Source organism: Allobosea sp. BE125 (assembly GCF_031456075.1).
Classification (GTDB): domain Bacteria; phylum Pseudomonadota; class Alphaproteobacteria; order Rhizobiales; family Beijerinckiaceae; genus Allobosea.
In genome coordinates, this window is the sequence record NZ_JAVDTY010000020.1 from 1 (window position 1) to 52431 (window position 52431).

Genomic DNA, 52431 nt, shown 5'->3' on the forward strand with positions numbered 1-52431 from the left:
TCAGGTCAAAGCGAGCCATCTCAACCTCCAAGGCTGAGATCAATGAATCAGAACTCAGTCCCGCAGGGAATCCCGTTTATGAGTATGTGACCTAGCGGTCGAGCTGGGGCTCATGGACGAGATCACGCATCTCGTTCTTGCCGAAGCAACAGCTGCGATCGACCGTATCGACGGCGCGTTCGGCGCGACCTCGACCATCAGCCTCAACGTCGCCGCGCGTCAGGCGGACGAGCCCGTCTTCATGCGCTCGCTGGTCGAGGCTATTGAAGCCACCGGCCGAGCCCAACGCTTCATGATCGAGCTGACCGAGGAAGCGTTTCTTTCGAAGAGTCGGTTCCAGACGCAGGTCCTGCCGATGATCCGCGAGATTGGAGCGCGCGTTTCCATCGATGATTTTGGTGTCGGATATTCGTCGCTGGCGGCGCTCGCCGACATCACGGCCGACGAGATCAAGGTGGATCGTTCATTCATCACCGCGATTCACCAGCGTCCGCGCAGCCAGAGCATTCTGAAGACGATTGAATCGCTGGCCGATGCGCTGGACATGTCGATCATCGTAGAGGGCGTCGAAACGGTTGAGGAGCTCCTCTACCTCCAGGCCGCCACGCGCATCCGACTCGCGCAGGGCTACTATTTCGCGAAACCCATGTTCCTCGATGAAATCACCACCAGGACGCCCGACCTCTCACTGCGGCAGGCCCCAGTTCCATTGCGCAGTCCACTGGTTCGCGCGGTCGGCTACGGGGCGTAAACCATCAAGCGACGCGGCCGGATTCCAGCGGTGGCGTTCTTGATTCAAGCTCCGAGCGGCCAGCAAGCATTTCCATGATGGCGAAGCGCGGTCAGGCCCTGTAGGCTGCGGGCCAATTCAGCAGCGGTCTCGACATCATGAAGCGTAAGCGTCTCTTCCAGATCATCGGCATTCTCGGCCTGGCGACCATGCTGGCGGCCTGCGACAAATGCGGCGAAACGCTGCGGCCGTTCAACATGCCCAAGAGCTGCGGCGATTCACGCCCGGCTGGCTGAGCGCCTAGACTACCTCCTCGACGCCAAGGCATGAAAAAGGCCGGGGTTTCCCCCGGCCTTCGCATTGCGTTGCTGCGTGCGGTTCAGCCGCGACGCTGGAGCATCGACCAGCCTGTGCCGACAAAGCAGGCCGCCAGCGCGACCTTGAGCGCATCGCCGATCAGGAAGGGCTGAACGCCGAAGGCGAAGGCCTTGGCGAAACCGACGCCAGTCACCCCGCCGGCCATCTGCGCGCCGAGCGCAAGCCAGAGGCAGCCGAGGCCGAGCATCAGCGCCTCGGCCGTGACGAGACCGACAATGAGACGGGTCAGGGAGGCGCCGCGCGCCGCCGCCCAGCCGGCCACAGTCGCCGCCAGGATGAAGCCGACGAGGAAGCCGCCGGTCGGCCCCACCAGGTAGAGCGGGCCGGCCGCGACCGGGGGCGTATTGGTGAAGACCGGCAGGCCGGCCAGGCCATAGGCGATGTAGAGCGCAACCGTTGCCGCACCGAGCCGCGAGCCATAGGCCGCGCCCAGGCCGAGCACCGCCAGCGTCTGCAGCGTCATCGGCACCGGCCAGAACGGCACCTTGATCTTGGCGGCGAGCACCAGCAGCAGGCTGCCGGCGAGGGCGAGCGCGATGTTGCGGGCCATGGCTGCGCGCGGAGTCGAGACCGCCGGGAGCACTGCATGGACGAGGGTGGGAGCTTGAAGGGGGAGCATGTCTGCCATCCGCGTTGGATCCTGTTCAGCAGGGTCGCGCCGCGCGACCATCTTTCCCGTCTATAGGAAATGCGGCAAAGCCTCACAAGCGCGCGGAAGCTGTGCGGATGGGCAGCCCGGAGCGCAAGGCGAGGCAGAGGCAGACGCATGAGCGACGAGATCGAGTTCGACAGGACGGCCACGACCCCGCCGGGCGAGATCGCGGAGCTCTCGCCACTGGTCCGGCGCGTCATCGCTGGGAATGGCGGGCCGATGACCTTCACCGGCACCTGTACCTATATCGTCGGGCGCGGTCGGGTTGCGATCATCGATCCGGGGCCGGACGATCCCGCCCATGTCGCGCGGCTGCTCGCGGCCGTCTCCGGTGAGACCGTGACCGATATCGTCGTCACCCACACCCATCGCGACCATTCGCCGGCCGTCCCTGCCGTCAAGGCCGCGACGGGCGCGCGCATCGTCGGTTGCGGCCCGCACCGCGCTGCGCGCGAGCTTGCGCTGGGCGAGGCGAACCCGCTCGATGCCGCGGCCGACCGCGCCTATGCGCCTGATCTGCTGATGCGCGATGGCGACCATGTCTCCGGCCCTGGCTGGACGCTGACGGCTGTCGATACCCCCGGCCACACGGCCAACCATGTCGCCTTCAGCCTTGCCGAGGAGGCGAGCCTGTTCTCGGGCGACCATGTCATGGGCTGGTCGACGAGCATCGTCGCTCCGCCCGATGGCTCGATGGCGGCCTATATGGCCTCGATCGAAAAGCTGCGCGGCATGGAGCACCGGCTCTACTGGCCCGGCCATGGCGGCCCCGTCATGGAGCCGCAGCGCTTCCTGCGCGGCCTGGTGCAGCATCGCCGCCAGCGCGAGGCGGCGATCCTCAATCGATTGAGCGTGGGCGACGAGCGCATCGCCGAGATGGTGCCGGCGATCTATCAGGGCCTCGCCCCGGCCTTGCACGGAGCGGCCGGCTTGTCGGTGCTGGCGCAGCTGGAGGATCTCGTCCTGCGCGGCAGCGTCTCCTGCGACGACGCCCTGCCGCTGCTGACGAGCCGCTATCGGCGAATCTAGCGGGTCTCGACCAGCAGCTCGACCTCCTCGGCGAAGGCTGCGATGCGCGCTGCGTTTGCGCCGATATCATGCGTGCCGAGGCGCGAGGCTGAACGGATATCGATCCGGCTGCCATCGGCGCGCGGGCGCACCCGGATGGTGATGTCGTCGGAGAAGCGCAGCAGGCGCGTGCGCGCCACCGCCTCGATGCGGCCGGCTCCGCTGCGCCCGCCCGGCCGCGTCGATTCAAGCACCTGCCAGCCGCGATTGAGTGCCGCGCGCCTGGCGATGTCGAAAGCCATCTCCGCCGGCACCTCCAGGACGATCGGCAGGGTCTTGGGGTAGGCCTGGCGCTGAACCCGCCGCTGCTCCGGCGAAACATCGGGCGGCACACGGCCCTTGCGCGCATCGAGTGCGACGCGCGAGCGGCTGAAGGCGGGCGGGTCGTCGATATCGGTCGAGATGTCGTTCAGGGCCGGCAGCGTGACGAGCTTGAAGCCGACATAGCCCGCCGGCACGAGCAGCAGGAGGGCGAGGGCGAAAGCCTGCGCCGCCATGCCGACGCCGCGATGGCCGGACTGCCAGATACGGATGAAGGCCAGTACCGACAGGAGTAGCGCGAGCAGCACGAAGCCATAGGCGCCCAGGATCGGGGCAAGGCCCTGCAGGCTCGGCTCGCCCGCCCGGAACACCAGCACCGACAGCAACAGCACTGCGAGCGAGAACCAGGCCAGCCGCCGGCTCCACAGCGCGGCGCGCGAGACAGGCTCCTCGAAGACGAGACGGCGATGCATCGCCTTTAGGTGACGCTGCGGCGGGCGGAAGGCAAGGCCGGCGATGATTCTCCGCCGACCTGCCTACCGGCGATGTCGCGCGAATGCGCGGCGTCAGAGCCGCTCGATGATGGTGACGTTCGCCAGACCGCCGCCCTCGCACATGGTCTGGAGCCCGTAGCGCTTGCCGCGCTGATGCAGCGCATGCACCAGCGTCGTCATTAGCTTGGTGCCGGATGCGCCGAGCGGGTGGCCGAGCGCGATCGCGCCGCCATGGACATTGAGCCTGTCGGGATCGGCGCCGCTGTGCTTGAGCCAGGCCATCGGGATCGAGGCGAAGGCCTCGTTGACCTCGTAGAGATCGATGTCGTCGATGCGCAAGCCGGCGCGCTTCAGTGCCTTGTCGGTGGCAAAGAGCGGCTCCTCCAGCATGATCACCGGGTCGCCGCCCGAGACCGTCATCGTATGGATGCGCGCGAGCGGGGCGATGCCGAGCGCCTTCAGGCCGCGCTCATTGACCACCATCACGCCCGAAGCCCCGTCGCAGATCTGGCTTGCGGTGGCGGCGCTGAGCCGCCCGCCTTCCTGGATCAGCTTGACCGATCTCACACCCTCCAGCGTCACATCGAAGCGGATGCCTTCATCGATCGTGTGGATGTCACGGCCGCCATCGGGGAGGAGAACCTCGATCGGCACGATCTCCCTTGCGAACAGCCCGCCTTGGGTCGCCGCGATCGCCTTTCGCTGGCTCTCGAAGCCGAAGGCGTCGAGTGCGTCCTTGGTGAAGCCGTGCTTCTCCGCGACCATTTCCGCGCCGGTGAACTGGCTGAAGACGATGTCGGGATAGCGCGCGTGCTGGCGCGGGCTCTTGGCCTCGCCATAGCCCGCCTTGGCGAGAAACTCCGAGGAGAGCGTCATCGGCACCCGGGTCATGCATTCGACGCCGGCGGCGATCACCACATCCATCTGGCCCGACATCACGGTGGCGGCGGCGAAATGCAGGGCCTGCTGCGAGGAGCCGCATTGCCGGTCGATCGAGACGCCCGGCACGCTTTCGGGCAGGCGCGAGGCGAGCACGGCGCCGCGCGCGATATTGGTCGATTGCTCGCCGACCTGCCCGACGCAGCCCATGATCACATCTTCGACAAGCGCCGGGTCGGCGCCGGTGCGCGCGATCAACGCGTCGAGGATGACGGCGGCGAGATCGGCCGGGTGCCAGCCCGAGACGCGGCCCTTGCGGCGCCCTCCGGCGGTGCGCGCCGCCGCGACGATATAGGCCTCGGGCATCGGACCCTCCTGGAGTGAAATATGTCGGGCTTGTCGTTGGAAAAGCGCCGCCCGCTGGCGGCGATGCTAACGAGGTCGACTTTGTCCGACAAACTCAAATCTTGGCTGGCTCGTCCGCGAATTTCCGCACATTGACTTTGTCGGACAAAGGGACAAGCGTCGCCTAGATCACGTCGCATTCGGACGGCTTCGTCCGAATGCGAAAAACGTGATCGATTCTAAAAGTTCAGAGCATTGCTCTCGCGAAAAACCGGTACCCACTCTTTCGCGCAATGCTCTGGCAAAGCTCAGTACGGGAAGTAGATGGTCGCTGCCCTCGAACGCTTCGACAAGATTGAGGTCGCGTCCGCCTATCAGCTGGTCGCTGACGCGATCGAGCGCGAGATCATGTCGGGCCGCATGCGCCCGGGCGACAGCGTCGGGACGGAAGCCGCGCTCTGCGCCCAGTTCGGCGTCAACCGCTCGACCGTGCGCGAGGCGATCCGCGTGCTGGAGCAAAGCGGGCTGGTGCGGCGCGGCGCGGATCGGCGGCTTTATGCCAGCCTGCCGCGCTATAGCGGCCTGTCCTCGCGCATCAGCCGGGCTTTGATCCTCCACGAGGTCACCTTCCGCGAGCTCTGGGCCACGGCGCGCGTGCTCGAGATCGCGGCTGCCGAGCAGGCGGCCGAGAATGCCGATGCCGCGATCATCGCGCTGCTGGAAGCCAATCAGGCGCAGGCGGAAGCGGCGCTGGACGATCCCGCCCGGCTCTCCCATCTCGACACCGAATTCCACCAGCTGCTGGCGAAGGCGACGCGCAACCGCGTGCTCGAACTGGCGCGCGAGCCGGCCGGGCTTTTGTTCTTTCCGACGACGGAGCTGATCGTCCGGCGGGTTCCCGAAGGCGCGGGGCGGCTCGTCGCGGCGCATCGTCATCTGATCGATGCACTCAAGGCCGGCGATGCCGCGCAGGCGGCGCTCTGGATGAGCCGGCATATCGCTGATTGGCGCAAGGGTTTCGAGCGCGCCGGGCGCGATCTCGATGAGCCGGTCGAGCGGGTCTATGCGCGGAGCGTCTTGCGACCACCTTACTGAAATGAAGCCACCCGAAGATGCCCAAGGCACGCGGGTTCGATGGGGAGGAGAACGAGGATGAGGACCGGGTCGGCCTGCCGCAGGTTGCGGCGATGACCAGCATTGGCGATGCGGCGCTGTCGGTCAGCGGCCTGACGCTGAATTTCGGCGGGCTCAGGGCCTTGTCCGATGTCGGCTTCGACGTAGCCGAGGGCTCGATCACGGCGATCATCGGGCCCAATGGTGCCGGCAAGACCTCGCTGTTCAACTGCATCTCGGGTTTCTACCGGCCGCAGGCTGGCGCGATCCGTTTCGAGGGGCGCGACATCTCCCGCCTGCATCCGCCGGAGCGCGCCAGGCTCGGGCTTGCCCGCACCTTCCAGAACATCGCGCTGTTTCGCGGCATGACCGTGCTCGACAACATCAAGCTCGGCCGCCACGTCCATATGCGCACCAATCTGCTCGACGGCCTCATCTATTGGGGCCGCGCCCAGCGCGAGGAGGTCGAGGTTCGCGCCGAGATCGAGGAGCGGGTGATCGATTTCCTCGAGATCAACCACATCCGCAACCAGCCGGTCGCCTCGCTCGCCTACGGCCTGCGCAAGCGCGTCGAGCTGGCGCGCGCGCTCGCCATGCGCCCGAAGATCCTGATGCTGGACGAGCCCGTCGCGGGGATGAACCGCGAGGAGACCGAAGACATGGCCCGCTTCATCCTCGACGTGAAGGAGGAATGGGGCGTGACGATCCTGATGGTCGAGCACGATATGGGCCTCGTCATGGACATTTCGGACCATGTCGTCGTGCTGAATTTCGGGCAGGTGATCGCGCGCGGCGCGCCTGCCGAGGTGACCGCCAATGAGCAGGTCATCCGCGCCTATCTCGGCGCCGGCGACATTGGCCAGCTCAAGGCCCGCATCGCGGGCGTGGAGGCGGCGTGATGGAATTCGACTGGCTCTTCTTCCTTGAGGTGACGTTGGCGGGGCTCGGCTCCGGCGCCTTGCTGGCGCTGACCGCGCTCGCCTTCGTGCTGATCTACAAGGCGACCAAGGTGGTGAACCTCGCCATCGGCGAGATGCTGATGGTCGGCGCCTATCTGTTCTTCTCCTTTGCCGCCGGGTTTGGCCTGCCGGTCTGGCTCGCCATCCCGCTGGCGCTCATCGGCGGCGGTCTGCTCGGGGCCATTGTCGAACGCACGATCATCCGGCCGATGCTGGGCGAGAGCGCGATCTCGGTCTTCATGGTCACGATCGGCCTGGGCTCGGTGCTCGTCGGCCTCGTCGAGATCATCTGGGGCGCAGCTCCGACGCAATTGCCGGAGTTCATGGGCACGACCCCGCTCTTCATCGGCGACGCCTATGTCTCGCGCAAGATCGCGATCGGCTTCGCGGTCGCCAGCATCGTCATCGCCGCCTTCGTGCTGGCCTTCCGCTTCTGGCGCGGCGGTGTCGCCCTGCGCGCCACCGCGACCGACCAGGGCGCGGCCTATTCCTGCGGCATCGATGTGCCGAAAGTGTTCTCCGCCGCCTGGATCGTCGCCGGAGTGGCGGCAGCGGGCGCGGGCATCCTCGTCGGCGCGGTCGGCGGCATCTCGCCGACCATGGGCGTATTCGGCCTGTCGGCCCTGGTCGTGGTCATCGTCGGTGGACTCGATTCGATCGCCGGCGCGCTGGTCGGCGGCCTCGTTGTCGGCCTCGTCGAAGCCTGGTCGGGCACCTTCATCGGCGGCGAATACAAATTGCTGGCGACCTTCGGGCTCCTGATCCTCATTCTGATGGTGCGGCCCTATGGGCTGTTCGGCACCGTCGAGATCGAGCGACTCTGATGCGGATCGGTGCGCTCAAGGACAACTATGGCGCCGATCAGGCGCTGTTCGACACGGCCGTGCAGCGTCTCTGGCTGGCGCTTGGAGCGGTCGCATTGCTGGCCTTCCCCTTCGCCGCCAGCGACTACTGGCTCTATCTCGCCTGCCTCGTCGGCATCCATATCGTCTCGACGACGGGCTTGAACATCCTCACCGGCTATACCGGGCTGGTCAGCCTCGGCCAGGCCGCCTTCATGGGCGTCGGCGCTTATGTCGTGGCGCTGGCCGAGACCAGGCTGGGGACGCCTTTCCTGCTCAATCTGCTGGCGGCCGGTCTCGTCACCGCGGCGGTCGGCATGGTGGTCGGCGTGCCGAGCCTGCGGGTCAAGGGGCTCTACCTCGCCATCGCGACGATCGCGGCCTCCTTCATCCTGCATTTCGTCTTCCAGAACTGGACTGCGGTCACCGGCGGCACACGCGGCCTGAGCATCCCGCCGGCGCAGCTCTTCGGCCTCGAACTGGCCAGGCCCTTTGCGCTCTATTGGGTCATCGCACCGTTGGCCTGCATCATGGTGCTCGCCGCCGCCAATCTCTTCCGCACCCGCATCGGGCGCGCCTTCATCGCCATCCGCGACCGCGACATCTCGGCCGAGGTGCTGGGCATTCCATTGCTGCGCTACAAGCTGATGAGCTTCGGCCTCTCCTCCTTCTATGCCGGCGTCGCGGGCGGCTTATGGGCGTATTTCTTCCGCGTGGTGACGCCCGAGAGCTTCCCCTTCGTCTATTCGATCTTCTTCCTTGCCGCCGTCATCGTCGGCGGCATGGGCACGATCCTCGGCGGCATCCTGGGCGCGGTCTTCATGACGCTGGTGCCCGAGGCGTTGAAGCTCGTCGTCGGCCTGCTCTCGCCCTGGATGCCCAATGCGGTCGCGATGCTCTCGCCGGTGCGCACCATCGTCTTCGGGGCGCTGATCATCGGGTTCCTGATCCTGGAGCCGCATGGGCTCGCCGAGATCTGGCGGCGCATCCGCCGCTTCTTCCATCTCTGGCCGTTCAAGACCTGACAACGAAAAAACCAAGGGAGGATTGCAACCATGAACATCACCAGACGACAGGCTCTCGCCGCCGGCATCGCAGCGGGCGGGCTCGCCGCCGGCATCCGGCCCGGGCTCGCCCAGGCCAACGAGATCGTCATCGCGGGGTCGATCCCGCTCACCGGCGTCTTCGCCTTCGCCGGCATCGGCATCAATGACGGGCTCAGTGACTATGTGAAGATCGTCAACGAGGCCGGTGGCGTCGCCGGTCGCAAGGTCCGCTATGTCTATGAGGACACCGCCTACAAGGTCGACCAGTCGGTCGCCGTGTTCAACAAGCTCACCGGCTCGAACGCGGCGAATTTCTATTACAGCGACTCCACGGGCTTCGCGAAGACGATCAACCCCGAGCTCAACCGCAAGGGTTCGATGATCATGGCCGGCGCCTCCTTCGCGACCGAGCTCAACGACGCCAAGGCCTATCCGAACCAGTTCATCGCCGGTCCCGACTATTCCGACATGATCAGCGTGTTGCTGACCTATATCGCCAAGACGCAACCCGGCGCGAAGATCGCGCTGGTGAACTCCGATACCGAGTTCGGCCGCGACCCGGTCGCGACCACCGAGGCGATGGCAAAGAAGCTCGGCCTCAGCATCGCCGAGAAGATCGTCACCCCGCCGACCTCCGTCGACGTCTCGACCGAGGTGCTGAAACTGCGCCGCGCCAATCCCGACTACACCATCTTCCACGGCTATGTGCTGGCGCCTTTGCCCGAGTTCATGACGCAGGCCAAGCAGCTCGGCCTCAAGACCAAGTTCATGGGCACCTTCTGGTCGATGGACAATTCGCTCTGGGCCAAGGTCGGCGAGGCGGCCAACGGCTTCATGGGCGTGATGCCCTATCGCTACTATTTCGACGAAGATGCCAAGGCGCCGATGCTGGCCAAGATCCGGCAGATGCGGCCCGAATATGTCTCGACCGCCTATATGCAGGGTTTCCTGACCGCCATGCTGTTCTGCGAAGCGGGCAAGCGTTGTCTCGACGCCAAGCAGGAGATGACCGCGACCAACCTCAAGGCCGCGCTCAACTCGATCAAGGACTTCGATACCGGCGGCCTGATCGGCGCGCCGATCACGATCACCGGCAATTCAATCCCGGTTGGTCGCGTCTACCAATACGACGCCGCCAAGAAGGTCATGGTCGGGCAGGGCGACTGGATCAACGTCTCGAAGCCGAGCTGACGATGACGAGCGCCGCGCCGCCGATCCTCGATGTGTCCAATATCGAGGTTATCTACAACAAGACCGTGCAGGTCCTGCGCGGCCTGTCGCTCTGCGTGCCGCGCGGCCGGATCGTCGCGCTGCTCGGCTCCAATGGCGCCGGCAAATCGACGACGCTGAAGGCGATCTCGCGCCTGCTCGAACTGGAGGATGGCGCCGTCACCGGCGGCGCCATCCGCTTCGATGGCGCCGATATCGCCCCGCTCGCTCCGCATGCGCTGGTCCGCAAGGGGCTGTTCCATGTCATGGAGGGGCGGCGCATCTTCGAGGACCTGACCGTCGAGGAAAACCTGACGGCGGCGACCTTCGCGCTGACGGGGCGTCGGGCTCCACCAAAAAGCTTCGACATCGTCTACGACTATTTCCCGCGCCTGCGCGAGCGGCGCGCGGGGCTCGCCGGCTATCTCTCCGGCGGCGAGCAGCAGATGCTGGCGATCGGCCGGGCATTAATCGCCGATCCGCAGTTGATCCTGCTCGACGAGCCCTCGCTGGGTCTCTCGCCGATGCTGGTCGAGGAGATCTTCACCATCATCGCCCGCATCAACCGCGAACAGGGCGCCTCCATGCTGCTGGTCGAGCAGAACGCGGCGGTCGCCTTCGCCGTCTCGCACTACGCCTACATCATGGAGACCGGGAAGATCGTCATCGACGGCCCGGTCGAGACGCTGATGCGCGACCAGGATGTACGCGAATTCTATCTCGGCATGGGGGCGGGCGCTGCCGGCCATAAGAGCTTCCGCGACATCAAACACTATAAGCGCCGCAAGCGCTGGCTCTCCTGAGGACGCGCCCCGTGACGCTGCCCGAACTCACCCTTCCCCAGATGCTGCGCGAGCAGGCGCGCCTGATCCCAGAGCGCATCGCCATCCGCCAGAAGGATTTCGGCATCTGGAAGCCGGTGACCTGGCGCGATTATTTCGAGCGCGCCGCGGCAGTCGGTGCAGGCCTCCGCGCGCTCGGCCTGAGCGAGGGCGGCCATGTCGCGATCCTCTCGGAGAACCGGGTCGAATGGGTGCTGGCCCAGCTCGGCGCCGGCCTCGTCGGGGCGGTCACGGTCGGCGTCTATCCGACCAGCCCGGCCAACGAGGTCGCCTATGTGCTCGGCCATTCCGACGCCGAGATCGTCATCTGCGAGGATCAGGAGCAGGTCGACAAGGTGCTGGAGCGCCGTGGCGAGCTGCCCAAACTACGCCGCGTCGTGGTGGTCGAGACCAAGGGCATCCGCTCCTATCCCGCTGATTTCGTCACCAGCTTTGCGAGCCTGGAGGATGCCGGCCGCGCCGCACGACGAGACGGGCCAGACGCGATCGATGCCGTGCTGGCGCGGCAGTCCCTCTCCGATATCGGCTTGATCATCTACACCTCCGGCTCCACCGGAAAGCCCAAGGGCGCGATGCTGAGCTACCGCAACATCCGCGCGCAGGCCATCGCAGTCTCGGAGCGCATCGGGCTGACGGCGGCCACCAGCCATCTCTCCTACCTGCCGCTCTGCCATGTCGCCGAGCAGATGCTGACCACGATGGCGCCGGTCTACAATGGCTCGCTGGTGAGTTTCGGCGAGTCGATCCGCACCGTTCAGGAGGATCTGCGCGAGGTCGCGCCCAGCATGTTCCTGGGCGTGCCGCGCATCTGGGAAAAGCTCAACTCGGCGATCCACATCAAGCTGGCCGAGGCCGGAGGCTTTCGCCTCAAGCTGTTCGAGCGGGCTTTCGCGGCTTGCGAGCCCTTCGCCGAGGTCGCGCGCGAGAAGCGCACGCTGGCGCAGCGCCTGACCTTCGCTGTGTCCTATTGGCTGATCTTCCGCGCCTTGCAGAACTATATCGGCCTGCGCCGGGCCGATGTCGCGATGACGGGTGCGGCGCCCATTCCGGCCAGGATCGTGCGCTTCTTCCGCACCATCGGCGTGCCGCTGGTCGAGGTCTATGGCGCGACCGAGACCTCGGGCATGGCGGCTGGCCAGCGCCTGTCGGAACTCGTGCCGCTCTGCGTCGGTCCGGCTGTTGCGGGCGCTGAGCTTGCTCGCAGCGACGCGGGCGAATTGCTCGTCCGCGGCGATATCGTCTTCTCCGGCTACTACAAGGGCGAAGTGGCGACGCGAGCCGCGATCACGCCCGATGGCTGGCTGCACACGGGCGACGTCGTCGAGATCGTCCAAGGCCCGTTCAAGCAAGACCAGTTCAAGATCGTCGACCGTCTCAAGGACATCATCATCACGGCCGGCGGCAAGAACCTCAGCCCCTCCGAGATCGAGAACACGGTCAAGGCCAGCCCCTTCGTCAAGGAATGCATCGTCATCGGCGAGGCGCGCAAATATGTCTCGGCCCTGATCCAGATCGATGCCGAGACGGTCGGCCAATGGGCGGAGGAGACCGGGCTGACCTACACCCATTTCCGCAGCCTGGCCGAACATGCCAGCGTGCGCGAGCTGATCGAGCGCGAGATCGCCGCAGCCAATGCGCAGCTTGCCCAAGTCTCCCATATCCGCCGCTTCCATCTGCTGACGAAAGAGCTCGACCATGATGATGACGAGGTCACGGCGACGATGAAGGTCCGCCGCTCCAGCATCCAGACGAAATACGCTCGTGAGATCGAGAGGCTCTACGGCGCGGCCCGCTAAGGCGTTTTCAAGCGAAGTGGCGAATGCAGGAAGGAAAGTCTCTCATGGCTGATGCGCTGGTCACCGCGACATTCGATGCGGCAAGCGGCATCGCCCGCATCACCTTCAACCGTCCCGATGTGCTGAACGCCATCGATGTCGCGACCGCGACGGCTTTTCGGGAGGCTGTCTCCAATGTCGTCGCGCAGGCCGGCTTGCGCTGCATCGTGCTCGCCGGTGCGGGGCGCGCTTTCGTGGCTGGCGGCGATGTCGCGAGTTTCGGCGACGAACCGGCTGAGGTCGTCGACGCCTTGCTCGGAGCGCTCCACCCCGCGATCCTCGCCTTGCGCGCCTGCCCCGCGCCCGTCCTTGCCGTCGTGCAGGGGCCGGCTGCCGGTGCGGGTTTGAGCATTGCGCTCAGCGCCGACATCCTGCTGGCAAGCGACAAGGCCCGCTTCGTCATCGCCTATGACCGCATCGGCGCGCCGCCCGATTGTGGCGGCACCTGGTTCCTGCCGCGCAAGGTCGGTCGCGGGCGCGCCTTCGCGATGATGCTGCTCGGGCAGGTTCTCGATGCGCAGGCTGCGCTCGCAGCCGGCATCGTCGCCGAGGTCGTGCCGCAAGCCGAGATCGAAAGCCGCGCAGGCGAGATCGCGGCGCGCATCGCAGCGGGCCCGACGGCAGCCTATGGCAGCTTCAAGCGCCTGATCGACGATGCGCTCGCCACGCCCTTGGAGGCGCATCTGGAGAACGAGCGCCGGCGCTTTCTGGAGGCGACGCGGACGCAGGATTTCCGCGAGGGTGTCGCGGCCTTCCTCGGCAAGCGCGAACCGGTCTTCCGCGGGCTATGAGACGTCCGCGATAGCGGCAGAGGAGTTTACGCCGTCGCGGCTTCGCGCTTCAGTCCGAAGTCGCGGCCGGGAATCGAGGCGAGCAGGGCGCGCGTATAGGCATGCTGCGGGTTGCCGAAGACGTCTCCGATAGAGCCGGCCTCGACCACCTCGCCGCTCTTCATCACCGCGACGAGATCGCAGACCTGTGCCGCGACGCGCAAATCATGGGTGATGAAGACGATCGACAGGCCCAGTCGCTGCCGCAGCTCCGCCAGGAGCTTCAGCACCTGCGCCTGCACGGAAACGTCGAGCGCCGAGACGGGCTCGTCGGCGACCAGAACATCCGGCTCCAGCGCGAGGGCACGCGCAAGGCCGATCCTCTGGCGCTGGCCGCCCGAGAACTCATGCGGGTAGCGGTCGGTCGCTGACGGATCGAGCCCGACCAGCGCGAAGAGCTCCCCGGCGCGGGCCAGAGCCTGCGCGCGCGGCGTGCCATGCACGATCAGGCCCTGCGCCACCAGCTCGCCGGCCTTGCGGCGGGGATTGAGCGAGGCGAAGGGATCCTGGAACACCATCTGGATATGGCGGGTCTCGGCCCGCATCTCCTCGCGGCTCAGGCACGCCAGATCGCGGCCGTTCAGGCGGATCTCGCCGCTCTCCGGATCGATCAGCCGCACGAGGCAGCGCGCGAGCGTCGATTTGCCGGAGCCGGACTCACCGACGATGCCGAGCGTGCCGCCCTTGGGGAGCACCAGCGAGACATCCTTGACCGCATGGGTCACGCGCTGCCCGCGCCCCAGGAAACCGCCGGTGCGATAGGTCTTGGAGACATGCTCCATGCTCAGGATCGGCTCGGACGAAAGCGCGCGCGGCGGCGGCGCCTTCAGTGGCGGCACGGCGGCGATGAGCTGCCTGGTATAGGCGTGCTGCGGGTTCTCCAGCACAGCGCCGACACTGCCCTGTTCGACGACGCGGCCCTGGCTCATCACCGCGACCCGGTCGGCGATTTCGGCGACGACACCGAAATCATGGGTGATGAACAGCACGGCCGTGCCCTTGCGCTTCTGCAGGTCGCGGATCAACTCGAGGATCTGCGCCTGCGTCGTCACGTCGAGCGCCGTGGTGGGTTCGTCGGCGATCAGCACTTTCGGATCGAGCGCCAGCGCCATCGCGATCATGGCGCGCTGGCGCTGGCCGCCGGAGAGTTCGTGCGGATAGGCTTTTGCGGCGAGCGCAGGATCGGGAATGCGCACCTCTTCGAGCAGCGCCAGCACACGCGCGCCGATCTCGGCTTTCGACAGATCGGTATGGATCTCGAACATCTCGCCGATCTGGTCGCCGATCGAGCGCAGCGGGTTGAGCGCCGTCATTGGCTCCTGGAAGATCATCGCGATACCGGCGCCGCGCACCCGGCGCATCTGCGCCTCGCTGACGCCGGCGAGGTCTTGCCCCTCGAACAGGATGCGCCCGCCATCGATTCCGACCCCACCCGGCAGGAGCCGCATGATCGCATTGGCGGTCATCGATTTGCCGGAGCCGGATTCGCCGACGACGCAGAGGATTTCATTGGCGGCGACCGAAAGCGTCACCTCCGTCATGGCGTGCGAGCGGTCCGCACCCTTCGGCAGCTTAACGCTGACGGCGTCGAGAACGAGGATCGGGCTCATCGGCCTCTGAGCCTCGGGTTGAGCGCGTCGTTGAGCCCCTGGCCGACCAGCGAGACGGCGAGCACGGTGACCAGGATCGCGATGCCGGGAATGGCCGAGACATACCATTGCACCCGCAGCACATCGCGGCCGGCGCCGATCAGATTGCCCCAGGAGGCGACATTGGGGTCCGACAGCTTGAGGAAGGCGAGCGCGCTTTCCAGCAGGATCGCGACCGCCATCACGACGCTGGCATAGACGATCACCGGGGGCAGGGCGTTGGGCAGGATCTCGCCGAAGATCAGCTTGGCGTCCTTGAGGCCGAGCGTGCGCCCGGCCTGGACGAATTCGCGGTTGCGCAGCGACAGGAATTCGGCCCGCGTCAACCGCGCCGAGGCCGGCCAGGAGACGATGCCGATCGCGACCGTTACCGTGGTGATGGTCGAGCCGAAGACCGCGACCAGCACCAGCAGCAGCAAGAAGTTCGGCAGCGTCTGGAAGGCTTCGGTGACGCGCATCAATGCGGTATCGACCCAGCCGCCGTAATAGCCGGCGAAGGCGCCGATGGTGATGCCGATCATGATCGAGATCACTGTCGCGACCACGCCGATCAGGAGCGAGATGCGCGCGCCATGGAAAATCTGGGCGGCGATGTCGCGGCCGGAATTGTCTGTGCCGAGCAGGAAGCGTGGGTTGCTGAACGGCCAGACCAGCGGCCGCCCGGCGAGCGCCAGCGGATCCTTCGGATAGAGCCAGCCCGCAGTGGCGGCCATGGCGAGCACGGCAAAGAGCAGCAACAGGCCGATGATCGCCGAGGGGCTGCGGAGATAAAGTTTTACCAGCGCCATACCCTCAGGCCCCCGTGGCGATGCGCGGGTCGAGCCGGGCATAGAGCAGGTCGACGATGAAATTGACCGCGATCACCAGCAGCGCCGAGACAAAGACGATGCCGAGCAAGGTGTTGAGGTCGCGCTGCACCACCGATTCATAGGCGAGGCGCCCCAGCCCCGGCAGCGAGAACACGCTCTCGACCACGACCGAGCCGCCCAGCATCGTGCCGGCCTGCAGGCCGATCAGCGTCACCATCGGCAGGAGCGCATTGCGCAGGACATGGCGCACCACGACCCGCGTCTCATCCATGCCCTTGGCGCGGGCCGTGCGGACGAAATCGAGGTTCAGCACCTCCAGCATCGAGCCGCGCATGATGCGCAGATAGATCGCCATGTAGAACAGGCCGAGCGTCAGCGTCGGCAGTACGAGGTGCTGAGCGATGTCGAGCGTGCGCGACAGGCCGGCATGGGCGATCGTGATGTCCTCGAACCCGCCGGCGGGCAGCCATTGCAGGTAGATCGCGAAGACGACGATGGCCATCAACCCGAACCAGAAGGTCGGCATCGCATAGAAGACGAGGCCAAGCGTCGAGATCAGCGTGTCCGGCCAGCGATTGACGCCGCGCGCCGCGACGACGCCCAGGATCAGCCCGAAGAAGAAGGCAAGCGACAGCGAGGCGGTCATCAGCAGGATCGTCGCCGGCAGCCGCTCCGCGATCACGGTCGCGACCGGCTTGCCGTAGATGGCGGAGAAGCCGAGATCGAAGCGGACCAGTCGCCAGAGATAATTGCCGAGCTGAGCCCAGACCGAGAGGTCCAGGCCATAGAACCGGCGCAGCTCGCGGGCGGTCGCCGCATCGCCGCCGCCCATCTGCGCCATCATCGCATCGACCGTGTCGCCCGGCGCGAATTGCAGCAGCAGGAACACGCCGATCAGGATCAGCACCAGCGTCGGGATCGAGGCGGCAAGCCGCCGCCCCGCTAGGACGAGAACGCGCATGGAAGTCGGCCGGAAGCGACAGGTTCGGGAGGCGAGACGCTCACTCCGCCAACCACAAATCATGCCAGGAGCTGGAGCCCCAGCGCGGCGTGTTGGAGTGGTTGCGGGCCTTGGCGTTGATCACGGTCAGGAAGATCTGCTCGATCGGCGTCCAGATCGGGAGTTCCGTGTTGGCCCGGCGGACGAAATCGCCATAGAGCGCCTTGCGCTTGGCGACATCGACCTCGGTGGCGGCATCGTCGATGATCTTGTCGATCACCGGGTCGGTCCAGTCCCATTGGTTGGTCCAAGGCGCGCCCTTGGGCTGACCGGAGCGATACCACACCGTCGTCGAGACGGCCGGGTCGTTTCGGTACTGGTGCCAGCCGGTGGCGAGGTCGAAGGCGTGGTCGTCATAGACCTGCTTCAGGAAGCCGCCGCCATCGGTGCGCACGACCTCAACCTTGATGCCGATCTCGGAGAGCGACTGCTGGATGAAGGTGGCGAAGAGCGAGATGTCCTCGCCCCAGGGCGCAGGCAGCAGCCGCAGCGAGAAGCGCGTGCCGCCAGTGCCGGCCTTGAAGCCGGCCTCGTCGAGGAGCTTGGCCGCGAGCTTCTTGTCGAACGGGTACTGCGGCCCGTTATCGGCCGGGTAGAAATCGGTCGAGACCGAAGGCACCGGTCCGGTGCCGCGCTTGGCGAAATCGCCCAGAAAATTCTCGATGAAGAAGGGGATGTCGAGCGCATGCGCGATCGCCTGGCGGACGCGGATATCGGCGAGCTCCTTGCGGCGGAAGTTGAACTCCACCGTGTTGGTGCGGGCATTGCCTTCATTGCCCTTGGTCGAGACGATGAAGCGCGGATCCTTGGCGAGGCGCGCCGAGTCCGAGATCGTCAGGCCCGAGAACGGGCTGTAATGGATCTGGCCTGCTTCCATCTGGGCGGCCGCTGCGGCCCGGTCGGTGACGACGCGCCAGACGATGCGGTCGAGATAGGGCGCGTTTTGCCGCCAGTAATCGGCATTGCGGTCGGCGATGACATGCTGGCCGCGCTCATAGGTCACGAATTTGAACGGGCCGGTTCCGATCGGCGCGAGATTGACCGGGTTCTGGCGGATGTCGCCCTTGCCCTCATAGAGATGGCGCGGCGAGATGTAGCCGAGATCGGGCAGCGCCCGCAGCAGCAGGGCAAGCGGCATCGGCCGCTCATAGCGGAACACGGCGGTCAGCGGGTCGGGCGTATCGACGGCGGTGAGGAAGAGCTGCAGCGTCGTGCCGTAGTTCAGGATCTTCTTCCACATCTCCATGGCGGTGAACTGCACATCCGCCGAGGTGAAGGGCTTGCCGTCATGCCAATTCACGCCCTTGCGCAGCTTGAAGGTGATGGTCTTACCGTCGGGCGCGGCCTCCCAGCTCTCGGCGAGCACGCCGACGGGCTGGCCGGTGGCGTCGAGGTCGACCAGCTGCTCCTGGATTTTGCCGCCGATGATGTAGACGCCGGTCGAAGCTTGCAGGCTCGGGTTCAACTGGCGCTGCTCAGCACCGTAATGCACCGTGAAGACCCCGCCCTTGCGTGGCGTCGCCTGCGCGAAGGAGCGCATCGGGTTCAGCACGTTCGCGGCAATGGCGGCGCTGGTCAAAAGCGCGGCGCGGCGGGTCATGTCCATGACGGAAATCCTTGGTCCTGCGATCACGTAAGGGAAACGATGCGAGCCATGGCAGCGCCCGTCAACAACGGCGCCGCCCAAAAAGAAGGCGCGCTCTATTGTGGTACGAAACTCACGATGATGCCGTTGGCGGCGCTCGCCGGCACGCTGACGGCGCCGTCATGGGCGAGCGCCTCTGCGCCAAGCGCAGCTTTTGTCAGCTCGATATCGACGCTTTCCAGCACGACCGAAGCCAGCCCCTCGGGCGGGGCCCCAGTGCGCGCCGCCTGCGGGTAGCGCCGGGCGAAGGCGGCAGCCTCCAGGAAGAGCACATCGGCGCGCTTGCCGCCGGAGGGCACTTGCCAGCCGCCCTCGACTTCGGAGGCGGGCTCGTCGATCAGCCGGCTCAGATGCGCGGCTGCCGCCTTGGGATCGGCGGTGAGAACTTCAACCCGTCGGATGCGGGTCGCGCCATTGGCGTGGCTCTGCCACTCCGGGACCCAGACCGTCTCGCGCGTCAGGTGCTGGCAGGCAAAAATCCGCAGGCCGCCCGGATTCTCGTCCAGCGGCCAGCGAAAGACGTTGAATTTGGCCTCGCCGACGCGTCCGCCGGGCAATTCGACCGGTCGGCCGAAATGCACCGGCCCGTCCGCGGCGATACCGCGCGCCTGCAATTCGGCGACGCCGGCGGCGGCATCGTCGGTCGTGAAGGCCACGCGCTCCACACCCTCGCGGGTCCTAAGGAAATCCCGCATCGGCTTGTTGTGCTCGGTCTCGGTGAGAATGCCGAGCAGCTCGATATAATCCTCGCCGAACATGATCGTGTAGTTGCCGGAGCCGAGATGCGGTGAATGCGTGCCGCGCGGCGAGACCGTGAACCCCAGGCGCTTCCACGCAGCGGCTGACGCATCGAGATCGCGCACCGTAACCATGACGTGGTCGATACCGAGAACATGCTTGAGTGGCATGACGCCTCCTTGAATCCAAAGCCAGCAGGCGCCGAGTTCAGCCGAACCGGCCCGGCCGCGCAACCGGCGCGCCAAAGCGTTTCCGGCAGATCGCGCTGCGCTGCACACATAGCGTTTCGAAGATGAAACTTTCAACAGCAGGAAAGAAAACGCAAAAGAACGATAAGTTAATTCTCTTTTCCAGTTGATTTATAGCAAATACATCTCGTCCTGGCTGTCTTGGGGGGAGGCGCCGACTTGCGGCGGGGACAAAGCGGGGCGAGGATGGCGCTCTTCCTGCGAAAGCGCACCACGTTGCGCCTTCGTCTTCGCCTGACGAGACCCACCCTATGACAGCCTCCTCTTCCGTCACCTGGCCACCCTCGCTTTGGGCAGCGACCGCCCAGCCCGGCCCGGCCCTCGCCGTGCTGGACGGGGACGTCACCACTGACGTCGTGGTCATCGGAGCCGGCTTCACCGGCCTCTCGACCGCGATCCATCTGCGCGAGAGCGGGGTCGGCGTCACAGTTCTGGAAGCCGCCGAGCCCGGCTGGGGCGCTTCGGGACGCAATAACGGCCAGGTCATCCCGACGCTCGCCGGCCACGACCCGTCCGCCATGGTCAAGCGTCATGGCGCGGCCGGCGAGCGCTTCAACGCGGTGCTGCGCGACAGCGCCCAGTATCTGTTCGACCTCATCGGCAAATACGGCATCCCCGCCGAGGCCGAGCAGGCCGGCTGGGTCCAGCCGGTGCATTCGCCCGGCCGCTTCAAGCTCGCCGAGAAGCGGGTCAGGGAGTGGTCCGCGATCGGAGCGCCGGTCGAGCTTCTGGATCGCGCCGCGACCGCCGAGATGCTGGGCTCGCAGGCCTGGTTCGGTGGCTTCTGGAATCCGACCGGCGGCCATATCAATCCGCTCGCACTCACCCGTGGCCTCGCCGAGATCGCGTTGAAGCTCGGCGCGGTCATCCATGCCCGCTCTCCCGCGATCGCGATGGCGCATGAGAACGGGCGCTGGCGCGTGAAGACCGCGCGGGGCTGCGTCACGGCACCAGCGCTGGTGCTGGCGACCAACGCCTATACCGGCGAATTCGAGCCGGGCCTCGCGCCTGGGGTCGCCAATGAGGTCATCCCCGTCCTGTCCTGGCAGATGGCGACCAAGCCGCTCAGCGACAACATCGCCAAGACCGTGATCCCCGCCCGGCAGGCCATGTCGGACACGCATCGCGAGCTCTATTTCGCGCGCTGGGACGCCCGCAATCGCCTGGTCACGGGAGGCGCTGCGGTCTTCCCCGGAGCAGGCGGCGCCAATCTGCGTCCGGCCGTGGCGGAGCGCCTGAAGCGCCTCTGGCCGCAGCTCGGCGATGTCGAGTTCGACTATGTTTGGTCGGGCTATGTCGGCATGACCCCGGACAATCTGTTGACGCCGCAGGTGCCGGGTTTTCCGCGCATCCATCGTCTGGGGCCGGACGGCTTCGGCTGGGTCGGCTGCAACGGCCGGGCGGTGGCCTTGTCGATCTCGCTTGGGCGCGAGCTCGCCCGGGCGACGCAAGGCGTCGCGATCGAGACGCTGGGCCTGCCCCTGTCGGAGCCAAAATCCCAGCCCTTCCGCAGCATCGTGCGCCGGATCGCGCCGCTCGCTCTGCCATTGTACCGGCGGCTGGATGCGGCCGAGATTTGAGAGGCTTCTGTTTGGCAGCTCCGCGAGCCCTCATCCTGAGGAGCCATTCCCCTCAGGGAATGGCGTCTCGAAGGATGCTGCAGGAGGCTCCGGAACCATCTGGAGCATCCTTCGAGACGCCGCTGACGCGGCTCCTCAGGATGAGGGCTCATCTTTCCAAACGATCTCTGAGCCATTGCCGCGCAATCATAACCGCTGCCGAAAGCGCTTTGAGCGCGATTGGCCGCGGCGCCGGTCGCCGCTAGGCTCGCTGTCATGAGCGAACGCGATCTCCTCGGCTATGGCGGCATCTGGCCCGATTTCACCTGGCCCAACGGCGCGCGTCTCGCCGTCTCCGTCGTGGTCAATTTCGAGGAAGGCGCCGAGCTTCAGGTCGGCGACGGCGATGCGCGCTCGGAGATCATGGGCGAGGTGATCAGCGTCGTAGCGCCCGGCAAGCGCGACCAGGGTCAGGAGCAGATCTTCGGCTACGGCACGCGCGCCGGGCTCTGGCGCATGCTCGCTGCTCTGGACGAAAGCGCGATCCGGTCGACCTTCCTGTTCTGCGGCCGCGCGGTCGAGCGCCTGCCGGGGCTGGTGAAGACGATCGTCGCGCGCGGCCATGAACCCGCCATCCATGGCTGGCGCTGGCGGCCGCATGCCGACTACGACGATCCCGAACGCGAAGCGGCCGATATCGAGCGCTGCGTCGAGGCGATCATGACCGCGACCGGGCAGCAGCCGCTGGGCTTCTTCTGCAGGGGCGGCGAAAGCCCGTGGACGCGCGAATTGCTGGCGCAGCGCGGCTTCCTCTACACCTCGAACGGCTTCGACGACGATCTGCCTTACTGGGATCGTTCGCCGGCGAGCTGCCCGCTGCTGGTCGTGCCTTATGCGCTCGACAGCAACGACATGAAGTTCTTCCATCCCAATGGCTTCGTCCGCGCTCGCGAGATGGTCGACTATGTCGAGGATGCGCTCGGCGTTCTGGAGGATGAGGCGGCGCGTGGCCTGCCGCGCCTGCTCAATATCGGCTTCCATCTGCGCATCGTCGGGCGCCCGGCGCGCTTCGCCGCCTTCCGCGAGATCCTGCATCTGCTGGCCGGACGGCGCGAGACGATCTGGATCGCGACCCGCGCGGAGATCGCCCGCGCCTTCAGCGCAGCGGTGCCTCCGCCGCCACGCTGATCACGCGAGGCCGGCCCCTCCGCGCAGCCGTCAAAGCCGCCGCAGCCGCGTGAGCCGGCTGGGGCTGCTCTCGGCCAGCAGGATATCGCCCTCGGGCGTGCCGAAGATGCCATGCGCGCCGTTCAGGAACGGGCGGCAGCGGCCGAGCTTCTCGCCCCTGGGGCCGATTTTCTGAAGGGTCGGCTGGGTATCGGTCACATAGGTATTGCCGTCCTCGTCGCCCCAGATCGCCACGGGGTCGCGGAAATGGGTCCAGTTCCCGAGATGTTTGCCGTTGCGGTCGAAGATCTGGACGCGGTCATGCGTGCGGTCGACGACCAGCACGCGCCCATCGGCATGCGTCCAGATCGCATGCGGCCAGCCGAACTGGCCGTCGCCGTCGCCATGCTCGCCCCAGCTCTGGATATGAACGCCATAGGCGGAGAAGCGATGCACCCGGCTCGCCGCATAGCCGTCCGCGACATAGATCTCGCCCCAGGCCGAGACATGGATGTCGGTGGGGTGGTTGAAGGGCGCGAGCGGCTGGCCGCGCTGGCCGAGCCCGCTGATCCGCTCGCCCTGGGCCGAGCAGATGATGATCTCGTGCATGTCGCGATCGACGCAGAGGATGCGCCCAGTGGCATCGGCGGTCAGCATATGGGAATCCGCGATCAGATCGCCGCCCCAGCCGCCGAGATAGGCGCCGTCTGGTGCCAGTTCGATCACGCGGGGATCGTTGGGATGCACCAGCGGGTCGTGCCGCAGCATCACGAAGACATGGCCGCGGGAATCGACCGTGACATCGGTGACGAAGCCGGTGTTCTGCGGCCAGGAGCCGAAGGGCCGTTCGACGCGGTAATGCGTGTCGCCGAGCGCGACGATCAGATCATGCGAGGTCAAGATAGGTTCCTTCAGGCGAGGGTGCCGGCAAAGGGATGCGTCTTCACCCAATGCCTGGCAATGTCGAGACGTCCGGTGATCCAGACATCTTCATGGCCCTGGACATAGTCGAGGAAGCGCGCGAGCCCCGCCGCCCGGGCGGGATGGCCGATCAGGCGCATATGCAGGCCCACCGACATCATCTTGGGCTGCGTCGCGCCTTCGGCATAGAGCATGTCGAAGGCGTCCTTGTGCCAGTCGAAATAGTCAGACGAGGTCGCGAAATAGCCCGAGCCGAACTTGCCGTCATTATTGGCGAGCGAATAGGGCACGACGAGATGCGGCTTGCCGCCGACGACCTTCCAATACGGCAATTCGTCGTCATAGGCGTCGGAATCATAGAGGAAGCCGCCGTCCTCGACCACGAGCCGGCGCGTATTCACGCTCGGCCCATAGCGGCAATACCAGCCGAGCGGGCGCTCGCCGAGCGTGGCCTCGAGCGAGGCGATCGCCTTGGCGATATGTTCGCGCTCCTCCTCCTCGCTCAACTCGTAGTGCTTGATCCAGCGCCAGCCGTGGCAGCAGACGTCGAAGCCCGAGGCCCTGATCGCGGCTGCGGCCTCGGGGTTGCGCTCGATTGCGAGCGCGCAGCCGAAGACGGTCATCGGCAAGCCGCGCTCCTGGAAGAGCCGCATCAGGCGCCAGAAGCCGACGCGGCTGCCATAGGCGAACATGCCCTCGCCGGCGAGATCGCGCCCCTTCACCGCCATGCTGAGGCTGCTCGATTCGGTCAGCGCGGTCTCGGTATAGCCCTCGCCATCCTGCATCGAGGGCTCCGAGCCCTCCTCGTAATTCATCACGAAGTTGATGGCGATGCGCGCGCCGCCCGGCCATTTCGGGTCGGGAGGGTTGGCGCCGTAGCCGATCAGGTCGCGGTCATAGGTCAAGGCCAGCCTCCACTCGTCATCCGCTGATGCGTTTCGTCAGCCCGGTCAAGCGGTCCATCACGATCATCAGGATCAGCGTCGCCAGGATCAGAACGCCGGCGATCGCGGCGATGCGCACATCCAGCGTCGATTCCATCATGCCCCACATCCGGATCGGCAGCATGCCGGTGCGCGCGTTCGACAGGAAGAGCGAGACCGGCACATTATCCATCGAGGAGATGAAGGCGAGGAAGCAGCCGGCCGCTATGCCCGGCGCGATCAGCGGCAAGGTGATGCGGCGGAAGCCGAAGAACCGGCTGGCGCCGAGATTGGCCGAGGCTTCCAGCAAAGCGGGATCGAGCTGCGTCAGGCTCGCCAGCGTGGTGCGGAAGATGAAGGGCGCGATCACCACGAGATGGCCTGCGATCAGGAGATTGAGCGAGGGCCTGATGCCGATGACCGGATCGCCGATTTCTTCGCGCCCGGTGCGGCGCATTGCAGGTTCGTCGACCCCTGTTAACCCGTATTTCCGCCGCTCCTAGTGGCTGCCGCCAAGATAGGCTGCGCGCACCGCCGGGTCGTTCTTCAGGCTGTTGGCTTCGCCGGAGCTGGCCAGGCGGCCGTTTTCCAGCACATAGCCGTAATCGGCGACATCCAGCGCTGCGGCGGCGAATTGCTCGACCAGCAGCATGGTGATCTTGGCAGCCTTCAGCCGCGCGATCGTGGCGAAGACCTCCTCGACGAGGCGTGGCGCGAGCCCCATCGAGGGTTCGTCGAGCAGCAGCACTTCAGGCCCCAGCATCAGCGCCCGCGCCATCGCCAGCATCTGCTGCTCGCCGCCCGAGAGCGTGCCGGCGAGCTGGGTGCGACGCTCCTTCAGGCGGGGGAAGAGCTCGAACATGCGCTGGCGATCCTGCTCGACATCGCCCTTGGGGCGCGCGCCGGTCAGGCGCGGAAAGGCGCCGAGCTCGAGATTGTCGTCGACGCTCAAGGCGGGGAAGACCCGCCGGCCTTCGGGCGAATGGGCCATGCCGAGCCTGGTGATCTCATGCGAGGCCATGCCGGCGATGTTGCGGCCGGCCAGCAGGATCTCGCCGGCATCGGGCTTGATCATGCCGGAGATCGCCCGCAGCGTCGTGGTCTTGCCGGCGCCGTTGGAGCCGATCAGCGTGACGAGCTGGCCCTTGGGCACGGAGATCGAGAGCTGGTGCAGCACCTGCACCTTGCCGTAGCCGGCGACGAGATTCTGGACCTGGAGCATGGTCTCGTCCCCTCAATGGGCCGTGGCGGCGCTGCCGCCGAGATAGGCCTCGATCACGCGCGGGTCGGCCTGGACCTGGGCGGGCACGCCTTCGGCGATCTTCTGGCCGAAATCGAGCACGGTTACCGTGTCGGAAATGCTCATCACCACATCCATGTGATGCTCGATCAGGACAACGGTGATGCCATGCGCCTTGATCTTGCGGATGATCTCGATGAGCTCCTTGATATCGGGCGCGGTCAGCCCCGCGGCCGGCTCGTCTAGTAGCAGGAGCTTGGGGTCGAGCGCGAGCGCGCGGCCGATCTCGAGCAGTCGCATCTTGCCATAAGGCAGGTTGCGCGCCTCCTCATTCGCCAGGGCGTCGAGCCCGACGAATTGCAGGATGCTGGCGGCGCGTTCGCGCGCGGCGCTCTCTTCCTTGCGTGCCTGGGGCAATCCCAGGGCGACGGCAAAGAGGCCGCTGCGATAGGTGTGATGCAGGCCGACCATGACATTCTCCAGGCAGGTCAGCTCGCCGAAGAGCTGGACGTTCTGGAAGGTGCGGGCGATGCCCTGCTCCGCGATCTCGGGCGAGTTTCGGCCGACCAGGCTCTTGCCTTCGAAGAGGATGTCGCCGCCGGTCGGCGTGTAGATGCCGGTGAGCACGTTCATCATCGTGCTCTTGCCCGAGCCGTTGGGGCCGATCAGCCCGTGGATGGTGCCAGGCTTCACCGCCATGTCGATGGTGTTCAGCGCCTTCAGGCCGCCGAACTGCATCAGTACGGCCCGCGCGTCGAGCAGGGTGCCTCCCGGCGGCGTGCTGGTCGCGGTGGCGCCCCAGATCCGCGCTTCGTTGCCGGTTTCCCTGGCCACCAGCGCCCGGCCGCCGCGCCGCAGCGACAGGCGCGTGAGCAGCTGCCGGACGAAGCCCATGATGCCGTCGGGCAGGTAATAGACCACGAACAGGATCATCAGCCCGTAGATGGTGAGCTTGTAGTCGACGATGCGCTCGAGGAAGAGCGAGAACACGAAGAACAGGACGCAGAGCCCCACGGCGATGCCGATGCTGCGCGCCTGGCTCGGATCGTTGCGCCAGGCGTAAAAGCCGCCCGCGACGGCGCCGAGCGCGATCAGCCCGGCGGTGATCCGGAACAATTCGAGATCGGCCAGGATATTGGGCAGGAAGACGACGATGGCCGAGCCGATGATCGGCCCCATCCTGGATTTGCGCCCGCCCATGGCGACGGCGAGCAGGAATTCGATCGAGGTGGCGAAGTTGAAGGCTTCCGGCGCGATATATTGCCGGAAATAGGCATAGAGCGCGCCAGCCAGCCCGGCGAAGCCGGCGCTGATGACGAAGGCCAGGACCTTGTGCTTGTAGACGCTGACGCCCATGCAATCCGAGGCGATGGGTGAATCGCGCAGCGCCTCGAAAGCCCGGCCATAGCGCGAGGCGATGATGCGGTTGATCACCACCACCGTCAGCACCAGCGCGATGGCCGAGATGTAGTAGTACTCGACCTCCCTCAATCGCTTCAGCGAGAGGTCGATATAGTCGCGCAGATCGATGAAGAGCGGCGTGCGCAATTCGATGCCGAGCGGGCCGTTGGTCAAGTTGAGGTGATTGAACCAGGGGCCGAGATCGGTCATCTCGTTGATCAGGGTGACGACGATCGTTCCGAAGGCCAGCGTCACCATGGCGAGATAGGGCCCGGTCACCTTCAGCGCCGGCAAGGCGAGCAGCGCCCCGAATAGCGCCGTGATCACGATGCCGGCCGGCAGCGCCCACCAGAAGCCCAGGCCGAAATGCAGGGATAGCAGGCCCGCCGTATAGGCCCCGACGCCGAAGAGCGCGGCATGGCCGATCGAGACCTCGCCGGTATAGCCGAAGACGATGTCGAGCCCGAGCACCAGGATCGAATAGATCACGATCGTGGTGATCAAGGGCAGGTAGTAGGACGAGGTCACGACGAAGGGCAGCGCGAACAGCGCAACGACGCCGGCGATGAAGAGAAGCGTCTTCATGGCGGGCTCAGACCTTCTTGATCGCGGTCTTGCCGAAAAGCCCGGCGGGCTTCAGCGACAGGACGAGCAGCAGCAGGATCAGCCCGGGAACATCCTTGTAGCCGGTGTCGAAATAGAAGCCGGTCATGCTTTCCGTGATGCCGAGGATCAGGCCGCCGACGACGACGCCGAGCCCGCTCGACAACCCGCCGATGATCGCGACCGCGAAGGCCTTCAGGCCCAGCGCCGCGCCCATATTGGCGCCGGTCAGCGTGATCGGCGCGATCAGCACGCCGGCGAGCGCCGCGGCGAGTGAGGACAGCGCATAGGAGAAGGTGATGACGAGCGGCGTGTTGATGCCCATCAAGCCGGCTGCATCGCGGTCGTTCGAGGTCGCCACCACGGCCTTGCCGTAGATCGAGCGGCGGTTGAAGGCCTCGACGGCGAGCATCATCGCAAGCGCACCGAGCACGATCGCGATCTCCATCGGGCGGATATTGACGCCAGCGATCGTCAGCGGGTCCTCGCTCAAGGGCGAGGGGAATTTCAGCGGGTCCTTGCCCCAGATGTTCTCGGCCATGTTCTTGAAGATGATGCCGAGCGCGATCGTCGCCATGATCCAGCCGGCCTCGGACTTGGTCTTCATCGCCTGCCTGACGCCGAGCCGCTCGACGACCGCGCCCTGGGCGAGGCCGAAGGCGAACACGAAGGGCAGGGCGATGAGATAGGCCGCGAGCGTGCCCAGATGCAGCCCGATCAGAAAATTCACGCAGGTCAGGCCGACGAGCGCGCCCAATGTCAGCGCCTCGCCCTGGCCGAAATTCAGCGTCTTGGAAGTAGCGAAGGTCAGCTGGTAGCCGAAGGCGATGACGCCGTAGATCATGCCGACGGAGATGCCGGAGACGAGGATCTGGAAGAAGTTCTGCATGGAGGGACCGACACTCCGACCGATAATGAAGAACCCTCCCCGCTGGGCGGGGAGGGTCGGTGTCTAGCGAAAGCCGCCGCTCAGGACTTCGGCTTGACCCGCAGCGCGCCCGCGCCTTCGAGATCGGCCGGGTTGGCCGGCAAGACGCGGCCGCCCTTGACGATGCCGAGCACGGGGATGTTGGCCGTGATGGCCTCGTGGTCGGTGGCGCTGAAGGGCTTGTCATAGGTGGTGACGACGCCTTCGACCTTGGTGGTCAGGTTCTCGAGCGCCTCGCGGACCTTGCGGCCGTCGGTCGACTTGGCCTGGTTGATCGCGGCGGCCAGCAGATACATCGAGTCATAGCCCTGCGCGGCCGAGACCGGGGAGGGGATGCGGTCGACCTTGTAGGCGGCCTGATAGGCCTCGATGAAGCTCTTGCGCTTCGGCGTCGAGGGCAGCTGGATGAAGGTCTGCGGCATCATCACGCCTTCGCCATTGGCGCCGGCAGCATCGATGAAGCTCGCCATCGACAGCGTCCAGGAGCCCAGGACCGGCACCTTCCAGCCGAGCTTGACGACGGCGTTGACCGTCTGCGCCAGCTCGGGGCCGATCGCATAGGTCAGCACCACATCGGCGCCGGCATCCTTGGCGCGCAGCGCCTGCGCGGTCATGTCGGTGTCGCCGATATTGAACTTCTCGACGGCGACCGGCTTCAGGCCGCGTTCTGCGAGCGCCTTTTCCAGATCGGCGCGGCCGAGTTGGCCGTAATTGGTCGAGTCCGCGATGATCGCGACCTTGGTGTAACCGTTCTTCTTGACGGCTTCCGCGATCATCGAGCTCTGGATCGTGTCATTGGCGGCGTTGCGGAAGACGTAGTTGGCCTTGTGCTCGGGCGCCTTGAACTGCTGCGTCACCAGCGTGCCGGTCGACACGTTGTTCATCACGGGGATTTCGGCTTCCTGGTAGAAGCGCTGCGAGGCGAGCGAGACGCCGGTGTTGATGAAGCCGACGGTCGCGACCACCTGCTCCTTGTTGATCAATTCCTGGGCGATCTGGACGCCGAGCTCGTTCTTGGCCTCGTCGTCGCGCTCGATCAACTGGATCGGTTTGCCGAGCACGCCGCCGGCCTTGTTGATCTCCTGCGCCGCGAGCTTCACGCCATCGCGCATGCTGACGCCCATGGCGGCCGAGCCGCCTGTATAGGGGCCGCTGATGCCGATCTTGATGGTTTGCTGAGCATAGGCCGCCCCGGTCATGGCAGCGCTGAACGCTGCGGCGGCGAGCCATTTCTTCATCGTCATGGTTTCCATCCCTATTACACGGTTCATTCTTCCGATTTGCTCGGAATTGATGCTTCTTATTGTTATTATAAACGGTCCGTCGGTGGCCTGCGCTGCAAGGCGTGCCCTCGACAGCAGTCAAGGGCGCATTCCCGCGGCTGGCAGGACATACCAAGTCTTCAAAGGCTTAGGGCGGACTGGTTGCGCGGGCAACCGAGAATATGGGGCGCGCGGCCCCGGAGTATCAACCTTTAGTCTTATCGGGGTGGCGGCACTTTCCCTCACGGATGGAGGTTGCCCGCGAATGAGGCAATTCTCCGCCAAGCTTGACGCTCGTATGCGGAGCCTCGCCATGCGTCTTGCGGGCCGGTTGACGCTCAAGCCGGGCCGAATCGCGCTTCCAGCAGGTCGATTTCCCTGACGAGTTTCCTGGCGATCTCGTCCGAAGTGCCGCGCGCCCGGGCGACGCGGTAGATTTCATCCCGCTCGGCGCGCAGGCCGGCGAGGCGCAATTCGCGCTCGATCGCATCGGCCTTGCGGGCGAGATCGGCTTCCGCGCCGGTCTTGGAGCGTCCGTCGATGCGCTCGCGGTAGAGCTCCATCAGCCGTGCACCGACTTCGACATAAAGGTCGGCATCGTCGCGGCCGCTGCCCATTTTGTGCTGCACCTTCTCAAGCGCCTTGATCGCCGCTTCGGCGGCGGCGTTGCGAACCCGGTCCTCCTCTTCCTGATGGGAGGGTTCGGGAGGCAGCTCCAGATTCTTGAGCAGGAAGGGCAGGCCGATGCTGGCTGCGGCCAGCGACAGGATGATCACGCCCGCGGCCAGGAAGATGGCGAGGTCGCGGGCCGGGAACGCCGAGCCGTCATTCATCGTCAATGGCAGCGTCAGCACGCCGGCGAGCGTGATCGCCCCGCGCACGCCGGCAAGCGAGGTCGCCGCGACCAGGCGCAGGCCGGGCACATAGCGCTTCTCGCCGCGGCGCGCCGCCCGCGCGAGCGTGAAGCGTAGCGATACCCAGACCCAGGTGAACCGGAGTGCGGCCAGCGCGAAGGTGATGACGGCGACATAGGCGATGAGCCAGACCGGGTCATGGTGTCCGGTCTCGCGCACCGCTTTCGCCGCGCCTGCGATGATCAGCGGAAGCTGCTCGCCGAGCAGCACGAAGATGATGCCGTTGGCTGCGAACTGGACCGTGTCCCAGACGGCATGGCCGCGCACGCGCGTGATCGCGAGGATTTGCCCGCTCTGGTCGGCATAGCTCATGGTGATGCCCGCCGCGACGGCCGCGAGAATGCCGGAACAGTGCAGATGCTCGGCCAGGAGATACGCTCCGAACGGGATCAGCAGGCTGATCAGGATCTGCGAGCCGGTCTCTTCCCCGAGCCGGCGCGTAACCCAGCCCACCGCGCGCGTCGTGCTCCAGGTCACCGCGACGCCGATCGCGATGCCGCCGATCGCGACCCAGAGGAAGGTGCCGAAGGCGCCGACCAGGGAAAAGCTCCCGGTCAGCGCGGCCACGACGGCAAAGCGCATGCAGACCAGGCCCGAGGCGTCGTTGAGTAGCGATTCACCCTCGAGGATGTGCATCAGTCGCTTGGGAACCGGCACCCGGGCGGCGATGGCGGAAACCGCGATCGGGTCCGTCGGCGAGAGGATCGCGGCGAGCGCGAAGGCCACCGCGAGCGGCATGGCCGGAAACAGCCAGTTGAGCAGGAAGCCGACGCCCAGCACGGTGAAGATGACGAGGCCCAGAGCGAGCTCCAGGATCGTGCCCTTGTCCCGGAACAGGCCTTCCTTGGGGATGCGCCAGCCATCGAGGAAGAGCAGCGGCGGCAGGAACAGCAGGAAAAAGATGTCGGGCTGCAGCTGGACGCTGAGATCGGCGACCGAGGCGATGAGCGCGCCGAGCCCGATCTGGACGAGGGGGAGCGGCAAAGGTGCAGGCGAAAGCCGCGCGAGCATGCCGCTGACCACGACGGCCAGCAATAGGACCAGAATGATCGCGATCATCTCCACGGCTTACCTCTTATCCACTCGCCCGCTCCGGCGCGCCCAGCCGCTCACAGGGAAGCAGATGCTCGACCCATCCCTGTGATGAGCATGATCTCAGCGAGAATAGGGCGGGGCTGCTTCGAGACCACGTCTTCATCGCCACGATTTTCGTCGCAAAGGGCTTTCGGCGCGATCGGCTTGCGGCCGGACAAGGCGTTCACGCCTCCTGAGCAGTCCACACATCTCCTTTGTCCTCGACGCGTCTTTCGGATTTCAGCTTGAGGAGATGGGCCAGGACATTGCGTTCGGCCGCGAGCTGCAGCCATGGATCGGTCTTGGAATAGAGCCGGTCGACCAGTTCCCGGGTGCCCAGCGGTCCGGCGGCGAGAGCCGCTGCGATCTCGTTCTCGCGCTTGAGCCGGCGGTCGAGCAATTCCTGCACATAGGGCCTGGGATCGGGCAAGGGCGGCCCATGCCCCGGCAGATAGAGCCGGTCGTCGCGGGCCATCACCAGGCGCAGGCTCCTGACATAGTCGGCCATGTCGCCGCCGGGCGGAGAGACGATGCTGCTCGACCAGGACATCACATGGTCGGCGCTGAACAGGATCCCGTCCCGATAAGCGAAGCAGAGATGGTCGCTCGCATGGCCGGGGGTGTGGATGGCGAGCATGCCCAGCGCGCTGTCGCCGTCCCGCAGCAGGATGTCGGGTATGAAGGCGTCGTCGGCGCTGAGATGAAACGCGTAGGTCTTCGCCCCGGTGCGGGCCTTCAGCGCCGCCGTCGCGCCGAGATGGTCGGAATGGCTGTGGCTGAGCAGGATCGCGGAGACGGCGCCGCCCGTCGCCCTCAGAATGTCGTCGAGATGGCCGACATCATCGGGGCCGGGATCGAGAACCATGAAGCCGTCGCCGGTCTCGATCAGATAGGTGTTCGTGCCGTGATAGGTCATCAGGCTCGGATTCCTGGCGACGATGCGGGAAATGCCAGGAATAACGGCCAGGGGAACGCCGCGCGTGGGCTCGCTCTCGCTCAGGAATGCCAATGCCGGTCCCTTTCAGACAATCGCCCTGGGGCAGCGACCGTCGTTCTTCTAGATCATCTCGGCCAAGGGCGTCTCCGCCATGCGGTGCATGCCGCTCAAAGCGCGCTGCAGATCGGCGATCAGATCTGCCGCATGCTCCAGGCCGATCGAGAGGCGGATCAGCGTGTCCGGACAGGCGGAGCGCTCGCCTTCCGTGCTGCGTCGATGCTCGATCAGGCTCTCCGTCGAGCCCAGCGACGTCGAGCGGCGAAACACCGCTGTCCGCTCGCATATGGCGAGCGCATCCGCCGCGGTGCCGACGATCTCGAAGGACAGCATGCCGCCGAACCCGCCCAGGAACTGCCGCTGGGCCAGTTCATGATGCGGGTCGCCGGGCAGGCCGGGATAATGCACCGCGGTGACCCCGGGATGTGCGGCCAGGGTCGTGGCGATCTTGAGTGCGGTCTCGCAGGCGCGCTCGACGCGCAGGGCGAGCGAACGCATGCCGCGCAGCAGGAGCCAGGCCTCGAAGGGGGGAAGGATGCTGCCATGCGCTTCCCGGGAGGCGAGAATCTCCTGCCAGGCCGCCCCGCTTTGTGCCGCGATGAGCGCACCGGCGACGAGATCGCCATGGCCGTTCAGATATTTGGTCGCCGAATGCAGGACGAGATCGGCGCCGAAATCCAGCGGCCGGCACAGCACCGGCGTCGCAACCGTCGCGTCGACCAGGAGCTGCGCGCCGCCCTGATGCGCGATGGCCGCCAGCGCGGCGATATCCGGCACGCGCCAGAGCGGGTTGCTGGGGCATTCCGCCCAGACGAGCCGCGTCTCGCCCGGGCGGATGGCCTGCCGCACCGCCTCGCGGCAGCACATATCCGCGCGGGTCACGGTCACGCCCCAGCGCTGGCCGAAGGTCTCGATGATGGAGCCGAATTCATAATAGGCGGCCGAATCCAGCACGAGATGATCGCCCGGGCGCAGATTGGCGAGGACCGCCTGGGCCGCTGAGGAGCCGGCGCTGAAGACCGCGGCGGCGGCTCCGCCTTCGAGTTGGGCCAATACACGCTCCGCGACGGTGGCGCCGCTATTGCCGGAGCGCGCATAGCGCGAGGCGGTCGAACCGGGTCGCAACGCCGCGTCTCCGGGCGGGGCATGCGTGACCGCCGGATGGATCGACGGCGCGAGCCCTCCGGTCACCGGGTCCAGGTAATGGTCGAGTTGGGCCAGCACCGTGGCGGCGTGCATCGGGGTCTCGTCAGCGGGGATCATCACGCACAGGATAGGCTGATATTGTCGATTGTCGATCCTCGATCATGTTGCGAGAGGGGTGGATCTATGGCTAGATGCCGCCGCAATTTTCAAAACGGCCTAGAGCTGCTGATGACTCACGATCGCCCGAACGAACTGACCCGCGCCATCGCCGACCAGGTGGAGGCGATCGAGCCGGCGCTCATCGCCCTGCGCCGCGATATCCACGCCCATCCCGAGGTCGGTTTCGAGACGGTGCGGACGGCGGCGCTGGTCGCCTCGGAGCTGGAGCGGATCGGCCTGAAGCCGCAGCGCGGCGTGGGCCGCGTCGGCGTGGTGGCGGAGATCGAGGGTGGGGCGCCCGGGCCGTGCCTGCTGATCCGCGCCGATATGGACGCCTTGCCGATGGAGGAGCTGACCGGCCTGCCCTTCGCCAGCACCATTCCCGGCAAGATGCACGCCTGTGGCCATGACATCCACACCGCCACCCTGCTTGGGGCGGGCATGGTGCTGAAGAACCTGGCGCCGATGCTGCGCGGCAGCGTCCGCCTCGTCTTCCAGCCGGCTGAGGAGACGGTCGAGAGCGGAGCGGCCGCGATGGTCGCCGACGGTGCCGCCGATGGCGTGGCGATGGCGCTCGCCTTTCACAACCGGCCGGAGATGCCGGTCGGTCGGTTCGGCTATGTCCGCGGCGCCTCGACGGCGTCGAGCGACGAGTTCGACGTGGTCGTCCATGGCCGCTCGGGCCATGCCGCGCGCCCCCATGCGGCTGTCGATCCGATCGTCGCGGCCTCGGCCATGATCATGCAGTTGCAGACGGCGATTTCGCGCGTCATGGACCCCTCGCAGTCGGCCGTGCTGACGATTGGCCACATCGCCGGCGGCTCGACCCACAACATCATTCCCGACAGCTGCATGTTCCAGGGCACCGTCCGCTGCCGCTCGGCGGCCTCGCGCGACACGATGGAAGCCACCTTCCGCCGCATCTGCGAGGGTGTCGGCACAGCCATGGGCGTGACCTGCGAGATCTCCTATATCCGCGGCGCGCCGGCGTTGGTGAATGACGACGGCGTGGTCGATGCCGCGGTTCGTTCCGTCTCGGCCCAGTTCGGGGCGGACAGGATCGACCAGCTCGAAGGCCGCTTCGGCGCGGAGGATTTCTCCTATTTCTCCGAGCGCATCCCGTCCTGCCAATTGCTGGTGGGCGCATCCCAGCCCGGGCGCAACGACCGCGTGCACAACTCCGACTACCAGCCCGACGAGCGTTGCATCGGCCTGGGCGTGGCGGCGCTCGTGCGCACCGCGGTCGATGTTCTTTCGTAATGCCTATCCCCGTTCAAACCCCTTCGTTGGAGATTCCGGCGTGAAGATCACCCGTTCGTCTTTCCTCACCCTCGGCCTCGGCGCCGCCGCCGGACTCGTATTTGGCACCGCGCCCCGCAGCGCCAGCGCCAAGGAATGGAAGGTCATCCGCGTCGCCACCGAAGGCGCCTTTCCCCCCTACAACATGCATGCGCCCGATGGCCGCCTGATCGGCTTCGAGCCGGAGCTGCTGCAGGAATTGTCCGCGCGCATGAACATCAAATGCGAGATGATCGCCCAGGCCTGGGACGGCATGATCGCCGGTCTGACCGACGGCAAATACGACGCGATCATGGATGCGGTCTCGATCACGCCCAAGCGCCAGGAGGTCATCGCCTTCTCGACGCCATACGCGGCGGCTCCCTCCGGCCTCGCCATCATGAAGGACGGCGCCATCAAGTCGCTGCCGGGCACGGGTACGCGGATCCAGCTGGCCGATGAGGTTGCGACGAAGGCGGCGGTCGAAGAAATGGCCAAGCTGCTCGCCGGCAAGACCATCGGCGTCCAGGTCGCGACGATCCAGAACGATTTCCTGACCAAATACCTCAAGGACGTCGTCACCATCCGCACCTACTCGTCCGGGCCCGATACCTTCCTCGATCTGAAGAGCGGGCGCGTCGATGCGGTGATGGCCTCGGCGATCAACCTGAACGCCTCCGCGAAGAAGTCGAATGGCGAGATGGTCGCCTCGGGCTATGTCTTCGCCGGCGGCCTGCTCGGGCAGGGTTCTGCGGTCGGGCTGCGCAAGGGCGATCCCGAGCTGAAGGAGCTCTTCGACAAGGCGCTGAAATCCGTGGCGGAGGACGGCACGCTGAAGCGCCTCGCGCTGAAATGGTTCGAGATCGATATCACGCCCGCGCTCTGACGTAGCGGACGATACGGCTGAGATGGGCGAGGCGTTCACCCTGCTAGGTTTCGGCCCCGAAGGCTGGGGGCACGCTTTGCTGACGGCGGGGCTGACGACGCTTGCCGTCTCGGCCTGCGCCTTCGCCTGCGGGCTCGTCCTGGGCACGCTCTGCGCCTGGGCCAAGATCGCGGGGCCGCCCGTGCTGCGCCGCGCCGCCGATATCTACGGCGTGGTGCTGCGCGGGATTCCGGACCTGCTGGTGATCTATCTGTTCTATTTCGGTGGCCGCCAGATCGTCACCGCGATCGCCAACCAGTTCGGCCATACCGGCCCCGTCGAGATCAGCGGCTTCGTCGCGGGCTCGCTTGCCATCGGGCTGATCTCGGGCGCAGCGCAGGCGGAGGTTTTGCGTGGCGCCTTCCACGCCATTCCGCCGGGAACCCTGGAAGCTGCGCGCGTCACGGGCATGAGGCGTTGGACCATGTTCCGGCGCATCATCGCGCCGCAGGCGCTGCGAACCGCTTTGCCGGGGCTGGGCAACCAATGGCAGTCGGTGATCAAGGAATCGGCGCTGGTCTCGGTGACCGGCCTGGTCGAGACCTTGCGCGCCGTCAGCGTCGCGGCGAATTCGACGGAATTGCCCTTCCTGTTCTTCCTGGCCGGTGGCGCGATCTACCTTGCGATCACCACGGTCTCAGGGCTCGTCTTCCGCTTCGCGGAATGGCGGGCCATGCGCGGCCAGCCGGCCATGCGCGTGGGGGGCTAGCGGCGTGGATCTCGCTTTCATCGCCGAGGTATTTCCGAAGCTGCTGGCAGGCCTGCCGCTGACGCTGAGCCTCGCCGTGCTCTCCTTGAGCGGCGGCGCGGTCCTCGCGCTCATGCTCTCCGGCTTGCGGGCCTCGTCCTGGCTCGGCGCGCAGTTTGCGAATTTCTATGTCTACATCTTCCGCGGCACGCCGCTGCTGATCCAGATCTTCCTGATCTATTACGGGCTCGCCCAGTTTCCGGCGCTGCGGCATTCGCTGCTCTGGCCGCTCCTGCGCGAGCCTTATGTCTGCGCCGTCCTGGCGCTCATGCTGAATGACGCCGCCTACACCTCGGAGATCCTGCGCGGCGGCTTGCGTGCCGTGCCGAGCGGAGCGATCGAGGCCGCCAAGGTCGCCGGCATGTCCCGCCCGACCATGCTGCGCCGCATCGTTCTGCCGCTGGCCTTCCGCCAGGCGCTGCCGGCCTATGGGGCGGAGGTGACCAGCATGGTCAAGGCGACCTCGCTCGCCAGCGTCGTGACCTTGATGGAGGTGACGGGCCTCGCCCGGGCCGAGGTCTCGCAGAGCTATCGCGCGATCGAGGTCTTCCTTTGCGCGGCGGTGATCTATCTCGTGCTCGTCACCTTGATCACGCGCCTCGTCCATTGGCTGGAAGCCCGGCTTTCGACCCATCGCAGCCCTGCCCTCGACCGGAGCCCGGCATGAATCCGACAACGGTCCAAACCCCGACAACGGTCCGACTGGCCGATATCCATAAGAGCTTCGGCAAGCAGGAGGTGCTGCGCGGCATCGATCTCGAGGCTCGCGATGGCGATGTCATTTCGATCATCGGCTCCAGCGGCTCGGGCAAGAGCACCTTGCTGCGCTGCATCCCGTTCCTCGAGATTCCCGATCAGGGCGAGGTCACGGTCGGGGACGAGACGATCGTCCTGACCGGTGCGGCGCACCGGTTTTCACGCGTGGAGAGGCAGAAAATCCGCCGGCTGCGCGGGCAAATCGGCTTCGTGTTCCAGAGCTTCAATCTCTGGCCGCATATGACTGCGCTGCAGAATGTCATGGAGGTGCCGCTGCATGTGCAGGGCAGGCCCCGCGCCGAATGCCGCGAGGAGGCCGAGGCCATGCTCGCCAAGGTCGGCCTGGCGGATAAGCGCGATGCCTGGCCGGCGCATCTCTCCGGTGGCCAGCAGCAGCGCGTGGCGATCGCCCGGGCGCTGGCGAGCCGGCCCCGCGCCCTGTTGTTCGACGAGCCCACCTCGGCGCTCGATCCCGAATTGGTGGGCGAGGTCCTGCGCGTCATTCGCGCCCTGGCTGAGGAGGGGCGCACCATGCTGATCGTGACGCATGAGATGGCCTTCGCACGCGAGGTCTCCAATCACGCCATCTACCTGCATGAAGGCCGCATCGAGGAGGCGGGTCCGCCACAGCAGGTCTTCCTCGATCCGGTTTCCGAGCGCTGTCGCCGTTTCGTCCGGGGCCAGGCCGGTCCTGTCGATTGAACTGCAGGTCCTGTCGATTTAACTGAAAGTACGCCGTGTCGTCCGATCCCCATCTCTCACTGCCCATCGAGCGGCTGAGTCTGGCCGACATCGCCACGCTGCGCCTCCAAGAGGACATCGTGCGCGGCCGGCTCGCTCCCGGTGAGACGCTGACCGAGGTCGCGCTCTCGAACCGGCTGGGCGTCGGCCGGGGGACGATCCGCACGGCGCTGTTCACTCTGGAGGGCAATGAGCTCGTCATCCGCGCGCCATACTCCAATTGGCGGGTGGCGCCGCTGAACGCGCAGGTCATATGGGAGATCTATACGCTGCGCGAAGCGCTGGAGGGCCTGGCTGCGCGCATCCTAGCGGAGCGCGCGACGGAGGCTGCGGCACAGCGGCTGCGGGCGGCTTTCGCCAGGCTCGGGCCTGCGGAAGCGGAGCCCCTGGATCAGCGCGTGGCTGCGGATCTCGATCTGCACCGCGCCATTGTCGAGCTGACCGGGCACCAGCATCTGATCCACCGGTACGCCGCCCTGTCCGCCAAGATGGAGTGGCTCTATCGCTGGTCGGAGGAGCACTGGCCGCAGCGCTATCCCCTCGAGGAAAGCCACAGGTCCCTGGTCGAGGCCCTCCTGAGCGGCTCGCCGCACCAGGCCGAAGCAGCCGTGCGGCAGCATATCGCCGTCAGCCTCGCGGAGGACCTCAAGGGTTACGCCGGGCTCGAAGCCAGGCGCTCAGCGCGTTGAATATCCCTATCGGATCGGAAGAGTGAGATGACGACGAGCGCTGGCGTGACCGTGCTGGATGGCGGCATGGGGCGGGAGCTGGAGCGCATGGGCGCGCCGTTCCGGCAGCCCGAATGGTCGGCGCTGGCCCTGATGGAGGCGCCCGACACGGTGCTCGCCGCCCATCGCTCATTCATCGCCAGCGGGGCGGAGATCGTCACCACCAACAGCTATGCGCTGGTGCCGTTCCACATCGGGGAAGAGCGCTTCGCGCGCGATGGCGCGCGGCTGGCGGCGCTCGCCGGCAAGCTGGCGCGGCAGGCGGCCGATGAGGAAGTCGAACGGACGGGCCGCGTCATACGTGTCGCGGGCTCGCTGCCGCCATTGTTTGGATCCTACCAGCCCGAACTGTTCGACGCCGCGCGCGCGCCGGCGATGCTCGATCGTCTGGTGCAGGCCCTGCTGCCCCATGTCGATCTCTTCCTGGCCGAGACCCAGAGCTGCATCGCCGAGGCCCTGGCGGCTTGCGCCGCGGTCGCCCCGACCGGACGGCCGATCTGGGTTTCGTTCACGCTGCAGGACGACGAGGTCAACCGGAGAGAGGCCAGGCTGCGCTCGGGCGAAGCCGTGGCCGATGCGATTGCCGCGGTCCGCCAGGCGGGTGCGCAGGCGGTGCTGTTCAACTGCAGCCGGCCCGAGGTGATGGGGCCTGCCGTCGATATCGCCGCGCAGGTGCTGGGCGGCAGCGATATCGCGATCGGCGTCTATGCGAACGCCTTCCCGGAGAAGACCGGCGAGGCTGCGGCCAATGAGGGCGTCACGGCGCTGCGCGAGGATGTCGCTCCGCAACGCTATCTCGGCTGGGCCCGGGACTGGCGCCGGCGCGGCGCCAGGATCATCGGGGGCTGCTGCGGGATCGGGCCGGACTATATCTGCGCCCTTCACAGGGGGCTGAAGGCGGAGTGAGGCGGCCCGGGTAACCGCGCTCAGCCGGTGGCCGCTTGGTGGCCCGTCTCGGTCGGCGCTGCCGGCTCGGCGCTTGGCTCCTTCAGCCGGAACCAGGCGACATAGAGCGCCGGCAGGAACAGCAGCGTCAGCACCGTTCCGACGATGATGCCGCCCATCATGGCGTAGGCCATCGGCCCCCAGAAGACCTCGCGCGCGATCGGGATCAGCGCGAGGCTGGCGGCTGCCGCGGTGAGCAGGATCGGCCGCATGCGGTGCTCGGTCGCCTCGACCACGGCGGTCCAGCCATCCCGGCCCTCCTCGCGCAGATGCTCGATCTGGACGACGAGGATGACCGAGTTGCGGATCAGGATGCCGATCAGCGCCAGCACGCCCAGAATGGCGACGAAGCCGAGCGGCGCGCCGCTGGGCACCAGCGCCGAGACCACGCCGATCAAGCCCAGCGGCGCCACCACGACGACCAGGAACAAGCGCTGGAAGCTCTGCAGCTGGATCATCAGGATCGTGGCCATGGCGAAGAGCATCACGGGCACGATGGCGACGATCGGCCCCTGGCCCTTGGCGCTTTCCTCGACGGCGCCGCCGGTGACGATCTTGTAGCCCGCCGGCAGCGTCGTGATGATCTCGCGCAGGCTCGGTTCGAGCGCCTTGACCACGGTAGCCGGCTGCAACGCGCTGACGACGTTGGCCTTGACCGTCACCGTCGGCAGGCGGTCGCGCCGCCAGACCACGGGCTGCTCGGATTCGTAGCGGAAATTGGCGATCGCCGCGAGCGGGACCGTTTTGCCGGTACTGCTCTGGACCTGCAGGTTCTGCAGCGTGTCGATCGAGGAACGCTCGGCGTCGCGCGCCCGGCCCATGACATTGATCAGGTAGATGCTGTCGCGCACCTGTGTCGTGGTCGCGCCGCTGACGACGCTGTTCAAGGCGGTCGCGATCGTTTCCGAGGTGATGCCGAGCTGGGCCGCCTTGTCCTGCAGCACATCGACCTTCACGACACGGCCGGGCTCGTTCCAGTCATAGACGATGTCGCCCAGGTCCTTGTTCTGCCCGATCGTGCTGGCGACCTTCTGCGCCAGAGCGCGCACCGTCTGGATGTCGGGTCCGCTGATCCGGTACTGGATCGGGCGCCCGACCGGGGGGCCGATGTCGAGCAGATGGACGAAGGCGTCGGTCCCGACGAAATCGCGTGCCAGAATGGCCTTCAGCTTGGGGCGCAGGCGATCGCGCGCGGCGATGTCCTTGGTCACGATGACGATCTGCCCGAAGTTCGGGCTCGCCGGCTGGACGTCGTAGGACAGCACGAAGCGCACCGCGCCCTGGCCGACATAGGAAGACCAATGCTCGACATCGGGCTCGCCGACGAGGGCCTGCTTCTCGAAACGGTCCATCTGGTCGCGCGTCTGCGTGATCGAGGCGTTCTGCGGGACGGTCCAGTCGATGATCAACTCGCGCCGGTCGGAGGACGGGAAGAACTGTTCCTGGACGAAGCGCATGCCGCCGACCGAGAGGGCAAACAGCGCCACCGTCGCCGCGATCGTCAGCCATTTCCAGCGCACGCAGGCGCGCAGGAGCTGGTTGAAGGCGCGGGTCAGCCGCCCGGGCCCCTCGTGATGCTGCTTCATCGTCTTGGGCAGCAGCGTGACGCCGAGCAGCGGCGCAAACAGCACCGCGACCACCCAGGAGACGAGCAGCGACACGGCGATGACGACGAAGAGCGTGAAGGTGAACTCGCCCGCGGCGCTGCCGTTGAGGCCGACCGGAATGAAGCTCGCCACCGTCACCAGCGTGCCGGTGAGCATCGGAAAGGCCGTCGAGGTGTAGACATAGGTCGCGGCCTTCTGGAGCGTGTCGCCGACCTCGAGCCGCGCCACCATCATCTCGACCGCGATCATGGCGTCGTCGACGAGCAAGCCGAGCGCGATGATCAGCGCGCCGAGCGAGATGCGCTGCAGCGAGATGCCGGTGAGCTCCATGAAGACGAAGGTGATGGCGAGCACGAGCGGGATCGTCAGCGCCACCACGAAGCCGGCGCGTACGCCCAGGCTGATGAAGCTGACGATGAGCACGATCGCGACCGCCTCGGCCAGCGCCTTGGTGAAGCCGCCGACGGCCTCTTCCACGATTGCGGGCTGGTCCGAGACCAGATGCACGCCGACGCCGATCGGCAGCTCCGCCTCGATCTTGTTCATCTCGGCCTTCAGCGCCTCGCCGAAATGGAGCAGGTTGGCGTTGGGCTTCATGCCGATGGCGAGCCCGATCGCCGGTTGCCCGCCGACGCGGAACAGCGATGTCGGCGGATCGGCATAGCCGCGGCTGATGGTGGCGACGTCGCCAAGCCGGAAGAAGCGGTCGTTGATGCGCAGATTGATCGCGCGCAGGCTGTCTTCGGAAGTGAACTGGCCGCCGACGCGCACGCTGACGCGCTCGCCCTTGGCTTCGATCGTGCCAGACGGCGTGATCGCGTTCTGCGCCTTCAGCGTGTCGACCACCATTTGCTGGGTAATGCCCAGCGCTGCGATCTCGCGTGTCGAGAATTCGAGATAGATGACCTCGTCCTGCGCGCCGATGAGATCGACCTTGCCGACATTGGCAACCGTCAGGACCTTGGCGCGGACATCCTCGACATAATCGCGCAATTGCCGCTGGCTCAGCCCGTCCGAGGTGAAGGCGTAGACATTGCCGTAAACGTCGCCGAAATTATCGTTGAACAAGGGTCCGACGATGCCGTCGGGAAATTGCCCCCGGATATCCCCGATCATGTTGCGGATCTTGACCCAGATCGCGGGGATGTCCTTGGCCTTGGTCGTGTCCTTGAGGTTGACGAAGATCGTCGTCTGGCCGGGCATGTTGAGGCTCTTGGCGTAGTCGAAGCTGTCGAGCTCCTCGAGCTTCTTCTCGATCCGGTCGGTGACCTGGCTGATCGTGTCCTCGACGGTGGCGCCCGGCCAGCGCGCCTGGATGATCATCGTCTTGATGGTGAAGTCAGGGTCCTCGGCCCGGCCAAGGTTGAAATAGGAGAACAGGCCCATGACCGAAGCCACGATCATGAAATACCAGATGAGCGAGCGGTGCTGCAGCGCCCAGTCGGAGAGGTTGAAGCTCTTCACCGGGTAGTCCTCTCATCGGTCTTGTCGGCCTGGATCTTGACGGCTTGTCCCTCGGACAGGCTGTTGACGCCTGCGACGACGAGGCGGGCGCCGGCCTCCAACCCGCCGCCGATCCGGGCGCTGCGTCCATTGCGCTCCGCGACCTGGACCGGCACTGTCTTCACGGTCTTTGCGGTGGTGTCGACGATCCAGACACGGGTTGCGCCGTCGCGTTCGAGCAGCGCCGAGAGCGGCACATTGATCGTCGAAGCCGTTGCCTCCAAGGGCGTCGCCGTCACTGTTGCGCCAAGCCGGAAGGCCTCGCTGGCCTGTTCGAGCGTGACCTTGATCCGCCGGGTCCGGGTCGCGGCGTCGGCCTGCGGCGCGATCTCGCGGACTTTCCCATTGGCCTTGACCAGCGGGTCGGCCTGGAGATGAACCTCGAACGGCGCTCCCGCCGCCAGCAGCTGCGCGCGGTCGTCAGGAATGTCCACCACGGCCTCGCGAATATCGGTCCGGGCCAGCGAGACCACGCGCTTGCCGGCGGCGACCATCTGCCCGACCTCGGCATCGGTCGTGGTCACCACGCCGTCGATATCGGCGCTGAGCGTGGTGTAGCCGAGCTGCTCGCGCGCCTTTGCCAGATTGGCCTCGGCCTGCTGCACAGCGGCGGCTGCCGCTTCCTTGGCCTGCTGCGCGCTGTCGAAATCCGCCTGGTTCGAGACCTGCCGCCCGAGCAGGATCGAGATCCGGCTTTCGGCGGCGGTGGTGTTGGAGAGCTGCGCGCGTGCCTTGACCAGATCGGCCTCGGCGGTGCGGAGCGCAAGCGCGAGGATGAAGGGGTCGAGCTGGGCCAGGCTCTGCCCAGCCTTGACGAGATCGCCGACATTGACGTTGCGCGCGATCAGGCGACCGAGCACACGGAAGCCGAGCTCCGTCTGATATTGCGGCTGGATCGTGCCGGCAAAGCCGATCGTCTTGTCGCCATTGGGCTTCACAACGATCGACAGAACGGGGCGCGCTGGCGGTGCCGCTTTCGTGTTCGAATTTGTCTCGGAATTGCAGCCCGCGAGCGCCAGGGCGGCTCCGACGGCGGCGACTGTGGCGATGTGTTTCATCCTGCGTTCCCCGCTTTGGCCGGCAGGAGCGCCGTCGGTTTCTGCTCGGTGGGCGCGACGATCTGGCCCGGCCTGAGAAGCTGCGCCCCGCCGGTGACCACGACATCGCCGGCGCTCAATCCGCTGCGGATCAGCACTTCGCCGGTCCGATAGATGTCGATGACGACAGGCTTGAGCGAGACAGCGCGGCTTTGCGGATCGACCACCCAGACGGCCGGCTTGCCTCCTTGCGTGAAGAAAGCCGTCCATGGCAGCGCGAAAACATCCCGGGGTTGGAAGCGGCCGACCCCGGAGACCGCGGCGCCGAGCGTCATCTCCGGCGGCGGCTGATCGAGGCCGATCTTGACCCTGACCGACCCGGTCGCGGGATCGACGACGGGCGCGACCTCCCGCACCGTGCCCGCGACCTTGATGGCGGGATTCGAGATCAATGTGATCTCGACAGTGCCGTCGGCCGGCTTCTGCACGAGGAGCGCCTCATAGACGTCGAAAACCGCATCGCGCGCGCCGTCCCGGGCAACGGTGAAGACGGCTTGCGCCGGCTCGACGACTTGCCCCACCTCGGCATTGCGCGCCGTGATGATGCCGGGCGCTTCGGCGCGCAGGGCGGTGTAGGAGAGCTGGTCCTGCGCCGTGGCGAGATTGGCCTTGGCGCTGTCGAGCGAGGCTTGCGCTGCCCGATAGGCTTCATTGGCATTGTCGTAGCTGCGTTGCGTCGTATAGCCGTTGGCGAGCAGCGATTTCTGCCGCTCGAAGGTGGCGCTTGCCTGGCGCAATGTCGCCTCGGCGGCCTGCACGCTCGCCGTCGCCGAATCCGTGTCGGCCTTCTGCTCGGTGGTCTCGAGCGTGGCGAGAACCTGGCCGGCCACGACGCGGTCGCCGACATCGACGCTGCGCGTCGCGATGCGGCCGGCGAAGCGGAAGGACAGATCGCTTTGGATGCGGGCCTTGATCTCGCCCGTGAGCGAAACGGTCTGGGCACGCGGTGAGAGCCTGGCTGTCTGCGTCAGCACTGCCAATGGCGGTTGCGCATCAACCGGTGCGGAATCCTGGCAGCCGGCGAGCGCCAGCAGCGCAAGGAGGCCCAACCCTGGCCCGGCGCCGCGCCGCGGTCGCCATGGCTTGCCTTGTCGAGACTGTGTCATCGAACACCTGCTAAACTAAACAGTTCAGTTTATTTCGTTGACGGATGCCTCGTGCCCTGTCACGAGTCAAGAGGAAACTAAACGGTACAGTTCAAAAGGGGCGAAGACGGCATGACGCCAGGCACCCGCACAAGCAATCCGCCGGAAGGTGGCATGAAAAGCGTGGAGGCGCGACCCGATCGCCGCAGCCGGAAGGTGGAGCAGATCCTGGTCGCGGCGTGCGATCTGTTTCTCGAACACGGCTTCGACGCCGTCACCATGGACATGGTCACGCGGGTCTCCGGCGTCTCCAAGGCGACGCTCTATGTCCATTTCGCCAATAAGGAAGCCTTGTTCGAGGCCGTTGTGACCGATGAAGCCAAGCGCATCACCGACACGATCTGGCTCTCCGATGTCGAAGTTGGCGACGTCCCGACGGCGCTCAATCGTGTCGCCCGGAACTTCATCGACATTTTCACGGCTTCGCGATGCGTGCAGTTGTGGCGCGCAGCTATCGGGGCGGTCCCACGTTTTCCGGGGATCGGTCGCGTCGTGTTCGAGGCTGGACCAGTGGTGGTGACGGAAAGGCTCGCGCGCTTTTTCACCCTGGCGGATGAAAAGGGGCTCCTCGATGTCCCCAATCCAACCCTGGCCGCCCGGCAATTCGTGAGCATCGTCCGGGGCGATCTCGACGTCAGGGGGATACTGTCCCTGGAACTGCCCCCGAAGGCCGAAATCGAGGAGCAGATCGAGGAGGGGATCGCGCTCTTCCTGGCGCGCTATCAGCGCCGCGACGGCATGAGCCGCCGCTCATAACGCGATCTCACCTGGACAGGCGAGGCGTTTTCAAAGGCTGTTTGGACGATTCCTGAGCCCTCATCCTGAGGAGCGCTCCGCAGGAGCGCGTCTCGAAGGATGCTCCAGGAGGCTCCGGAGATATCTGGAGCATCCTTCGAGACGCCGCGTGCCGCGGCTCCTCAGGATGAGGGCTGGAGTTTTCAAACCGGCTCTCAAGTCGCAGCGCGGTCCGGGCGCCGTTTCGGTTGTCCGCCCTGCATCACGAAGCGGATATCGCGCAGCACCTCGAGATCGTCGAGCGGGTTGCCGCGAACGACGATTGCATCGGCGGCGAGGCCGGGCGTCAGCCTGCCGACATGATCGTCGATGCCGATAACCGTTGCGGCCAGGCCCGTGCCGGCAATGATCGCCTCCATGGCGCTCATGCCGCCCTGATGCATCAACGCCAGCTCCAGCGGCAGATCGTCGATCGCCGTGAAGCGCCAGCCCGCATCGGTGCCGGCGACGAATGTCACGCCCGCCTCGCGCAGCTTGCGGAACTGGTCGAGATTGGCGGCGAAGGTTTTGCGCCACCGCGCCAGGAAGGCCTCCTCGGTCGGTGTGCGCTCCTCCCTGGCGAGCATCGCCCTGAGCACGGCTCCGCCGACCGCCAGCGTGCTGGTCACGGGAATGGCGGAGCGCGCGAGGCGCTCGGCCACGGCCGGGTCGTAGGACTGGTTGCCCTTGCCGTCGGTGATGAAGCCGGCATGCTCGATCTGGTCGAAGCCGGCCGCGACGACATCGTCGATCGAGGCCGCACACAGACAATGCGCGGTGATCTTGCGGTCGCTGCGATGCGCCTCGTCGACCATGACGGCCAGCTCCCTGGGCGTGAAGGAGGGCTTCCAGGATTGCGTGTTCAGCGTTCCGCCGCCGCTCGCCATCACCTTGATGAAATCCGCGCCCAGTTTCGCCATCTCGCGGACCTTGCGGCGCAGGCCGTCCTCGCCATCCGCCTCGCCGCCGAAATACCAGGTATGGCCGCCGGTGATGGTGATGGGCTGGCCGCAGGCGAGCACGCGTGCGCCTTCGCCATGGCCGAGCTCCAGCGCCCGGCGCAGATGGATGGCGGTGCCGTTGAGCGCCCCGACATCGCGCACCGTCGTGATGCCTGCTGCGAGCGCCTTGCCGACAGCGAAGGTCGAGGTCGCCATCAGCACGCCCTCGGGCTCGCGCATCGCCACCTCGAGCGTGGTGCCGTCACCTGGCAGGTTGAGATGGACATGGGTGTCGATCAGCCCGGGCAGGATGGTGCAGCCCGGGAAATCGAGGATCTCGGCATTCTCCGTCGAGAGGCCGCCCGGGATGCCTCCGGCATGGACAGCCACGACCTTGCCCTGCTCGACCACGAGCACGGCGTCCTGCACGGGCGCCGAGCCGGTTCCATCGATGAGCCTGTCGGCCCGAATGAGCGTCGTCACTGGCGAACTCCTGTCTCGTCATGTCGGGTCATCCGGGCGCGATCAGCTCGCTCGCGCCCGGATTCTGAGTCTCCGGGCGCTCAGTCGGCCAGCGAGGCCGCGCCGAGATATTCGAAGCCGCCGCCCGTATAGGTCACGCCGGTCAGCTTCTTCGTCGTCATCACGAGGTCGATGTTCTGGCGGATCGGCAGCATGACGGCCTGGTCCATCAAGATCTTCTGGACCTCATGATAGATCGTCAGGCGCTTGGCGGGGTCGCGCTCCTGCTGCCCGTCCTTGAATAGGGCGGTCAGCTTGGGGTCGGAGAAATGGCTCCAGTTGAAGTACTGGCCGGGCGTGAACCAGGTCTGCAGCGCGTCGGGATCGACGCCGATATACTGTAGCGGCGTCAGCGACATATCGCCGTTGATATTGGCCGCGAGCCAGGCCGGCGAGGCGAGTTGCTGGACATTCACCTCCATGCCGATTTTCTGCAGATAGCCCTGCATCGCCTGGGCGAGCAGCGGATAGGAGGTCGAGGTCGAGATCGCGGTCACGGTCAGCGTCAAGCGCTTCCCGCCCTTCTCCCAGAACCCGTTCACCTTGGTCCAGCCGCCCTCCTTGAGCACGGCCTCGGCCTTGGCCGGATCGTAGGAATAGACGCTTTCGAGCGCGGCATCGTAGCCGATCATGCTGGGTTGCAGCGGCGTCAGGCTCGGTGGGAAAGCGCCGGCCTCGGCGAGCTGGATCACGCCCTTCTTGTCGATCGCGTAATGGATCGCCTTGCGGACGGCGAGATCGTCGGTCGGGAACCTGCTTGCATTGATCGGCGCGAAGATGCCGAGCCCGGTGATCGGGACCGGGATCGCCGTGTACCGGTCCATCTTCTGGAAGGCGTTCCAGTAGACGCCGGGCGTCTGCTGCATCATCTGCGACTGGCCGCTCTGGAACTGGCTGACCCGCGCCTGCGGGTTCGGCACGATCTGGAACAGCACCTGCGCGATATCGGGCGGCCCCTTTCGGCCGAGTACCGAGGGGCCCCAGTTGTAGTCCTCGTTGCGCTTGAGGATCAGGCTCTGATTGGGCTCGTAGCTGACGAAGGAGAATGGGCCGGTCCCGGTCGGGTGCAGGCCGAGATCCTTGCCGTATTCGGCCATTGCCTTGGGCGACTGCATGCCGAGATAGGGCACGCCGAGTTGTCCCAGGAAGGGCGCATAGGGCGTCTCGCAGCTGAACTCGACGGTGTATTTGGCGGTTGCGGTCGCCGTCTTGCAGGGGCCGAGCAGGCCGATCGAGACCTTGGACTGGGTGCTCTTGTCGGTGATGTATTTGATGTTGGCGACGACGGCCTCGGCATCGAAAAGCGTGCCGTCATGGAACTTCACATCCTCGCGCAGCGTGAAGCTGTAGGTCTTGCCGTCCTCCGAGATCGTCCATTTTGTCGCCAGATGCGGCACGATCTTGAAATCGGGCGTCAGCCAGATCAGCGTGTCGAAGATGTTGGCCAGGAGCGGGCCGACATTGCGCGCGCCGGTCGTGGCGGGATTGAGCGTGTCGATCGGCTCGGCCCAGCCGACCGTGAGCTTGGCCTGCTTGTTGGGAGCGGCCGGTTGCGCCTGGAGCCCGCCGACACTGAAGGCAAGGCTGCCGACGGCAAGGAGGGTCGCGAGCGCCGTCTTCATTCCGGTGTTGCGCTGTCGTTCACTCATCTCGTCTCTCCAATGGTGAGGCATGCCAATGGTGAGGCATGCGATCTGCGGCATCAGCTGCGGTCGAGCGTCGGATCGAGTTCGTCCCTGAGCCCGTCGCCGATCAGGTTCACGCTGACGACGAACAGGGACAGGAACAGGCCGGGGAACACGGTGATCCACCAGGCGAGCGTGATGTAGTTCTGGCCGTCATTCAGGATGGCGCCGAGTTCGGGCGTCGGTGGCTGCACGCCGAGCCCGATGAAGCCGAGCGCTGTGATCCAGAGCGCGGCGATGCCGAGCCAGGTGGTGGTCAGCACGATGACACCGGACATCACATTGGGCAGGATGTGGCGGGAGATGATCCTGAAGGGGGAGGCCCCGCCGCAAAGCGCGGCCTCGACGAAGGGCAGGTTGCGGATCTCGACGGTCGCCCCTTCCACCAGCCGGGCGAAGACCGGGACGAGGATCACCGAGATCGCGATGACGCCGTTGACGAGGCCAGGCCCCAGAATCGCTGTGACGGTGAGGGCGAGCAGGATGCCCGGGAAGGCCAGCAGCAGATCGTTGAGGCGCATGATGACGAAGCCGATCGCGCCGCCGAAATAGCCGGCGACCAGGCCGATCACGGTGCCGAAGAAGGCTCCGAGCACCACCACCGCAAGGCTTGCCAGCATGGTCGTGCGCGCGCCGAACAGGACGCGGGCGAAGAGGTCGCGGCCGAAGGCATCGGTTCCCATCGGATAGATCAGCGAGGGCGGCGTGAAGGTCGCCATCGGATCCTGCATGGTCGGGTCGATCGAGGTCAGCAGCGGGGCGAAGAACGCCGCCAGCGTCAGGAGCGTGCAGATCAGGAGGCCGGTCGACAGGCTGCGATGGCGCAGCGCGCGGAGGGTAGCGCGCCGCCGTGACCATGCCGGCGGCGCTGCGGCAACGGCGTCGCCCTGGCCGGCTGGGAGCGCTGCGGTTGAGGCGAGGTCAGGCATTGCCTGCAATCCCTGCTAGCGGTTGGCGATGCGCGGATCGAGCACGGGGTAGAGAATGTCGACGATGAAGTTCGAGACGGCGTAGATGATGGCGATGATCAGGATGATGGCCTGAACGGTCATGTAGTCCTTCGCCAGGATGCCCTGGATCAGCAGGCGTCCGACGCCGGGACGTGAGAACACGGTTTCGACGATGACCGAGCCCGAAAGCAGCTGGCCGACCTGAAGGCCGGTGATCGTCAGGATCGGCAGGAGCGCATTGCGCATCACATGCCTGACGAAGACCTTGAACTCCGGCACACCCTTGGCCCGGGCGGTGGTAACGTGGTTCTGCGACAGGGCCGCGATGATGCTCGAGCGCACGAAGCGGGCGTTGAAGCCCAGCGACCCGAGCGCGAGCGTGACCGCCGGCAGCACCAGCCCCTTCAGCGAGGTGCCGCCGACAACGTCGAAGATCGGCCAGGTCACGGCGAAGGCGAGGATCAAGAGCAGCCCCAGCCAGAAGCTCGGGACCGACATGCAGACCAAAGCGAGCCCCATGCTGGCCGTGTCGGCCGATTGGTTGCGTTTCAGGGCCGCGAGGATGCCGAGCGCGGTGCCGCCGCTGAGCGACAGCGTCAGCGCCGCAAGCGTGAGCTGGATCGTGGCCGGAAAGCTGGAAGCGAGCAGCGAACTCACGCTCTGCTGATTGGCGTAGGAATAGCCGAAATCGCCCTGCAGCACATGCCCGAGCCAGATGAAATACTGCAGGTGCAGGGGCTGGGTCAGGCCGAGCTGTTCGCGCAGGCGCTCGATCAGCGCCTTGTCGCCGGCGCTCGTGCCGAGCATGGCCACGACCGGATCGCCCGGTATCAGTCTGATGATCAGGAAGGCGATGACGCTGATGCCGAATGCCAGCGCCACGATCGCGGCGAGGCGCTTCAGGATGTATCCGCTCACGAGGCCGAAGCCGTTCGCGCCGCGACCGCCGAAGGCTGCCGAGGGGTGTGGACTCTGACGGACGGAATGGCCGAACGTAACATCGTACTAGAACACTCCCATGGCCGGCAAAGCGGTGTCAATCGCGTGCGGGTTGCATCACATGGCTCGGGGAGGGGAATGTTCGGCGGCTTGTCAGGGCCGTCGGCCAGTGTACCTGCTATATCTGACTAGAACACTCGATCAGGGCAGGTGGGCATGGAATTCAAGATCGATCGCGACCTGCCGATTTCGATCCGTCAGCAACTCAAGGGGCTGATCGAATACGGCATCGCCTGCGGCGATCTCGCTGTCGGCGAAGCCTTGCCGTCAGTCCGCGACTTGGCCGCAAGGGTCGGTGTCGCCCCGATGACGGTGAGCCAGGTCTATGGCGATCTGAAGGGGCTCGGGCTCATCGAGACGCGCGCCGGAGCCGGCACCAGCGTGGCCGGCAGCAGCCAGGCCGGCCTGGTGGGACGGCCCGATCTGATGACGCTTCATCGCCGCATCGATGCATTGATCGACGAGGGCATGGCGCTGGGCCTGCGCGCCTCCGATCTGGCGTCGCTGATCCATGCGCGACTGGCTTCGCGGGCCCGGCTCGGCCGCAGCGCCAGCGTCGTCATGGTTGGCCTGTTCGCCGGGCCGACGGCACGCTACGCCCATGTCATCGCGGCGCGCTTGGGGCAGGGCGCCACGGTGGAGCCGATGACGATCGATGCGATCCAGCGCGACCCTGCGGTTCAGGCGCGCGCGGCCTCGGCCGATCTGGTCGTCACCTTCGTCAACCGGCACCGCGAGGTCGCCAGCATCCTGCCGGGCGCACGCGTGGTCTCGATCCGCTTCATTCCTTCGGAGGAGACCAGACGGGCGCTCGCCTCCATCGACCCGATGGCACGCGTGCTGCTGGTGGCGCGCTTTCCCGAATTCCTGCCGATCATGAAAGCAGGTGTGCTGCGCTTTGCGCCTCATGTCTCGAATCTGCGCTCGGCCGGAGCCAGCTCAGACGATGCGCTCCTGGCTCGTGACGATGCCGATGTCATCGTCTTCGCATCGGGCACGGACTCGGTGCTGAGCGGTCTCAAGGCCTCGGTCCGTGCGATCGAATATATTCACATCCCGGAGCCGGGCGATATCGACCGCCTCATCGTTCCGCTCATCCAGGACACCGCGTCGAAAGCAGCCAAGCAGTCCTAGGTGACCGACTCATAACTTCGCAACCAGATGCGGATTGAAGCGAGTTGGACTGAGGCGAGGAAGTTGTCGTCTCGCTTATCGTAGCGCGTG

Annotated in this window: 46 protein-coding genes and 2 pseudogenes; 22 read left to right on the forward strand and 26 right to left on the reverse strand. The window is 66.2% G+C overall.

Features of this window, described 5'->3' with window-relative positions:
• Positions 1-88: 88 nt before the first annotated feature.
• Positions 89-751 (forward strand): annotated as a pseudogene (locus tag J2Y55_RS29210) (EAL domain-containing protein); the annotation flags it as partial.
• 137 nt (positions 752-888) lie between these two features.
• Entirely contained in the window at positions 889-1026 is a 138-nt protein-coding gene (locus tag J2Y55_RS29215; protein ID WP_158516171.1) for a hypothetical protein, read from the forward strand.
• A gap of 83 nt (positions 1027-1109) precedes the next feature.
• Here J2Y55_RS29215 and J2Y55_RS29220 read toward each other — a convergent pair whose 3' ends face one another.
• Positions 1110-1727: a biotin transporter BioY gene (locus J2Y55_RS29220; RefSeq protein WP_310160322.1), complete on the reverse strand. Its 618-nt coding sequence runs from the start codon at positions 1725-1727 to the stop codon at positions 1110-1112.
• A 147-nt stretch (positions 1728-1874) separates the two neighbouring features.
• On the opposite strand from J2Y55_RS29220, the gene J2Y55_RS29225 reads away from it, so the two are divergent.
• Complete coding sequence (locus tag J2Y55_RS29225; RefSeq protein ID WP_310160325.1) at positions 1875-2789, forward strand: MBL fold metallo-hydrolase; 915 nt, start codon at positions 1875-1877, stop codon at positions 2787-2789.
• Here the strand turns inward: J2Y55_RS29225 and J2Y55_RS29230 are convergent.
• Entirely contained in the window at positions 2786-3562 is a 777-nt protein-coding gene (locus J2Y55_RS29230; protein ID WP_310160329.1) for a DUF1499 domain-containing protein, read from the reverse strand. The genes J2Y55_RS29225 and J2Y55_RS29230 overlap by 4 nt on opposite strands.
• Positions 3563-3655: 93 nt before the next feature.
• On the reverse strand, positions 3656-4828 hold the full coding sequence (locus tag J2Y55_RS29235) for an acetyl-CoA C-acetyltransferase (protein ID WP_310160332.1): 1173 nt from the start codon (positions 4826-4828) through the stop codon (positions 3656-3658).
• Positions 4829-5131: 303 nt separating this feature from the next.
• Between J2Y55_RS29235 and J2Y55_RS29240 the strand changes: the two genes are divergently transcribed.
• The 8 genes from J2Y55_RS29240 (at position 5132) to J2Y55_RS29275 (ending at position 13444) form a co-directional block, all read left to right on the forward strand.
• Positions 5132-5902 carry a FadR/GntR family transcriptional regulator gene (locus J2Y55_RS29240; protein ID WP_310160334.1) on the forward strand — a complete coding sequence of 257 codons (771 nt, stop codon included), beginning with the start codon at positions 5132-5134 and terminating at the stop codon, positions 5900-5902.
• A 92-nt stretch (positions 5903-5994) separates the two neighbouring features.
• A complete protein-coding gene (locus J2Y55_RS29245; RefSeq protein WP_310160406.1) occupies positions 5995-6819 on the forward strand; it encodes an ABC transporter ATP-binding protein in 825 nt (274 codons plus the stop codon).
• Positions 6819-7703, forward strand: coding sequence for a branched-chain amino acid ABC transporter permease (locus tag J2Y55_RS29250; protein WP_310160337.1), 885 nt, complete (start codon positions 6819-6821; stop codon positions 7701-7703). Before J2Y55_RS29245 ends, J2Y55_RS29250 begins: the two co-directional genes overlap by 1 nt.
• A complete protein-coding gene (locus J2Y55_RS29255) occupies positions 7703-8746 on the forward strand; it encodes a branched-chain amino acid ABC transporter permease (protein WP_310160339.1) in 1044 nt (347 codons plus the stop codon). Before J2Y55_RS29250 ends, J2Y55_RS29255 begins: the two co-directional genes overlap by 1 nt.
• Positions 8747-8776: 30 nt before the next feature.
• Complete coding sequence (locus J2Y55_RS29260; protein WP_310160341.1) at positions 8777-9958, forward strand: ABC transporter substrate-binding protein; 1182 nt, start codon at positions 8777-8779, stop codon at positions 9956-9958.
• 2 nt (positions 9959-9960) lie between these two features.
• Positions 9961-10779 carry an ABC transporter ATP-binding protein gene (locus tag J2Y55_RS29265; RefSeq protein ID WP_310160344.1) on the forward strand — a complete coding sequence of 273 codons (819 nt, stop codon included), beginning with the start codon at positions 9961-9963 and terminating at the stop codon, positions 10777-10779.
• A gap of 11 nt (positions 10780-10790) precedes the next feature.
• On the forward strand, positions 10791-12614 hold the full coding sequence (locus tag J2Y55_RS29270; protein WP_310160346.1) for an AMP-dependent synthetase/ligase: 1824 nt from the start codon (positions 10791-10793) through the stop codon (positions 12612-12614).
• Between the two features lie 44 nt (positions 12615-12658).
• On the forward strand, positions 12659-13444 hold the full coding sequence (locus J2Y55_RS29275; protein WP_310160348.1) for an enoyl-CoA hydratase/isomerase family protein: 786 nt from the start codon (positions 12659-12661) through the stop codon (positions 13442-13444).
• Between the two features lie 26 nt (positions 13445-13470).
• On the opposite strand, the gene J2Y55_RS29280 is transcribed toward J2Y55_RS29275, so the two are convergent.
• The 5 genes from J2Y55_RS29280 to J2Y55_RS29300 form a co-directional block, all read right to left on the reverse strand.
• The gene (locus J2Y55_RS29280; RefSeq protein ID WP_310160349.1) at positions 13471-15093 is read right to left on the reverse strand and encodes an ABC transporter ATP-binding protein; all 1623 of its coding nucleotides are present in this window, start codon (positions 15091-15093) and stop codon (positions 13471-13473) included.
• Positions 15090-15920 carry an ABC transporter permease gene (locus tag J2Y55_RS29285; protein WP_310160352.1) on the reverse strand — a complete coding sequence of 277 codons (831 nt, stop codon included), beginning with the start codon at positions 15918-15920 and terminating at the stop codon, positions 15090-15092. Before J2Y55_RS29285 ends, J2Y55_RS29280 begins: the two co-directional genes overlap by 4 nt.
• A 4-nt stretch (positions 15921-15924) precedes the next feature.
• Positions 15925-16902 carry an ABC transporter permease gene (locus J2Y55_RS29290; protein ID WP_310160354.1) on the reverse strand — a complete coding sequence of 326 codons (978 nt, stop codon included), beginning with the start codon at positions 16900-16902 and terminating at the stop codon, positions 15925-15927.
• Between the two features lie 40 nt (positions 16903-16942).
• On the reverse strand, positions 16943-18547 hold the full coding sequence (locus J2Y55_RS29295) for an ABC transporter substrate-binding protein (protein ID WP_310160356.1): 1605 nt from the start codon (positions 18545-18547) through the stop codon (positions 16943-16945).
• Between the two features lie 95 nt (positions 18548-18642).
• Positions 18643-19494 (reverse strand): VOC family protein, encoded by an 852-nt coding sequence (locus J2Y55_RS29300; RefSeq protein WP_310160358.1) that lies wholly within the window; start codon positions 19492-19494, stop codon positions 18643-18645.
• Between the two features lie 329 nt (positions 19495-19823).
• Here J2Y55_RS29300 and J2Y55_RS29305 point away from each other — a divergent pair, with 329 nt between their 5' ends.
• Both J2Y55_RS29305 and J2Y55_RS29310 read left to right on the forward strand, forming a co-directional pair.
• Positions 19824-21152, forward strand: coding sequence for an NAD(P)/FAD-dependent oxidoreductase (locus tag J2Y55_RS29305; protein WP_310160360.1), 1329 nt, complete (start codon positions 19824-19826; stop codon positions 21150-21152).
• A 255-nt stretch (positions 21153-21407) separates the two neighbouring features.
• A complete protein-coding gene (locus tag J2Y55_RS29310; protein ID WP_310160361.1) occupies positions 21408-22319 on the forward strand; it encodes a polysaccharide deacetylase family protein in 912 nt (303 codons plus the stop codon).
• A gap of 30 nt (positions 22320-22349) precedes the next feature.
• On the opposite strand, the gene J2Y55_RS29315 is transcribed toward J2Y55_RS29310, so the two are convergent.
• The 10 genes from J2Y55_RS29315 to J2Y55_RS29360 form a co-directional block, all read right to left on the reverse strand.
• Positions 22350-23198 carry an NHL repeat-containing protein gene (locus J2Y55_RS29315; RefSeq protein WP_310160363.1) on the reverse strand — a complete coding sequence of 283 codons (849 nt, stop codon included), beginning with the start codon at positions 23196-23198 and terminating at the stop codon, positions 22350-22352.
• Between the two features lie 11 nt (positions 23199-23209).
• Entirely contained in the window at positions 23210-24124 is a 915-nt protein-coding gene (locus J2Y55_RS29320) for an allantoinase PuuE (RefSeq protein ID WP_310160364.1), read from the reverse strand.
• 16 nt (positions 24125-24140) lie between these two features.
• Positions 24141-24599 carry an ABC transporter permease gene (locus tag J2Y55_RS29325; protein ID WP_310160365.1) on the reverse strand — a complete coding sequence of 153 codons (459 nt, stop codon included), beginning with the start codon at positions 24597-24599 and terminating at the stop codon, positions 24141-24143.
• Between the two features lie 42 nt (positions 24600-24641).
• Complete coding sequence (locus tag J2Y55_RS29330) at positions 24642-25364, reverse strand: ABC transporter ATP-binding protein (RefSeq protein ID WP_310160366.1); 723 nt, start codon at positions 25362-25364, stop codon at positions 24642-24644.
• Between the two features lie 12 nt (positions 25365-25376).
• Positions 25377-27368, reverse strand: a complete 1992-nt coding sequence (locus J2Y55_RS29335; RefSeq protein ID WP_310160368.1) for a branched-chain amino acid ABC transporter ATP-binding protein/permease — start codon at positions 27366-27368, stop codon at positions 25377-25379.
• Between the two features lie 7 nt (positions 27369-27375).
• Complete coding sequence (locus tag J2Y55_RS29340; RefSeq protein WP_310160370.1) at positions 27376-28275, reverse strand: branched-chain amino acid ABC transporter permease; 900 nt, start codon at positions 28273-28275, stop codon at positions 27376-27378.
• Positions 28276-28355: 80 nt separating this feature from the next.
• Positions 28356-29558 (reverse strand): ABC transporter substrate-binding protein, encoded by a 1203-nt coding sequence (locus J2Y55_RS29345; RefSeq protein ID WP_404979068.1) that lies wholly within the window; start codon positions 29556-29558, stop codon positions 28356-28358.
• A 356-nt stretch (positions 29559-29914) separates the two neighbouring features.
• Positions 29915-31549, reverse strand: a complete 1635-nt coding sequence (locus J2Y55_RS29350) for a Na+/H+ antiporter (RefSeq protein WP_404979069.1) — start codon at positions 31547-31549, stop codon at positions 29915-29917.
• Positions 31550-31748: 199 nt separating this feature from the next.
• Positions 31749-32573, reverse strand: coding sequence for an MBL fold metallo-hydrolase (locus J2Y55_RS29355; RefSeq protein ID WP_310160373.1), 825 nt, complete (start codon positions 32571-32573; stop codon positions 31749-31751).
• A 48-nt stretch (positions 32574-32621) separates the two neighbouring features.
• Positions 32622-33797: a trans-sulfuration enzyme family protein gene (locus J2Y55_RS29360; RefSeq protein WP_310160376.1), complete on the reverse strand. Its 1176-nt coding sequence runs from the start codon at positions 33795-33797 to the stop codon at positions 32622-32624.
• A 135-nt stretch (positions 33798-33932) separates the two neighbouring features.
• Here J2Y55_RS29360 and J2Y55_RS29365 point away from each other — a divergent pair, with 135 nt between their 5' ends.
• The 7 genes from J2Y55_RS29365 to J2Y55_RS29395 are packed head-to-tail and all read left to right on the forward strand — an operon-like array spanning position 33933 to position 39945.
• The gene (locus tag J2Y55_RS29365) at positions 33933-35123 is read left to right on the forward strand and encodes a M20 metallopeptidase family protein (RefSeq protein WP_310160377.1); all 1191 of its coding nucleotides are present in this window, start codon (positions 33933-33935) and stop codon (positions 35121-35123) included.
• 40 nt (positions 35124-35163) lie between these two features.
• Entirely contained in the window at positions 35164-36027 is an 864-nt protein-coding gene (locus J2Y55_RS29370; protein WP_310160378.1) for a transporter substrate-binding domain-containing protein, read from the forward strand.
• Between the two features lie 22 nt (positions 36028-36049).
• The gene (locus J2Y55_RS29375) at positions 36050-36775 is read left to right on the forward strand and encodes an ABC transporter permease (RefSeq protein ID WP_310160379.1); all 726 of its coding nucleotides are present in this window, start codon (positions 36050-36052) and stop codon (positions 36773-36775) included.
• 4 nt (positions 36776-36779) lie between these two features.
• Positions 36780-37481, forward strand: a complete 702-nt coding sequence (locus J2Y55_RS29380) for an ABC transporter permease (RefSeq protein ID WP_310160380.1) — start codon at positions 36780-36782, stop codon at positions 37479-37481.
• Positions 37478-38272, forward strand: a complete 795-nt coding sequence (locus J2Y55_RS29385) for an ATP-binding cassette domain-containing protein (RefSeq protein WP_310160382.1) — start codon at positions 37478-37480, stop codon at positions 38270-38272. Before J2Y55_RS29380 ends, J2Y55_RS29385 begins: the two co-directional genes overlap by 4 nt.
• Before the next feature lie 35 nt (positions 38273-38307).
• Positions 38308-39000: a GntR family transcriptional regulator gene (locus tag J2Y55_RS29390; RefSeq protein ID WP_310160385.1), complete on the forward strand. Its 693-nt coding sequence runs from the start codon at positions 38308-38310 to the stop codon at positions 38998-39000.
• Between the two features lie 27 nt (positions 39001-39027).
• Positions 39028-39945, forward strand: a complete 918-nt coding sequence (locus J2Y55_RS29395; RefSeq protein ID WP_310160387.1) for a homocysteine S-methyltransferase family protein — start codon at positions 39028-39030, stop codon at positions 39943-39945.
• A gap of 20 nt (positions 39946-39965) precedes the next feature.
• Here J2Y55_RS29395 and J2Y55_RS29400 read toward each other — a convergent pair whose 3' ends face one another.
• The 3 genes from J2Y55_RS29400 to J2Y55_RS29410 are packed head-to-tail and all read right to left on the reverse strand — an operon-like array spanning position 39966 to position 45297.
• Positions 39966-43055: an efflux RND transporter permease subunit gene (locus tag J2Y55_RS29400; RefSeq protein ID WP_310160389.1), complete on the reverse strand. Its 3090-nt coding sequence runs from the start codon at positions 43053-43055 to the stop codon at positions 39966-39968.
• The gene (locus tag J2Y55_RS29405; protein ID WP_310160391.1) at positions 43052-44152 is read right to left on the reverse strand and encodes an efflux RND transporter periplasmic adaptor subunit; all 1101 of its coding nucleotides are present in this window, start codon (positions 44150-44152) and stop codon (positions 43052-43054) included. Before J2Y55_RS29405 ends, J2Y55_RS29400 begins: the two co-directional genes overlap by 4 nt.
• Entirely contained in the window at positions 44149-45297 is a 1149-nt protein-coding gene (locus J2Y55_RS29410; RefSeq protein ID WP_310160393.1) for an efflux RND transporter periplasmic adaptor subunit, read from the reverse strand. Before J2Y55_RS29410 ends, J2Y55_RS29405 begins: the two co-directional genes overlap by 4 nt.
• A gap of 111 nt (positions 45298-45408) precedes the next feature.
• Between J2Y55_RS29410 and J2Y55_RS29415 the strand changes: the two genes are divergently transcribed.
• Positions 45409-46092 carry a TetR/AcrR family transcriptional regulator gene (locus J2Y55_RS29415; RefSeq protein ID WP_310160395.1) on the forward strand — a complete coding sequence of 228 codons (684 nt, stop codon included), beginning with the start codon at positions 45409-45411 and terminating at the stop codon, positions 46090-46092.
• 194 nt (positions 46093-46286) lie between these two features.
• Here J2Y55_RS29415 and J2Y55_RS29420 read toward each other — a convergent pair whose 3' ends face one another.
• The 4 genes from J2Y55_RS29420 to J2Y55_RS29435 all read right to left on the reverse strand — a co-directional run bounded on the left by J2Y55_RS29420 (position 46287) and on the right by J2Y55_RS29435 (position 51126).
• On the reverse strand, positions 46287-47534 hold the full coding sequence (locus J2Y55_RS29420; RefSeq protein WP_310160396.1) for an amidohydrolase family protein: 1248 nt from the start codon (positions 47532-47534) through the stop codon (positions 46287-46289).
• A gap of 80 nt (positions 47535-47614) precedes the next feature.
• Complete coding sequence (locus tag J2Y55_RS29425) at positions 47615-49222, reverse strand: ABC transporter substrate-binding protein (protein WP_310160398.1); 1608 nt, start codon at positions 49220-49222, stop codon at positions 47615-47617.
• A gap of 53 nt (positions 49223-49275) precedes the next feature.
• Positions 49276-50187 (reverse strand): ABC transporter permease, encoded by a 912-nt coding sequence (locus tag J2Y55_RS29430; RefSeq protein WP_310160399.1) that lies wholly within the window; start codon positions 50185-50187, stop codon positions 49276-49278.
• Between the two features lie 15 nt (positions 50188-50202).
• On the reverse strand, positions 50203-51126 hold the full coding sequence (locus J2Y55_RS29435; protein ID WP_310160401.1) for an ABC transporter permease: 924 nt from the start codon (positions 51124-51126) through the stop codon (positions 50203-50205).
• Between the two features lie 237 nt (positions 51127-51363).
• Here J2Y55_RS29435 and J2Y55_RS29440 point away from each other — a divergent pair, with 237 nt between their 5' ends.
• Positions 51364-52341 (forward strand): GntR family transcriptional regulator, encoded by a 978-nt coding sequence (locus J2Y55_RS29440; RefSeq protein WP_310160404.1) that lies wholly within the window; start codon positions 51364-51366, stop codon positions 52339-52341.
• Here the strand turns inward: J2Y55_RS29440 and J2Y55_RS29445 are convergent.
• Positions 52338-52431, reverse strand: a pseudogene (locus J2Y55_RS29445) (IS5/IS1182 family transposase); the annotation flags it as partial. The gene J2Y55_RS29440 and the pseudogene J2Y55_RS29445 overlap by 4 nt on opposite strands.

What these genes read in the sequence shown, in the direction of transcription:
- J2Y55_RS29215 (WP_158516171.1), top strand. Translation starts at nt 889, where the DNA reads ATGAAGCGTAAGCGTCTCTTCCAGATCATCGGCATTCTCGGCCTGGCG.
- J2Y55_RS29220 (WP_310160322.1), bottom strand. Translation starts at nt 1,727, where the DNA reads ATGCTCCCCCTTCAAGCTCCCACCCTCGTCCATGCAGTGCTCCCGGCG.
- J2Y55_RS29225 (WP_310160325.1), top strand. Translation starts at nt 1,875, where the DNA reads ATGAGCGACGAGATCGAGTTCGACAGGACGGCCACGACCCCGCCGGGC.
- J2Y55_RS29230 (WP_310160329.1), bottom strand. Translation starts at nt 3,562, where the DNA reads ATGCATCGCCGTCTCGTCTTCGAGGAGCCTGTCTCGCGCGCCGCGCTG.
- J2Y55_RS29235 (WP_310160332.1), bottom strand. Translation starts at nt 4,828, where the DNA reads ATGCCCGAGGCCTATATCGTCGCGGCGGCGCGCACCGCCGGAGGGCGC.
- J2Y55_RS29240 (WP_310160334.1), top strand. Translation starts at nt 5,132, where the DNA reads ATGGTCGCTGCCCTCGAACGCTTCGACAAGATTGAGGTCGCGTCCGCC.
- J2Y55_RS29245 (WP_310160406.1), top strand. Translation starts at nt 5,995, where the DNA reads ATGACCAGCATTGGCGATGCGGCGCTGTCGGTCAGCGGCCTGACGCTG.
- J2Y55_RS29250 (WP_310160337.1), top strand. Translation starts at nt 6,819, where the DNA reads ATGGAATTCGACTGGCTCTTCTTCCTTGAGGTGACGTTGGCGGGGCTC.
- J2Y55_RS29255 (WP_310160339.1), top strand. Translation starts at nt 7,703, where the DNA reads ATGCGGATCGGTGCGCTCAAGGACAACTATGGCGCCGATCAGGCGCTG.
- J2Y55_RS29260 (WP_310160341.1), top strand. Translation starts at nt 8,777, where the DNA reads ATGAACATCACCAGACGACAGGCTCTCGCCGCCGGCATCGCAGCGGGC.
- J2Y55_RS29265 (WP_310160344.1), top strand. Translation starts at nt 9,961, where the DNA reads ATGACGAGCGCCGCGCCGCCGATCCTCGATGTGTCCAATATCGAGGTT.
- J2Y55_RS29275 (WP_310160348.1), top strand. Translation starts at nt 12,659, where the DNA reads ATGGCTGATGCGCTGGTCACCGCGACATTCGATGCGGCAAGCGGCATC.
- J2Y55_RS29280 (WP_310160349.1), bottom strand. Translation starts at nt 15,093, where the DNA reads ATGAGCCCGATCCTCGTTCTCGACGCCGTCAGCGTTAAGCTGCCGAAG.
- J2Y55_RS29285 (WP_310160352.1), bottom strand. Translation starts at nt 15,920, where the DNA reads ATGGCGCTGGTAAAACTTTATCTCCGCAGCCCCTCGGCGATCATCGGC.
- J2Y55_RS29290 (WP_310160354.1), bottom strand. Translation starts at nt 16,902, where the DNA reads ATGCGCGTTCTCGTCCTAGCGGGGCGGCGGCTTGCCGCCTCGATCCCG.
- J2Y55_RS29295 (WP_310160356.1), bottom strand. Translation starts at nt 18,547, where the DNA reads ATGGACATGACCCGCCGCGCCGCGCTTTTGACCAGCGCCGCCATTGCC.
- J2Y55_RS29300 (WP_310160358.1), bottom strand. Translation starts at nt 19,494, where the DNA reads ATGCCACTCAAGCATGTTCTCGGTATCGACCACGTCATGGTTACGGTG.
- J2Y55_RS29305 (WP_310160360.1), top strand. Translation starts at nt 19,824, where the DNA reads ATGACAGCCTCCTCTTCCGTCACCTGGCCACCCTCGCTTTGGGCAGCG.
- J2Y55_RS29310 (WP_310160361.1), top strand. Translation starts at nt 21,408, where the DNA reads ATGAGCGAACGCGATCTCCTCGGCTATGGCGGCATCTGGCCCGATTTC.
- J2Y55_RS29325 (WP_310160365.1), bottom strand. Translation starts at nt 24,599, where the DNA reads ATGCGCCGCACCGGGCGCGAAGAAATCGGCGATCCGGTCATCGGCATC.
- J2Y55_RS29330 (WP_310160366.1), bottom strand. Translation starts at nt 25,364, where the DNA reads ATGCTCCAGGTCCAGAATCTCGTCGCCGGCTACGGCAAGGTGCAGGTG.
- J2Y55_RS29335 (WP_310160368.1), bottom strand. Translation starts at nt 27,368, where the DNA reads ATGAAGACGCTTCTCTTCATCGCCGGCGTCGTTGCGCTGTTCGCGCTG.
- J2Y55_RS29340 (WP_310160370.1), bottom strand. Translation starts at nt 28,275, where the DNA reads ATGCAGAACTTCTTCCAGATCCTCGTCTCCGGCATCTCCGTCGGCATG.
- J2Y55_RS29345 (WP_404979068.1), bottom strand. Translation starts at nt 29,558, where the DNA reads ATGACGATGAAGAAATGGCTCGCCGCCGCAGCGTTCAGCGCTGCCATG.
- J2Y55_RS29350 (WP_404979069.1), bottom strand. Translation starts at nt 31,549, where the DNA reads ATGATCGCGATCATTCTGGTCCTATTGCTGGCCGTCGTGGTCAGCGGC.
- J2Y55_RS29360 (WP_310160376.1), bottom strand. Translation starts at nt 33,797, where the DNA reads ATGCACGCCGCCACGGTGCTGGCCCAACTCGACCATTACCTGGACCCG.
- J2Y55_RS29365 (WP_310160377.1), top strand. Translation starts at nt 33,933, where the DNA reads ATGACTCACGATCGCCCGAACGAACTGACCCGCGCCATCGCCGACCAG.
- J2Y55_RS29375 (WP_310160379.1), top strand. Translation starts at nt 36,050, where the DNA reads ATGGGCGAGGCGTTCACCCTGCTAGGTTTCGGCCCCGAAGGCTGGGGG.
- J2Y55_RS29385 (WP_310160382.1), top strand. Translation starts at nt 37,478, where the DNA reads ATGAATCCGACAACGGTCCAAACCCCGACAACGGTCCGACTGGCCGAT.
- J2Y55_RS29395 (WP_310160387.1), top strand. Translation starts at nt 39,028, where the DNA reads ATGACGACGAGCGCTGGCGTGACCGTGCTGGATGGCGGCATGGGGCGG.
- J2Y55_RS29405 (WP_310160391.1), bottom strand. Translation starts at nt 44,152, where the DNA reads ATGAAACACATCGCCACAGTCGCCGCCGTCGGAGCCGCCCTGGCGCTC.
- J2Y55_RS29410 (WP_310160393.1), bottom strand. Translation starts at nt 45,297, where the DNA reads ATGACACAGTCTCGACAAGGCAAGCCATGGCGACCGCGGCGCGGCGCC.
- J2Y55_RS29415 (WP_310160395.1), top strand. Translation starts at nt 45,409, where the DNA reads ATGACGCCAGGCACCCGCACAAGCAATCCGCCGGAAGGTGGCATGAAA.
- J2Y55_RS29425 (WP_310160398.1), bottom strand. Translation starts at nt 49,222, where the DNA reads ATGAGTGAACGACAGCGCAACACCGGAATGAAGACGGCGCTCGCGACC.
- J2Y55_RS29430 (WP_310160399.1), bottom strand. Translation starts at nt 50,187, where the DNA reads ATGCCTGACCTCGCCTCAACCGCAGCGCTCCCAGCCGGCCAGGGCGAC.
- J2Y55_RS29440 (WP_310160404.1), top strand. Translation starts at nt 51,364, where the DNA reads ATGGAATTCAAGATCGATCGCGACCTGCCGATTTCGATCCGTCAGCAA.